The organism is Rhizobium leguminosarum, from assembly GCF_001679785.1.
Lineage (GTDB): Bacteria > Pseudomonadota > Alphaproteobacteria > Rhizobiales > Rhizobiaceae > Rhizobium > Rhizobium leguminosarum_R.
In genome coordinates, this window is the sequence record NZ_CP016291.1 from 57,672 (window position 1) to 114,561 (window position 56,890).

Below are 56,890 nucleotides of genomic sequence, written 5' to 3' on the forward strand. Positions count from 1 at the left end.
TCCTTCCTCGATAGGAACTTTCGCATCGCCTCTTCTCGCTTCGGCGAAGCAATGGGAATTTTGCCGATCGCTGGTGAGGAGCCGAGCCCGCCACGCTGCATCGCCCGGCGAAACCCGATCTCACGCTGGCGGACGACGGAGACCGCGTGCCCCTGGCGCTCGCCAAGGCTCAGCATTTCGATATCGCGATAGCCGCAGGCCAGAAGCGCTTCTACGGCAATCTCCGCCCCGCGCTGATCGTCGGTATTGACGGTGTCGAAGGCCGCGGCGCTGGCATCGTGGTAACCCACCGCAACGATCGGTATCTGGAGTGCGAACTTTGCAAGGATGTCCGAGGGCAAACGCGGCGCAACGAGGATCAGGCCGTCCATCTTGTAGTCGATCATCGACTCGATCAACGACGTCTCCAGCTGCACACGCGCATCGCTGACGCCGATCATCGCCTGGTAGTGCGAAGGCCCAAGCACCTCGTTCACGCCGGCAATCACCTCCGGAAGGAAAGGATTGCGGATATCGATCAGGAGCACGCCGATGGTGAAACTCCGGCCACGCAGCCCTCTAGCTGCCCGCGAGGGGCGATAGGCGAGTACCTCGATGGCATCAGTCACCCTTGCGCGCAGCGCATCACTGACGCCATAGGCGTTTCGCATCACCTTGGAAACCGCTGCGACCGATACGCCTGCGTGAGCTGCCACGGTCCGGATCGTCACGCGATCGTTTCGTTGCGGCTTTTGTTTGTCTTCGATTGACATGAAATCTCTGGCTTGCGGCTGCGGGTCGTCAACATCGCCCGCAGAATCACCATGGCAGACTGGCAACGAAAATTCTATTGCGCTTCCGAAGAAAATGTAGAACGTTATATGGAGAACGTTCTACAACTCGTCGGGAGGACTTGATGAACTTTCAGCCTGCAGCCATCAGCGGCAACCTCGTTTCGCGTACCTGGTCCGGGGATATGATCGCGCCACTATCGGATGGCGGCCAGGGAACGGCCGCAAGCTTCGTCTCCAAGACTTTCGAACATGATGGCGCCAAGCTTCCCATAGAGCTCTTTATCTCCGCACTTGGCCTCTACCGCTGCTTCATCAACGGCGTTCGTGTCGGCAGCGACCTCTTGACACCCGGCTGGACGAACTACGACGATCGCCTTGCCTATCAGCGATATGATGTCTCGAACCTGCTCAAGCCGGGGCCGAACCGCATTGAAATCTGGCTTGCCGACGGATGGTACCGATCGCCCTTGATGTGGGGCGCCAAGGCGATCCCGAACTGCTGGGGCGACAGGATCGGCGCCATTGCGGATCTGATCGGAGCTGATGGCACCGTTCTTTCCACCGACACGACATGGCGAAGCGGTGTTCTGCCGATCCTGAAGTCGGGGATCTATTTCGGCGAAGTCTACGATGCCCGCAAGGAAAACTACTTGGAGACCCACGGCACCGAGAGATTGCCGTTCGACAGGGCACTGCTCGTCGCGCATGAAACTGCGGCGGTGCGGGAGTTGCAGCCGCTTGCTCCGGTCGAAAGCTGGACCGACGATGGCGGCAGGACTGTCTATGATTTCGGCCAGAATGCCGGCGGCTATGTTAGATATACCGTCCGAGGCGCTGCCGGCGCCGAAGTCCGGGTGGAGCATTCGGAAGTTCTCGGTCCCGGTCGTCATTTCGACAATCGCAACTATCGCACGGCCGCCGCACATACCGTCTACACCCTGCGGGGAGACGGCGATGAAACCTACGCGCCGCATTTCACCTTCCACGGCTTCCGCTATGCCAGGGTGACGATCAAGGGCGATGCGAAGATCCTTTCAATCGCATCCATCCCGATCTCATCTGTGCCCGAGCCTGCCGGCGGTTTCACCTCGGGCAATGCACTGGTCAATCGCCTCGTCGAAAATACCATCTGGTCGCAGCGCGCCAATTTCGTCGAAGTGCCGACCGATTGCCCGCAGCGCGATGAACGCCTCGGCTGGACGGGCGATGCCCAGGTGTTTGCCGCGACGGCGTGCTGGCTGAGCGACAGCCAGTCGTTCCTCATGAAATATCTGCGCGATGTGATGGCCGATCAGCGCGAGGATGGCGCCGTCTCACATTTTTCGCCGGATCCGACGCGCTTGCATCCGGCCAATTTCCCGGGCTATGCCGGCTCGACCGGCTGGGGCGACGCGATCGTCGTCATCCCGTGGGTACTCTATACCCATTACGGCGACCGGGCCGTTCTGTCGGAGTGCCTGGATTCTATGGTGCGCTGGGTCGATTTCGTCTGGTCGATCTCGGATGGCCCGCTCGTGCGCCCGCCGTCGCGTTGGGGCGACCGCGGCTTCACCTTCGGCGATTGGCTGCAGCCGGTCGGCGACAACCGGAAGCCTCGCCCGACGATCGCCGACGACTGCGCGGCCACACTCTACCACTTTATCTCGACCGACCTTCTGGCAAAGATCGCAGCCGTTCTCGGCGATCATACGCTTGAAGCGCAAATGAAGCAGCGCGCAAGCGAGATCCGGCTGACATTCGCCAACGAGTTCATCGCTCCCTCGGGACGGCTCGCGCATAACGACCAGACGTCCTATGCGCTGGCCTTCCTCCACGACCTGATACCGGATGAGCATCAGGAGACCGCACAGCAGCATTTCCGGCAGGTGATCGTCGATGCCGACTATAAGATCGGCACCGGCTTCATCGGCACGCCTGCCCTGCTGCCGGCCCTGACGAAGCTCGGCATGGACGATCTTGCCGAAAAAGTCTTCCTGCAGGAGGATGTGCCGGGCTGGCTCTACCAGGTGTCGAAGGGGGCGACGACGATCTGGGAGCGTTGGGATTCCATGGCGCCTGACGGCACCATCTACGAACCCGACATGAACAGCTACAACCACTATGCCTATGGCGCGGTCTGCCAATGGCTGTTCGAAAGCGTCGCCGGAATTTCGCCGAGCCCGAGCGCACCCGGATTTGCCGAGGTGATTGTCGATCCCGCGCCGATTCCATCCCTTTCGCCGGTTTCAGCCCATCATGATATCAGCCAGGGACGCATCGAGGCCGGCTGGCAGTGCAACGGCAACAAGATCACCTATGTGCTGACCCTTCCGGAGGGCTGCATCGGCCGGTTCCGGCCCGGAAAACGGCATCAAAACCCGTCGCTCAACGGAGAGCCTGTTGTCGAGGAAGCCATTCTTCCCTCCGGGACACACCAGCTCGTCTTTTCCCTACCCAATTCTTGAGGAGCATACACGTCACACCGTTCAGAGGAGGAACGTCATGACACATCGGATAAAGCTCATTCTTGCGGGCGCGTCCGCGCTTTTGGCACTGGTCGCGGCCGGTCCGTCGCATGCAGACACCACGCTGTCATTCCTGATCGACAATAACCCGGACACCGTCGCGGCAGCCGAGGCACTGGTTGCCGCCTATCAGACGAAGGCGCCCGACGTGACCATCGAAATCGAGCAGCGGCCAGGGGGTGGCGAGGGCGACAACATCGTTAAGACGCGCCTGGCGACGGGCGAGATGTCTGATGTGTTTCTCTATAATTCCGGCTCGCTGCTCCAGGCGCTGAAACCCGCGCAGACGCTTGTCGATCTGAGCGGTCTTGCGTCGCAGGCGAAGGTCGACGAAGGTTTCAAGTCAGTCGTCCGCGCCGATGACAAGCTCTACGGCGTTCCCTTCGGTACGGCGATGGCGGGCGGGATTCTCTATAACAGGAAAATCTACCAGGACCTCGGCCTCTCCGTCCCGAAGACATGGGCGGACTTCATGGCGAACAACGAAAAGGTCAAAGCATCAGGAAAGGTCGCCGTGGCGCAGACCTATCGCGATACCTGGACCTCACAGCTGTTCGTTCTGGCTGACTATTACAACCTGGACGCGGCCGTGCCGAACTTCGCCGCAGACTATACCGCCAACAAGGCAAAATACGCAGAGACGCCTGCGGCCCTGAAGGGCTTCGAACGGCTGAAGGACGTTCACGACGCCGGCCTGATGAACGAAGATTTCGGCGCAGCAAGCTACGACGATGGCCTGAGAATGGTGGCAACCGGCGAGGCAGCGCATTATCCGATGCTGAGCTTCGCCGTCGGCGCGCTCAAACAGAATTATCCCGAAAACCTCAACGATGTCGGCTTTTTCGCGCAACCGAGCGACGACGCTGCAACCAACGGCTTGACGGTCTGGATGCCGCCAGCCCTTTACATTCCCTTGACCAGCCAGCACACCGAGGAAGCACGGAAATTCGTCGATTTCGCCGGAAGCGTCGAGGCCTGCAAGATCATGGTGGAAACCAATGCTGTTCAGGGGCCCTCCCTGATTGACGGCTGCGACCTGCCAGCCGACGTACCGCCTGCAATAAAGGACATGCTCCCCTATTTCGAGGCCAAGGACAAGACGACCCCGGCGCTGGAATTCGTTTCGCCGATCAAGGGACCGGCTCTCGAGCAGATCACCGTCGAAGTCGGCTCCGGTATTCGCCAGCCGGCCGACGCGGCAAAACTCTATGACGACGACGTGCGCAAGCAGGCCAAGCAACTCGGCCTGCCCAACTGGTAGCGTTCTTTCGGGCCAGTCAGAGCCTCGCTCTGCAAGAGCGAGGTTCCACCCGATCGAAAGAGGTAGTCATGACCGAGACACGCCCCCGCTCGCGCAAATCGCCCTACCCGCTGTGGTTTTTCATTCCGGCCGCAATCATCTACGGCGTGCTGTTTCTGGTTCCCACGGTATCCTCTCTCTGGTTCAGCCTCACACGCTGGGATCTTTCGACGGCCGAATTCATCGGGCTCGAAAACTTTCAGCAGTTCTTTTCCGAACCGTTTTTGGTCAAGGGACTGCTCAACACCCTGATCTACGCCGTGACGACATCCGGCCTGAAGACGGTCTGCGGGTTGCTGCTCGCCGTGCTGCTGACCAGCAATATTTTCGCCCGCGGCTTCCTGCGCACGCTGGTCTTCTTTCCCGTCCTGGTCTCGACGATCGGCATCGGCATCACCTTCACGGTGATGATGCATCCGACCAGGGGCATCATTAATGTCACGCTCGAGACGCTCGGCATTCCCGGCCCGGGATGGCTCACCAATCCGGCGCTGGCGCTTTTTTCGGTGGCTTTGGTCGATGTCTGGAAGGGTGTCGGCCTCGCCACCCTGATCTTCATCGCCGGGCTTGCCGCGATCAGCCCCGATTATTATGAGGCCGCGAGGATTGATGGCGCCACGCGTCTCCAGCAATTTTTCCGGATCACCCTGCCGCTCGTGCGTCCCGCCACTGTCATCGTGGTGACATTGTCGCTGATTGGCGGGCTTCGATCCTTCGATCTGATATGGGCCATGACCCGCGGCGGGCCTGGTTTCTCCTCCGATGTGATCGCATCGGTCATCTATAAGCAATACCAGGCGGGTTTCTACGGTCTCTCGACGGCCGGAAACGTCATCCTGTTCGCGCTGATCGCCGTAATCATCCTGCCATTCACCCTGTGGTTCAACCGGCGCGAGGTCGAAGAATGAGAAGCGTCCGCCCTTACGTGACCGGCGCGATAGCCCTTGCGGTGGCGGCCGTCATCTTCGTCATGCCTTTCGTTTTCGTCGCTCTCCAGGCGGTCAAATCGAAATCCGAAGCCTCTCGCCTTGATTTCGAATTGCCCGAGCATTGGCTGTTCTGGGATAATCTGATCGCCGTCTTCAAGGCGCGCGACTACCAGCTCGCGCTCGCCTATTTCAACTCCACCCTGATCACCGTCGCCTCCGTCACGATCCTGATCCTGCTGTCGGCAATGGTCGGATATGTGATGCAGCGCCGCAAGACCGTCTGGAACAGGGTGGCCTCCATTGCCCTGTTCATGGGTCTGATGATGCCTCCAGCCGTCGTGCCCACCATCGGCCTCTTGCAGGAGATCGGTCTCTTCAAGACGATGACCGGGATGATCCTGATCCAGGTCGCCTATAATCTCTCGTTCTCGACCTTGCTCTACCGGTCGTTCATCTCGACCATACCGCGAGACCTCGACGAGGTGGCGCTGATCGACGGCGCCAAGCCCCGGCAGATCTTCTTCAGAGTGATCCTGCCGCTGCTGAAGCCGGTGACCGTCACCAACATCGTCGTGCAGTCGATCGCGATCTTCAACGATTTTACCAACCCGCTTTACTATCTTCCCGGCAAGGAGAACGTGACCGTGCAGCTGACGCTCTATAATTTCCAGAGCATGTATACGAGCCAGTACAATCTCCTCTTCATGAATATCCTCCTCGTGACGATCCCGCCGCTGGTGGTCTTCATCTTCTTCAACCGGCAGATCGTCGCCGGCATGACATCAGGCGCAGTAAAAGGGTAACCGAATGGCTGAGCTCACTCTCAAGCAGGTTCGCAAGAGCTTTGGCGCCCTTGAAGTTATCAAGGGGATCGATCTGGAGGTTGCCTCCGGCGAGTTCGTCGTTTTCGTCGGCCCGTCGGGATGCGGAAAGTCGACGCTGCTGCGGATCATCGCCGGCCTGGAGGAAACGACATCGGGCACGCTGGCCATCGGCGGCAAGGACGTGACATATGCCGAACCCTCCGAGCGCGGCATTGCCATGGTGTTCCAGAGCTACGCGCTCTACCCGCACATGACCGTGGCAGAGAATATCGGCTTCGGCCTTTCACTCGCCCGCCGCCCGAAGGCGGAAATCGCCGCCAAGGTTGCGGCGACGGCTGAAACCCTGCAGCTCACCCAGCTGCTGGAGAGAAAGCCGAAAGCACTCTCCGGCGGCCAGAGGCAGCGCGTCGCCATCGGCCGCGCGATCATCCGCGATCCCAAGGTCTTCCTGTTCGACGAGCCGCTCTCCAATCTCGACGCTTCGCTCAGAGCCCAGATGCGCCTTGAGATCGCCGATCTGCACGCCCGCCTGAAATCGACGATGATCTATGTCACCCACGACCAGGTCGAAGCGATGACGATGGCGGACAAGATCGTTGTCCTAAACGGCGGCGCGGTCGAACAGATCGGCGGCCCGATGGAACTCTACCGCAATCCCGCAACGCCATTCGTCGCCGGCTTCATCGGCAGCCCGAAGATGAACCTCTATGGCGGCGAGATAGCGCGGCGATTGCACTGCACGACCTATGGCATCCGCCCCGAACATATCAGGCTTTCGGAAAGTGTCGGGCAATGGCAGGGCAGGATCCGGCATCTCGAGCGGCTTGGCGCCGACGCGATCCTCTACCTCGACGTCCCCGAACTCGGCGAGATGGTGGTGCGCGCCGAAGGCGAGACGCCGTTTGCGCCTGGAATGACGGTCTGGGCAAATCCGGTCGAAGGAGCGGAACATCGGTTCCGAAGCTAACGCCCGCCCGCCGTCTCGCTCATGAGCCTGCGGAATTTCAGGCGAGAAGACGCGCGGGTTGGCCTTGGCGGACTACCAGTTCGACCGCCTGCTTGTCGAAAGATACGAAGCTCTCGCCGCCAAGCCATGCTCCTTCGTGGGCAATCACGCCATCTGCGAAATCGCCACCCGCCTCCAGCATGGCCAGGCCCGCTTCGACCGCAGGACGGTTCATCGCCACGTTGCCGGCGTTGAGCAGGTCGTGGATCGTCTGTGAAACATCTTCCCTTGATAGCCTGGCTCCTCGACGCAGTATCCAGGCCAGTTCACATAAGCTCGGCAGGGAAACCGCGATCAGCGATGCTTCCTTGAGGAGCTTTGCCGCTGCCCCTCCCTGCTCAGCATCATCCTGCAGGACGGCTCGAGCGAGAATGTTGGTATCGACTGAAACTTTCATTCTTCGCCGGCCCAGCCCGAAGCCGCGATTTCGTTCATCTCTTCGATGGTCAACGGCTTTTTCATCTTGCCAGCATGCCGACCGATAAAGTCGTCGATTGTCCCCGTTGGACGAGCAGCCCTTACCCGCAGCTCGCCCCCAGGCAGCTTGTCGAATTCGATCCGCTCCCCCGGTTTGACCCCAAGGTGCGTCAGCAAATCCCGTCTCAGCGTGATCTGCCCTTTCATTGTGACGGCAAGGGAAGCCATGGAAAATCTCCTATCTCCAACCAATACAAAAGTAATGGAATTTTTCCTTACATTCAAGGTTCGCGTGATACGGACTTTGCCTTCGCTTTGCCTTCACCGGCCTTGTTCGTGCGTGGCTCACTCCAACCGAAGAAAGAGGCCCGATAAGGCCCTTCTTTGAACCGGTCGGGACGCAGGGGCGTCAGATCGACCGCCGGGCGCTGTCCGACCAGCTGGGAAACGAGATAGCCGGTCAAAGCCGACAGCGTCAGTTGCGGCAGGTATCTCCAGACGATCGCCAGGGGACCGAGCGGATTGAGCAGCATGCCCGGCACACGCCAGATGACGCCCGGCGTCGCGACGGGAACGACGCCGTGCGGCGCAAAGGTGCAGGCATTTCCATAGGAGCAGGCCTGCCGGTAGGATGCATCACCAAGGGCGGCGCCGGATCGATGATCGTGACCTGGTGCCCCATTCTTTGCAGCCAAAGGGCCGTGCAGAGGCCGACCAATCCGGCACCGACCACAGCCACATGCCGGCGCTCGGCGTCGGGCAAGGGCTGAAGGTCGGGCAGCGGCGTGTTCATCGCCTAGACCAAGCCTGCCAGAGCGCGGGGACGATCGTTCAGCGTGGCGGCAATGATGCGCAGCGCCGTTGCAAGCTCATCACGCGACGATGCGCAGCCGACATTGACGCGAACGGCATGCTCGACCGGCTGACGGTCGCAGGCAAAGGCGGTGGCAGCCATGACGGCAACGCCATGGGCGCGCAGATTGGCGGCAAAATCCTCGCATCGCCATGGCGCCGGCAGCCTCAGCCATAAAAACATGCAGCGCGGATCGGCGGAGAAGGAATGGCCGGCAAGGATCGTCGTGACGATCGCGTGGCGTGCGCGTAGCTCCGCAAGCTGAGCCTTCAGGATCGCTTCGGCCGTGCCGTCCTCCAGCCAGCGGGTCGCAAGCAGCAACGGCAGCGGAGAGGGCATCCAGGCGGTCGTGCGAACCGCCTCGGCAGACAGCAGCGCCCGCCCGGGCGGGCAGGAGAGATAACCGACGCGCAGCCCCGGCGCCAGCGCCTTGGAGAGCGCCGATATATGATAGGTTCTGGTCGGCGCAAGCGTGATCAAGGCGCTTGCTCGGGTCCCGAGCATCGGTCCATAGACATCGTCCTCGATGATGACGAGATCGTGCTTTTCCGCAACATCGACCAGTTCGCACCGGCGAGCCTCGCTCATGGTGACGACGGTCGGATTGTGCATCGAGGGAACCGTGAAGACGGCGCGCACGGTCTCCCGGCGGCAGATATCGTCGAGCTCCGCCGCCGACATGCCCTGATCGTCACTTCCAATGCCGATGATGCGGAAGCGGAACATTTGGGCAAGCGCGATCAGGCCGTAATAGGTCAGCCGATCGCAGACGATGGTGTCGCCGGGCTCTATCAGGCTGCTGATCACCGCCAGCAAAGCGTGCTGGGCGCCGCTGGTGACCACGATATCGTCTTCGGACGGATCGAAGCCGTTGAGCGATATCCATTTTCTCGCCGCGTGGCGTGCCCAGGCCGGCCCTTCCGGCGGCTGGTATTCCTGCATCTGGCGAAAGCGCCGGTCGGATGACAGGTCAGGCAAAGACTGCGCCAAGCGCTGCTGGAAATCGTCGACGGCCGGCCGGTTGACCGTCAGATCGATGATACCGGCCGGGCTCGCTGCCCGGTCAACCCGCGGCATGGCGCCGTCGCCGATGACGATCGTGCCGCGCCGGGTGCTGCCCATCACAAGGTTGAGGTTTTGCAATTCGCGGTAGGCGCGCGTGACTGTGGAGACGTTGAGCGACCGCTCCCGCGCGAGGTCGCGTTGCGGTGGGAGCTGGCTGCCGGGGGGCAAGGCGCCCGAGCGGATCCTCGCCTCGAGCTCGTTTGCGAGCTCCAGATAGGCCGGTATCCGCGTTTCCCGCTCCTGATTTGTCCGGGTCACTTCCGATCTTTCAGACATACAATTCCTGTAACAGGGTCCAACATCCATAAGCTAGGCGTAGCGCATTTAAGCGCAGATCCCGCGATTCAGCATGGTTTTGTGCGACATAGCATGCTTTTCCAGTGTTTTCGAGATCTGCAGCTGCCACCATACAAAATTATTTGTGTGGCTTGACAAGCAGAAATAGACCGAGACAATATAACCTCGCATCGAGACAAAGAGGCAGGGACCCGGCCGATGCAAACAGGAGGACTTCATGAGCGAGCGCTTCATTGCTTTCGAAGGCGTGCGTAAATCCTATGACGGCGTCAGCTATGTCGTGCGCGGCCTGGACCTCGACGTCGCCAAAGGGGAATTTCTGACCCTTCTCGGTCCGTCCGGATCCGGCAAGACCACGACGCTGATGATGCTGGCCGGTTTCGAGGCGCCGACCGACGGGACAATCACCCTTGCCGACAACAGGATCGACAGCGTTCCGCCGCATCGCCGCAATATCGGTGTGGTCTTCCAGAATTACGCGCTCTTCCCGCATATGACCGTCGGCGAGAACGTCGCCTTCCCGCTGAAAATGCGCCGGCTCGGCAAGGCTGAGATCACTGAGAGGGTGCGCCGCGCGCTTGACATGGTGCGTATGGCGAGCTTCGAAACGCGGCGGCCCAACCAGCTTTCCGGCGGACAGCAGCAGCGCATCGCGCTCGCTCGCGCCCTCGTCTTCGAGCCGCAGCTCGTGCTGATGGACGAGCCGCTCGGTGCGCTCGACAAGCAGCTTCGCGAACAGATGCAGCTTGAGATCAAGCACCTGCATGCCCGCCTCGGCATCAACGTCGTCTACGTCACCCACGACCAGAGCGAGGCGCTGACCATGTCGGATCGGGTCGGCGTGTTCAATGACGGCATCCTGCAGCAGATCGCGCCGCCGCATGCGCTCTACGAGACGCCGGCAAACCCCTTCGTCGCAACCTTCATCGGCGAGAACAATGCGATATCAGGCGAAGTCGTCGCGATCGAAAATGCCCTCTGCCGAATTCGCGCGCCCGATGGTTCGATCATTACCGGCCATGCCGGAGAAGGATTGAAGCAAGGCGCGCGGGCAACGCTGGTGTTGCGGCCCGAGCGGATTCAGCCGGCGCCCGCAGCGGAGGTTCCCAACCGGTTCACCGCGACGCTCAAGGAAATCATCTATCACGGCGACCATGTCAGGTTGCGCGTCTCGGCCTGCGGCTGCGACGACATCTTCATCAAAGTCGCCGCGGCTCAGGACATTCCGGTTCAGTCGCTAGGCTCCACTGCCGTCATCGGCTGGGCGCCGGAGGATTGCCGCGCGCTCGCGCTCTCCTGACCGGGCGCTCATTCTTTCGCAAACGCAGCAACAAAAAGGGGAACCACCATGATGCGTTTAAACTGCATGCTTCTCAGTTCCGTCATGACTCTTGCCATCGCAGGAGCGGCATTTGCCGAGGATACGCTGACCGTCACATCCTGGGGCGGCGCCTATACGAAGAGCCAGGAGGAGGCCTTTTTCAAGCCCTTTGCCAAGGAAACCAGCGCCAAGATCCTCCAGGATGAATGGGACGGTTCCACCGCCAAGCTGAAGGGCATGGTCGAAACAGGCCAAGTGACCTGGGATGTCGTCGATGTCGAACCCAGCCATGCGTTGCAAGGCTGCGACGAAGGTTGGCTCGAAACGATCGACTATTCGAAGCTCGGCGGCAAGGACGCCTTCATCGACGGCGCGGCGATGGATTGCGCCGTCGCGACGATCGTCTTCGGCACCATCTATGCTTATGATGCCGCCAAGTTCCCGAATGGCGGGCCAACGACCATGGCCGATCTGTTCGACACGGCCAAGTTCCCCGGGCCGCGCGCCTTGCGCAAGTCGCCGAAGACCACGCTGGAATTCGCGCTGATTGCCGACGGCGTCAAACCCGCCGAGGTTTACGATGTGCTCGGCACGCCGGAGGGCGTCGACCGCGCCTTCAAGAAGCTCGACACGATCAAGAAGGATGTGAAGGTCTGGTGGACGGCGGGCGCGCAGCCGCCGCAGCTTCTCGCCGACGGCGAAGTGGTGATGACCACCGCATGGAACGGCCGCATCTACGATGCCGTCAAGAACAGCGGCAAGAACTTCAAGATCGTCTGGGACGGCCAGGGAATGGACTTCAATCTCTGGGCCGAGCCGAAAGGCTCGAAGAACAAGGAACTGGCGGACAAATTCGTCGCCTTCACCGTCAATCCCGACGTGATGGCGCAGCAGTCCAAATATATCTCCTATGGCCCGACCCTGAAAGCGGCCATCGCGAAGGTTCCGCCGGATATTCTCGTCGATCTGCCGACGGCGCCTGAAAATACGAAGAACGCCTTTGTCGTCTCCTCCGAGTTCTGGGCCGATCATGATGAGGAGTTGACTGAACGCTTCAACAAGTGGCTCGCACAGTAACCTCTCGGGCGGGCGAGTGTCCCCCTGGCTTCGCCCGCCCCTCCTCAGGAAGGCATGAGCGATGGTGATCGCGACAATGAATGACGGTGACGAGGCAAGGATTGCTGATCGCACGCGGGTGAAAAGGCTCGGCAGTGCGAAAAGCAAGGCGCAGCTGAGAGCGCTGCTGCTGATCGCGCCTCTGTTGATCTTCCTGCTGCTCGTCTTCGTCCTGCCCATTGCCGTGTTGTTGACACGCGCGGTCGACAACAGGGCGGCCTCCGCCGCCCTGCCCTACACGTTGTCGGCCCTTTCCGCCTGGGATGAAGAATCCGCGCCCGACGAAGCGCTGTTTGCCGCCTTTGCCACCGATCTGAAGCAATCGCCCCGCGACCAGATCGCCGAAGTGGCCAAGCGTCTCAACTATTACGAGACGGGCATGCGCTCGATGCTGTTGAAAACCGCTCGTACGATCCGCAACGCGAAGCCGCCCTACAACGCCGCCTTCGTTGCCATCGATCCCAAGTGGGAGACCCCGCACTACTGGACGCTCATCAAGAATGCCTCGCCGCCCTTCACCGACTATTACCTGCTCGCCTCGCTCGACCTGGAGCGCGACGCGTCGGGCGCCATCGGCAGGGTCTCGGCAGAGAATGCGGTGCATGTCGATGTCCTGATCCGCACATTCGTCGTCAGCGCTTCGGTGATTGTGATCTGCCTGTTTCTCGGCTATCCCCTCGCCGCGCTGATCGCCCGGTCGAAAGGGGCGGTTGCCAATGCGCTGCTGATCCTGGTCCTCCTGCCGTTCTGGACCTCGCTTCTGGTGCGTACCAGCGCCTGGGTCGTCCTGCTGCAGGGACGCGGCGTGATCAACTCGGCGCTCATCTGGTTGGGCCTGGTCGATCCCGCACATCCCCTCGACCTGATCTACAATCGCATCGGCGTGCTGATCGCCATGACCCATATTCTGCTGCCCTTCATGGTGCTGCCGATCTACAGTGTCATGAAGAGCATACCTCCGGTCTATTTGCGTGCCGCCTCGTCGCTTGGCGCGCCGCCGATGTCGGCCTTCTTGCGCATATACCTGCCGATGAGCATGCCTGGTGTCAGCGCCGGCGGGCTGCTCGTCTTCATCCTGGCGTTTGGTTATTACATCACCCCGGCTCTGGTCGGCGGGCCGGGAGACCAGATGGTCAGCTATTTCATCGCCTATTACTCCAATCAGGTCACCAACTGGGGCATGGCGGCGGCTTTGAGCACGATCCTGTTGGTGGCGGTGCTGATCCTCTATGCCGTCTACAATCGCATTGTCGGCATCGACAGGCTGAGGATAGGCTGATGACAAACTTCCTTTCTTTCCCGCGGCTGTTTTCGATCCTCTTGTGGCTGGCTGGCGGCCTCGTGATCCTTTTCCTGATCGCGCCGATCGTAGCGATCGTACCGCTCTCCTTCAATGCCGAGCCGTTCTTCACCTATCCCATGCCCGGCCTGTCGCTCCGGTGGTATCGGGAATTCTTCGATTCCAACGTCTGGCAGCTGGCGCTGAAAAACAGCATCATCGTCGCCGTCTTCGCCACGCTTCTGTCGACCTTTCTCGGCACGCTTGCCGCGATCGGCCTCAGCCGGCCCTCCTGCCCGGCGCGGGCAACACTGACCGCCATTCTGATTTCGCCGATGATCGTGCCGGTCATCGTTTCGGCAGTCGGCATCTATTATGCCTTTGCCGCCGTCGGGCTGCTCAACAGCCTGACCGGGCTGGTGCTGGCCCATACGGCGATCGGCGCGCCTTTCGTGGTGATCACCGTGACCGCCACGCTCGCAAGCTTCGATCACAATCTGATGCGGGCGGCATCCAGTCTCGGCGCAGCCCCGGTCGAAGCGACCTTGCGCATCATGCTCCCGGTCATCGCGCCGGGGGTGGCGTCCGGCGCGCTCTTTGCCTTCGTGACATCATTCGACGAAGTGGTGATTGCACTCTTCATCGCCGGTTCCGAAGAACGCACGCTGCCGCGCCAGATGTGGAGCGGCGTGCGCGAAACGCTGAGCCCGACGATCGCCGCCGTCGCCACGCTCCTCATCCTGTTTTCGACGCTGTTCCTCGCCACGATCCAATGGCTGCAGCGCCGCGCCGAACGCCAGAAGATTGCGCATAGGGACTAATTCAGGGGTGAGCATGCAGATCGAACGCTACGAAACCGGAAAGCGGATGAGCCAGGCCGTGACCTACGGCGGCTTCGTGTTCCTCGCAGGCCAGGTTGCCATCGACGCGCCGGGCGCCTCCGTCCGCGAACAGACGACCAACATCCTTGCGCAGATCACGCGGCTTCTGGAAGACGCGGGCAGCGATCCGACACGGATCCTCAGCGCGACGATCTGGCTTACTGACATCTCCAGCTTCGAGGATATGAATGCCGTCTGGGACGCCTGGGTGCCTTCAGGTCATGCGCCGGCGCGCGCCACGGTCGAAGCAAGGCTCGCCGGACCGGAATTTTCCGTGGAGATTGGCATCATCGCGGCGATCGGGAGCTGACTGTTCAAAACCTTGCCGGAAGCGGCTGCGAACTCCTCTTTCACCCTGTATGGCATCACCTGCACGAGCGCTGAAAGCGCTTGTCGGTGCGGCTCATATCGATCGGCGTCCTCAGGTTCGGGCATAGGCGGTGAATTCAACTGGTTAGCGTGACACCGCTAGTTGCAAAGCCGCGACACCCGCCGACAACCTGAAAAGAGCGGGCGAGCAACTTGCCTTTGTCTCATTTTGTCTTTAAGGACGCCCCAATTCCCAAGGCGTAGGGACTGAACGAGCATGTTACAGAATGAGAACAGATCTTCTGGGCTTGGCGTAACAGCCGGCGACCTGGATCGCTACTTCACATTTCTCCGCCATGTTCTCGTGAATGCAACCGCTACGCGGTCAGCCGGAGAGAGCCTGGATTATGCAGCAGCCGTAACAGAGTCCATGCAGCTGGCCCGTGCCACGCACGATGCCGGACGGAAGATCATGTTCATTGGCAACGGCGGCAGCGCGGCAATCGCCAGCCACATGGCAACCGACTACTCGAAAAACGGCGGGCTGCGCGCCATGGCGATGAACGACGGCGCGACGCTGACATGCCTCTCAAACGATCTCGGATATGAGAACGTGTTCTCGACGCAAATCGCCATGCACGCGAACGAAGGTGACCTGCTGGTGGCAATCAGCAGTTCGGGGAGATCCGAAAGCATTACCAAGGCCGTCCGCACGGCCCGGGACAAAGGCTGCGCCGTCGTGACTTTGAGCGGATTCGCGCCGGGCAATCCGCTGCGTGATCTGGGTGACCTGAACTTTTATGTGGCTTCCGATCAATATGGCTATGTGGAGATCGCACATCTGGCGATTTGCCATGCCGTATTGGATTTTTCCTGCGGACTTGTCCCGCCCACTCTCTCCTAGCGAGCCATTTCACGCGCATGACTTTCCCCAGCATTCACGATCCGGAATTGACGCTCCTTACCCCCGACGATGATGTCACCGAACCTGAAGTGACCATCCTCGTCCCGTCTCTTAACGAGGAATTGACGATCGGAACCTTCGTCGACTGGTGCCGCGAGGGTATTGCGGCAAGCGGTGCGGCGGTGGAGATCCTGATCGTCGACAGTTCGACCGATCGCACACCCGAAATCGCGCGCGACAGGGGCGCCCGCGTGTTGCGGACGCCGAAGCGCGGTTTGGGCAGGGCTTATATCGATGCCATTCCATTCGTCCGCGGCAAGTTCATCATCATGGGCGATGCGGACTGCACCTATGATTTTCGCCAGATAGCGCCGTTTATCGAGGCCTTCCGGGAAGGGGCCGACTTCGTGATGGGCTCGCGGTTCAAGGGCTCGATCGAAGACAATGCGATGCCGCCCCTGCATCGCTATTTCGGAACGCCACTGACGACGTGGATTCTCAATCGGATGTTCGCCAGCCGCTTTTCCGACATCCATTGCGGCATGCGGGGCATCAGCGTCGATGCCTTGCTGCGCATGGATCTTCGATCGCAAGGCTGGGAATATGCGTCGGAAATGGTGTTGAAGTCCGTGCATATGGAGCTTCCGACCACCGAAGTACCGATCCACTTCCTGAAAGATCCGGATGGACGGCTCAGCCACATGAAGCGGCGGGGTTGGATGGAGCCGTGGCGCGCAGGCTGGCGTAATCTCCAGGCGATGTTTGTCTACGGGTTCGATTTCTTTCTCATCTGGCCGGGCTTCCTGCTTCTGGCCCTCGGCTTGATCATCATGCTGCCGCTGCTTGCTGGACCTATGTCTATTGCCGGTGTGCGGTTCTCGTCCAACGCCATGCTGTTTGCCATGGCCCTGGCCGTGCTTGGTCAATCAATGCTGGTTTCGGCCGCGATCGGTCGGGTTATCTTCGATTATTCGGGACGCGTGCAGCCTCGCTTCGAGCGGCTCCTGCCTTATAACGCAACGATTTGGGGAACGGTCGTGGCCGTACTTGCAGGCGTTTTGTTGGCGTTTCCGCTCTTCGATTCCTATGTCGAGAGTGGATACGTGCTGCCTGAGATTGGCGTCGAAACGAACTGGGCCGTCTTTGGGCTCTGGCTTATCACAACAGCATTTCAGATCTTTATTTCAGGTCTCATGATCCGAGCGCTTGGGGTCATGCTGCCAATCAAGAAGCCTGCGCCGCCTCTCGCGGAATAGGAGCCACGGGAGCGCTGATGATCGTAAGCTGGTGCACCGTCTTTTTCATAATCTTATGGGGCCTAGTGATCGATCGGGGGATCGTCGTTTGGCTCAATCGAGGTTGCGATCGCCCCTTTCGGGACGGCATCGACTTTTTGCTCAGCGGCATTTTGCCGGCCTTGGCGATATCAGGCGGCGCGGCTACCATCCTTGGCGCATTTCATGGGCTGCGATGGGAAATCGTTCTTCCTATTGTGACTGTCTCGATGATCTGGCGGCGGCGTGACCTCGTCGCGCTTCTTTGCGACCTGCGTTCGTTTTTTCGCAAAATCACGGCCGAAACCAGGATCGGCAATCCGTTTCCGGTCCTCGCTGCACTAGTATGCATTGCCTATTGCTACGTGTGGAGCGTCCAAGCCCTATTTCCATCAAGCGTCGACGATGTGTGGGTTTTCCACATCCCGCTCGCAAACAGCATCATCGATCACGCTGGCTTTGTGACACCGCAGATTGATCATCCCTTCTACGGGAATATTCCACTCTTCTTCAATCTGCTGTTTGCACTCGTCATGATGGTCAGCGGTCACTGGACCGGCGCGGCGACCATGAATATCGCAATTTTCTTCGGGTTTCTGTTCCTCCTTTCAAGCTGCGCCAGCCGTTGGCGGGCATGCGGTTTTTTCCTGGTGGCCGCTCTGATACTCGGCATCCCCTTCTTCAGGGGGAGTGTCGGCGAACCGATGACGGATCTGGCCCGGTCGTGTTTCTCAGTCGCAGCCGTGCTTTTTCTGTGGCGCTATTTGGAAACCCGGCGTCCGGCGGAGCTTTTTCATTGTGCGCTCGTCTTGGGGGGAGCGGTCGGAGGAAAATATACGGAACTGCAAATGGTTGGCCTTGTAGGGCTGGCATTGATGCCGGCGCTCATCAGAGGAAGAGTATCGCTGCCGCTCTTCCTGTCATGCCTCTGCACATTTCTCGCCGTCGCGGGCTATTGGTATGCGAAAAACCTGATCGTTCTCGGCAACCCGATCTATCCCTTCCTGTTCGGTCATCCGGGCCTCACCGATGCTTGGATGGCGGATTACACGCTCGAATTGGGCCGGGCTTTCGATCCCGCCAACCGACGTTTCGTGACGAACCTCGCTACTCTGCAAGGTTGGCAGGACTTCCTCTATATTCTTTACGACTGGTTCCTCGCTCGCAAGCCGAACGCTTTCGTCGCTCTTGCTTTGATACTGGCCGGCCTGGCGGTGGCTTTCCGGCGCATCGCATTTCTGGCAGCGATTGTCGCTGCCATGTTTGTGATATGGTACACTGTTATGTTCAATCACATACGGTGGGCAACGCCAGCCTATCTGCTTTTCTTTTCGACCGGGTTTATCGGCGCGTCCCTGGTTCGCGAACGGCTGGATAAATGGCTTGACCGGCGAGTCCTGCCGCAGATAGCCCCACTTGCGAAAATCGTCTCGTCGCGCGCCTGCATGGTCGCCACCCCGGTTGTCGTCAGCTTGCTGGCCGGCGGCCTCTGGATTTCCCATTGGCATCAAGTGGGTGGCGGTGCCGGCTTGGATCCCGTCAAGGCGAAAGAACTTGACGTCGTGCTTGGGATGATAAGCGTCGACGAATATTTGGAGAGCCATCGCAAAGCCTATTTCTTGTACCGCTATATCGCGGATCACGACCTGCGAACCGTTTTCCAACCTTTCCATAACTCCAACACATTATTGTCCACGGCTTACAACGATGGCCGCGATGGCGGTTGGCAATTGCCGCGCCACGTGCTGCCTGCACCGGGTTCGGATATCGACGCTTTCATAAAGTACAATCATATAGGCTACTTCATCGTCACCCCTGACGCTGGTAGCGCGTTCCTCGCCGAACGCCTTGGAGAAGATAAAATGGTGATGGCCAACAGCGTCGTAGCGCACATGATGCCCCGTTCCTCGCTGATATTGACAGATCGGTTCGGCTGGAAGCTCTACCGTTTTGATGCGGATCAGGCACCGTGACTACCGCGTCCTCCCCAGCGTTGCTTCGCATTGGCATACCGGTTTTGAAAGTAGTCGTCGCGCTTGGCTTGGTTATATGGATCGCGCGCAAGGTAGATTTTTCGGAAGGGTGGGCTGCGGTCCAGACCCTGTCGGCGGCGACCATTTCGGTCAGCATCTTCCTTCTGCTCCTGCAGGCTCTGCTTTCGGCGTGGCGGTGGTGCCTTCTATCGGAGATGATAGGGCAGAGGCTGAAGATATCAGGCGCCATGAAACTCTTCATGCAAAGCCTGTTTTACAATCAAGCTCTTCCGAGTCCCATTCCAGGCGATGCCGCTCGCATATTTGGTGCCGTCAAATATGGCCTGACGATCGGAGAAGCCACGCTAGGCGTCGTCATGGATCGCATCCTTACTCTTTTCGGACTAGCGGTCGTTGCGCTGATCGGACTGATCATCCTGCGCGCCGTCTACGGGCACGACTTTCCCATCCCCTATCTGACCGAACTCGCGGCGCTTGGTGTCGCGGGAACCATCGCATCAGCCCTGGTGTTCAGTTGGCGCCGCCACTTATTCGTCCGGTTCTTTCCGGCAAAGCTGCACGCGTTGACCGATGGGTTGCGGGCTTTGATTACCCACCAAAGAATGGTCGGTATATTTCTATTGACCCTCGCCATTCACGGGTTGAGCGTCGTCTCCCTCGAGACCCTCGTTCTCGGCCTTGGTCTCCCGCTCGATTGGGGTCAGGCCGCAGCCGCTTTCCCGCCGGTGCTCTTGATCGCGATGGTTCCCATTTCCGTTGGAGGATGGGGACTCCGGGAAGGCGGTATGATCATTTCACTTGCCGTGTTCGGCATAGGCACGACGGACGCGGCAACGCTCTCCGTGGTTTTCGGCCTGCTGCAGCTTGTGGTCGGCTTGGCCGGTGGTGTATTCGTCCTTTCGCGTCCTCATTCGGGAAAGATCAAAGTGCTCTGATGAGCCTTAGCAGATCATATGGAGCTGCCGACATGCATGCCTTGGTAACCGGAGGGGCCGGATTTATCGGCAGCCATCTCTGCGATCGCCTTTTGGAAAAGGGCTATCGGGTCACCGCGATCGACAATCTCCATCTTGGCCGCATGCGGAACATAGATCATCTGCTGGAGCGATCGGATTTTCGCTTCCAGAAGCTGGATATGCTTGATCGGGAAGGCATGGAGCAGCTCCTTGCGGCGGACCGTCCCGACGCTGTTTTTCATCTCGCCGCCAATTCCGATATTGCCGCCGGCAACGCCAATGCGGAGCTGGACCTGCAACTCAACCAGCTGACGACGACGACGCTACTTGCCACTATGCGCAAGCTTGGGATCGACAGGCTTTTCTTCGCCAGCACTTCCGCCGTGTTCGGCGAAGCTGAAGGGAACATCCACGAGAATCACGGCCCTTTGCGGCCGATCTCATTCTATGGCGCCAGCAAGCTTGCTGCCGAAGCCTATCTGTCCGTCTATGCGCTGTCATTCGGCATCAAGACACTGGTGCTGCGTTTTCCGAATGTCGTTGGGGAGCGCTCGACGCATGGAGCGATCTACGACTTCATCAACAGGTTGAAGGCTGATCCGACGAGACTCCAGGTGCTCGGCAACGGAATGCAGACAAAGCCTTATCTCTATGTCGGAGATCTGGTGGATGCGATTCTCCTTGCATGGGACAAGGCACCCGGCGCCTATGAAGTATTTCATGCTAGCGGCATCGGCGAAACGTCCGTCCGCGATATCGCCGAGATCGTGGTCTCGAAGGTCGCAGCCGGAGCCGCTATCGAATACGGAAGCGAGGACCGTGGGTGGCTGGGCGATGTGCCGCGCTTCAGCTACGACATCAGCCGGCTCGTCGCACTGGGCTGGTCGCCGAAGCGAAAGTCGACCGAGGCCGTTGAACTTGCCGTCGAGCGGATCCTGGCGAATGGGTTCTGAAAACGCTATCCGCGAGGCAATCATTATTGCCGGGGGCCTCGGAACGCGCGCGCTCAGCATGACGGGCGATGCCATTCCGAAAGCCCTTCTGCCTCTGGACGGCGTGCCGATCATTCTCAGGCAGATTCGTGTTCTCGCCCGCGAAGGCGTTCAGCACGTGCGCGTGCTCGGCGGCCACCTCGGCGGCCAGCTCGAGCCTGCTCTTGGCCCGCAAGCTGAAAAACTCGGCATTACAATCGACGTCTTCGTCGAGACGTCCCCGCTCGGCACGGCAGGCTGCCTGACGACTTTGGAAACGATCGCCGGCGACGTCCTGATCGTCTACGGCGATATGCTTTTCGATATCGATCTTTCAGCACTGGCGCGTCATCGTCAGCAATTTCCCGCCGCTCTGACGATCATCGCTCACCCCAACGATCATCCCCGTACATCCGATCTCGTCGTTCAAAAGAGCAGTTATCTCCAGCGCCTGTTGCCTCGCAAGGCGCCGCGCGATGCGGATTGGCGCAATCTCGTACCGGCCGGTTTGTACGTGGCTTCCGACCAGTTTTTCGAAATGCTCCTGCCGGAGCAGCCGGCCGACATGATCCATCATGTCGTTCCCGGTCTCCTTGAGCGTTCCATCCCGGTCGCGATCTATGATACGCCGGAATATATGAAGGATACCGGGTCTCCGAGCCGACATGCTGCCGCGGCGGAGGATCTTCGGCAGGAACGGGTTCATGCGGTCCATCTGTCCGTTAAAAGACCGGCGGTGTTTTTCGATTGCGATGGCGTCCTCAACGAAGATGTCGGCGGCCATGGCGTCATCCATCCCGACCAGGTGAAGCTGATCGACCGAGCCGGCGAAGCGGTACGGCTTGCCCGCGAGGCCGGCTTCCTTGCGGTTGCCGTCACCAACCGGCCGCAGGTCGCCAAGGGCCTGCTCGATGAATCCGGCCTGGATCATGTTCTTGGTCGCCTGGAGGCCGAGCTTGCCGAAAATGGCGGCGTCCTGGACCGTATCTATTTTTGCCCGCACCATCCGGAAAAAGGATTCGCCAACGAGGTTCCGGCGCTGAAGATCGATTGCGCTTGCCGCAAACCGGGAGATCTGATGATCCGCCAGGCCATGGCGGAATTGCCGATCGAAAAAACCAAATCCATCATCATCGGAGACAGTCTGCGCGACATAGGTGCCGGCCGCAAGGCGGGCATCTGGGCCTATGGCGTACGCACCGGTTATGGCCTGCGGGATGAAAAGAGCTATCCAGCCGGGCAAACAGAGATCCCGCGTGCCGATCTTGTCTTCGACACGGTCTATGACGCCGTTCGCTTTCAGTGCAGCTACCAGGATATCGGGCAAGCTCTCTTCAGCGCGATAGATGCACGTCTTTCAAATGAGGCAGGTCCTTTGCTCGTCAGCATATGCGGTCGTTCCCGCTCCGGCAAAAGTACGTTTGCGCATGCCGTTCAGCGCATGCTCTCGGAAGCTGGGCGCAGGGTGGCGAGGCTGGAGCTCGACCGTTGGATTCTGCCGCTCGAACACCGCCGGCCCGATATGAACGCGGAAGAACGCAACAGGGTCGAGTTCTATCCTGAGATCGTCAGAATGCTGCGTCAATCCGGACAGGTCGAGGCGCCCGGCTACGACGCGGCAAGTCGTGGCCAACATACGGGTACGACCATCTATGATGCGCGTGATGCCGAGATCATTCTGCTGGACGGCATTTTTGCCGGACATGCGTCGATCCGTGAAGATGTCGACATGGCTGCCTTCGTCGAAGCGTCGCAGCAGACGCTGCTGAACCGCTTTCACAATTTTTACGCCTGGAAAGGCCTGACGCCGGCGGACGCCGAAGGGCTCTGGGCGTCGCGAATTCAGGAGGAGTGGCCGAGGATCGATCTACAACGGACATCGGCCGACATCGTCATCAATCTCGAGGAGGCAATCCTTTGATCGTTTCATCCGCACCTTTTCGGGTCAGCTTCGCCGGAGGCGGCTCGGACATAGCGTCCTACTATCGCCGCCAAGCAGGTGCGGTCTTGTCCTGCGCGATCGCCAAGTACAGCTTTATTATCGTGCATAACTACTTCAATGAAAACAAATATCATCTCAAATATACGCGCACCGAGCTCGCCGATACGCTTGAAGAGATCGCCCATCCGCTGCTGCGCGAGGCCCTGCGGATGCATCGGATCGAGCCCGGCATCGAAGTTGCTTCCGTCGCCGACATTCCCTCGGGAACCGGGTTGGGATCATCCAGTTCCTTTTCCGTGGCGCTGATCAACGCGCTCTATGCCCACAGGTCGCGCTTTGCCTCGAAGGATCAGCTGGCGGAAGAAGCCTGCAGGCTCGAAATCGATATCCTGAAGGAGCCGATCGGCAAGCAGGACCAATATGCGGCCGCTCATGGCGGCCTGAACTTCATCGAATTCAATCCCAACGGCGGCGTCAACGTTCAGCCTGTCGTGCTCGGTTCCGAAAAGATGGCGGAACTCGAGAACAACATCCTGCTGTTTTTCACAGGGAGCCAGCGCGATACGCGCTCGGTGCTGTCGACGCAGGTGCAGGCCATGGAGGCTGACGAAGAAAAATTCCGGACCGTCGAGCGCATGGTGCAGCTGAGCTACGAAATGCGCGATATCCTGATGGCTGGAGATCTCAGTGCGTTCGGCGAAGCCCTGCACCGCGGATGGATGATGAAAAGATCGCTGACCTCGAAGATTACCAACAATGCGATCGACGAGTTTTACGAGGCGGCGCGTGCTGCCGGCGCTATCGGGGGCAAGCTTGCAGGTGCAGGCGGAGGCGGCTTCCTCGTTCTCTATTGCCCTAGAGATCGTCAGGAAAAGGTGCGGCAAGCGCTGTCGCAGCTCAAGGAAATCGAGTTTCGTTTTGACTGGAGCGGCGCGCGCATCGCCTTTGCACAGTAGAAAGTGGGAATGGCACCACGTCTCATCATCACCGGATCGACCGGCTATATCGGTGCGAGACTTGCCGCGATGGCGCGTGAGCGCGGTTTCGACGTGGTCGAGCTGGGCCGCCGGCCCGGCGCCAAGTGGCGCATTGGAGATGAGCCTGCCGCGTCCGATCTGGAGGGAGCGGTTGGGCTCGTCCATCTCGCGCATTGCTGGGCTACTCCGCCGGAGGCGGCCGAAGAAGAAAACGTCAATATATCAGGCACCTTGAAGCTGGCCGAAGCGGCAAAGACAGCCGGAGTGCCGCGCTTCGTTTTTGCCTCGTCCACCTCGTCCAGAAGAGAAGCGCTCAATGTCTACGGCCGGACCAAGTTCAGGATCGAAGAGCATTTGGCTGCCAGCGAGGCGGTACCGATCGTCAGAATTGCGCGAATAGGGCTCGTTTACGGCGGCCCCCGCACAGCGATGTACGGCCTGATGGCGAAATTGGCGGCGCTCAGCCCAATCCTGCCGATGATCGGACTCAGCCGAAAAGTTCAGCCCATTCATCTCGACGAAGTCGCCGCAGGGCTGCTGGCGTTGGCGACCGGAGAAAACCAGCCGCTGCAGACATTTGTGCTGGCGCAGGAAAATCCCATAAGCTTTGCCGCCTGGCTCAGAATTCTCCGCCGTGCCCAGGGTAATGGCAACCTCCATTTCATACCGGTGCCCCTGACCGCCGCACTCCTCGCCTGCCGCGTGACGAAGCTTCTCCCGTTGATTCCCACGGTCGATCCGGAGCGCGTGCTCGGGCTTGCAGGCGCAGCACCGATGGAGAGCAGCGAGAGCCTCAGGCTCCTGAAGTTGAACCTGTCTGACCCGGCGATGGTGCTTGCCGGAGAATTCGGCCAGACACACGAGGAGCAATCGCGATGTGAGGCACAGGCTCTGCTGCGATATCTAGGCATCGCGCCCACGGAAATACAACTGCAGAGGCTTTGCGAAGGGCTGCGGCGTGAGGGATTGGCACCGCTCGGTCTCTCCCCGGCAATGATCAGGAATCCTGCTCTGCTGGCCCTCTTTGAACCGCCGGCCAATCGAACTCGGCATCGCCTCGCGCAGGCCCTTTATTTGGCCGACCTCGCAAGCGAACCGGAAAGGACCCCAGGCAAAAAGGCCGGATTTTTCGGCGCGATGCTGGCGATTTCCAGCGATGTCCTGCTCTTTCCGCTCCGCGCGCTTTTAGCCGGGAGATATCGATGACTGAGCCGGATGCCGACTTCATCATCATCGGCAGCGGGCCTGCTGGTGTTTCAGCCGCGTTGCCGCTCATAGCGGCCGGCCGCCGCGTTCTGATGCTGGATAGCGGGGATGATGCCGGATCGCAGGAGGAAAGCCGCAGTGTCCGCGTCCTGGGAAGCAATCTGGAATCGCTGCGAACGGACGACGGAAGCTCGCCGAAATTGCAGACTCCCGCGGCACGAGGAATTCTCGAACCTTTTCGACACCAATCCGGTATAACCGGCGACGGTTTCATCCCAATCGGCAGCCTTGCCCGCGGCGGTCTCTCCAACATTTGGGGAGCGCAAATCAGCTATCTCGATGCCGAGGACATTGCGGATTGGCCGATAGACATCGCCTCCTTGCAGAGATCCTACGAGCATGTCGCCAAGCGCATCGGCATCAGCAGGAATGCCGATGTTACGACAGGCGCTAACGGCGAGCCGGTCCTGCCGCTTGGGGCGACAGCGGCCCATGTTCTGCATCGGCACCAGGCCGCTAAGCCGGCTGATAAATCGTTCCGGCTTTTTCCCGCCGTCAATGCCATACTTTCGGACGCGAGATCCGGGCGGGCGGCATGCGATCTGCGCGGCGACTGCCTCTATGGCTGCCCGAGCGGCGCGATCTATAACAGCAGGCAGGATTTGCTTCCGTTGCGCAAATCCCCGCATTTTCGTTTGCTCGACAACATGCGGGCCGTCTCACTGACACGCAATGCGGGCTGGACGGTCGGAACGGCCGACGGATCCTTCTTCTCCGCGCCGAGAATAATTCTGGCCGCAGGAGTTCTTGGAACGGCCGCCCTGCTGGCGGACCTCCTGCCGATTGACGAACAGGGACTGCGTCTTTTGAACAGTCCCACGCTCGCCATTCCCCTGCTCTCCCCCGCAAGGTTGTTGCGTTCACCGACGGCGACCCACAGCCTTGCGCAGCTCGGATTATCTCTGCGCTACGGCGACGGCGCATCCGATTACGTGACGGGGGCGATCTATGAGGTCGGATCCCTGCCGGCCCAGAGCTTCATCAACAGGATGCCGCTCGGCCGAAAGGCCGGGCGCGCCGCGTTCGAGATGATCGCCAGCAGTCTCCTCGTCGCGACGATCTATTATCCCGGCAATCAAAGCCGGAGCTACATCGGTCGAGATGCGACAACAAAAAAAGCTCTGACTATCCGCGGCGGCTTCGCCGAAGGTTTCGACATCCGTGCCGAGGCCTTGAAAAAAACGCTCCGCCGGGAATGGAAACGGTTGGGTCTCATTCAGCTCCCAGGCGCATCGCTGGCGGAGCCGGGCATCGACGCGCATTTTGCCGGCACCTTACCTATGGGCGCATCCGGTCCGTTTGGCTCCTCTTCGGACGGCGAATTGAATCGCCATCCCGGTCTTCACATCGTCGACGGCTCGATCCTTCCGGATCTGTCCTCCAAATATGTCACGATGACGATCATGGCCAATGCCGATCGCATCGCCCATCGTCTCGCCGAAACCGAAGCAAATTCGGCACTTTAGCGTTTGAATTTCACTGCCGGAGCGTTGGCGATGAACGGGAACGCATCGGCAAAATTGGCGAGATGAATTCTCGGCTCAGGCAATGCCGCCCAGGCATACATATTTAAGTTCGGTATATTCGTCCAATCCGTGCCTCGACCCTTCGCGACCGAGACCCGACATCTTCACGCCGCCGAACGGAGCCTCGGCCGTGGAGACGAGACCGGTATTGACGCCGACCATCCCATATTCGAGCGCTTCGGCCACGCGAAATACCCGCGACAGATCGCGGGCGTAAAAATACGAAGCAAGCCCGAACTCAGTGTCGTTTGCCTGTTCGATGACGTCCTCTTCGTCGCGGAAGCGAAACAGCGGTGCAAGCGGCCCGAAAGTTTCCTCACGCGCCACCTGCATGCCGGTAGCAACATCGCGCAGGATCGTCGGCTCGAAGAAATGGCCGCCGAGCGCGTGGCGTTTGCCGCCTAAGACGATCCCGGCACCCTTTGAAACGGCATCGCCGATATGGCTTTCGACCTTGGCGACGGCATTGTCGTCGATGAGCGGGCCAAGCACGACGTCACGGTCGAGACCGTTGCCGACCTTCAAACCCGAAACCGCTTTGGCGAGCTTGGCAGCAAACGCTTCGTAGACGCCGTCCTGGACATAAAGCCGATTGGCGCAGACGCAGGTCTGGCCGTTGTTGCGGAATTTGGCGATGATGGCGCCTTCAACCGCAGCGTCGAGATCGGCGTCGTCGAAGACGATGAAGGGTGCATTGCCGCCAAGCTCGAGGCCGAGCTTTTTGATCGTCGGCGCGCATTGCCGGTAAAGCAGCTCGCCCGTCCGGGTGGACCCGGTGAAGGTCAGAACCCGAACGTCACGGCTTGCCGTCAGCGCCCCGCCAATTGCCGCTGCGTCACCCGTGACGATGTTGAGAAGCCCCGGCGGCAGGCCGGCACGCTCAGCGAGAACGGCGATTGCAATGGCGGAGAATGGCGTCTGCAGCGCCGGCTTGAGAACCACGGCACAGCCGGCGGCAAGCGCGGGGCCGATCTTGCGGGTGATCATCGCGTTCGGAAAGTTCCAGGGCGTGATCGCCGCCACCACGCCTGCAGGCTGGCGCAGGACGAGGATCCGCTTGTCCGGCTGATGTCCCGGTACGACCTCACCGTTGATGCGTCTCGCCTCTTCGGCGAACCATTCGATGAAGCTCGCACCATAGGTGATCTCCCCTTTGGCCTCGGCCAGGGGTTTTCCCTGCTCCAGCGTCAGGATCATCGCCAGATCGTCGCGGTTTTCGATCATCAGCCGGTGCCAAGCCTTCAGAACGGCGGCGCGCTCCCCGGCGGTCTTCTTCGCCCAAAGCTTCTGGGCGATGACTGCGGCGCGGATGGCATCTTCCGTTTCCGCAGCACCGAGGTCAGGGACCACCCCCAGCGGCTCGCCTGTCGCCGGATTGCGGACCGTCGCCGCCTTGCGGCCTTCCGGTTCGATCCAGCGATCGGCGATGGGGCATGCCTGCCGGAACAGCGAGGGATCATTGAGCTTCATATGACAACTTTCAACAGAATACGTGAGCGGCACCGGGATCGAAATTCAGATGGACTATATCGCCACGGCTGAGCCCGGCGATAGCCTCATGACCGAACGGCAGGCGAACCGCCAGCGCCTCGCCTGTCGCCGTCTCGGTCGAGACGTGAATATTGTTGCCGAGGAAGGTAATGTCGCTGACCGTTGCGGCAAGACCCGCTCCGGCTGCCTGGTTTCGCGACAACCGAATGCGCTCCGGCCTCAGCATCAGGGCTGCCCTCGTCCCGGAGGTTCCTTTTCCATGCACCGGAATATGATTGAAGACGCTCCCGCCGCCAAGCGAAATGGTGGCCTGTCCATCGGAAGATGACAGCAGGTCGCATGAAATGAAGTCGCTGTCGCCGATGAATTCGGCAACGAAGCGGGTCCGCGGATTGGCGTAGAGTTCCGGGCCTGTCCCGATCTGATCGATGACACCCTTGGAAAAGACGGCGATGCGGTCGGAGAGCCGCAGCGCTTCCTCCTGGTCGTGCGTGACATAGAGGATCGTCACCTCGGTCTGCTGATGGATCCGGCGTATCTCATGCTGGATTTCCTCGCGCAGCTTCTTGTCGAGCGCCGACAGCGGCTCGTCCATCAGAAGCACCGGCGGATCATAGGCAAGGGCTCTGGCAAGGGCGACGCGCTGCTGCTGACCGCCGGACATTTGCGCAGGCTTGCGATCCTCGAAGCCTTCGAGCCTGACGAGCCGCAGCATCTCCTTCACCTTGCTGTCGACATCGGCCTTGGACTTGCGCCTGACCTTCAGCGGGAATGCGATGTTTTCGCCCACCGTCAGGTGCGGAAACAGGGTGTAGCGCTGGAACACCATACCGATGTTGCGCTTGTGCGACGGCGTGTCGAGTAGGGTCTTGCCCTCCAGCGTGATGTCGCCTCTCGTCGGCGTTTCAAAGCCGGCCAGGATGTAGAGCGTCGTGCTTTTCCCGGATCCGGACGGTCCGAGAAAGGTCAGGAACTCCCCGCGCCGAACATCGAGATTGACGTCGTGAACGGCGACGACAGGGCCGTATTCCTTTCGTATTCCGCGGATCTCAAGGAATGGTTCTTTCATTGTTTCAGTACCTTACGCACGACGGCAACCAGCGCCATCAAGAGGATCGTCAAAAGGATGAGAAGGGTCGACGCCGCGGCGACAACGGGCGTCAGGTCCTGCCGCAGTGTCGCCCATACCTTGACGGGCAGCGTCTGCAGGGTCGGGCTGGACATGAAGATCGCCACCACCACCTCATCCCAGGATGTCAGGAACGAGAAGACGGCAGCCGAAAACAGCCCATGGCTGATCGCCGGCAGGGTGACCCTGATCTTTGCTTCCAGAGGCGAGGCGCCGCAAAGAACCGCCGCATCCTCGATCGACTTGTCGAAGCCCTCCAGCGCACTTGAGATGGAGAGGATCGAGAAGGGCAGCGCGAGAACGAGGTGCGAAATGACAAAGCCCGCCAACGTGCCGCCGAGGCCGATCCTCAGGAAAAAGGCATAGAGGGCGACCGCAAGAACCACGACAGGAAGGATCATCGGCGTCAGAAACAGCGCTTTCAGCGCATCGCGGAACAGGAACGAACCGCGCACCAGTCCGAAGGAGGTCACGAGCCCGAGCAGCACCGACAGGATCGTCACGATGACCGCGATCTTGAAGCTCGTCCAAGCCGATTCCAGCCAGCGCGGATCGGCAAAGAGCTCGCTGTACCATTGAAACGTCCAGCCGGGCGGCGGAAAGATCAGCCACTGCGAGGAGCCGAAGGAGAGCGCGGCGATAAAGACGATCGGCAGCAGCAGAAAGGCGGCGGTCAGAAGCGTGATCGCCAGCAGGATATATTTCCACCAGCCGAGGCGATCGAAATTGAGCAACATGTCAACGCCCTCCCGGGTTCTGGTTGCCGACGAAGCGCAGCTGCACGGCATAAAGCGACAGGGTCACCACGAGGAGCACCAGCGCCGCGGCACCTCCCATTCCCCAGTTGACCAGCGACTGCACGAACTGCGCGATCAACTCCGCGAGCATCATGTTCGCGGTGCCGCCGAGAAGCGACGGCGTGACGAAATAACCAAGGGACATGACGAAGACCATGAGGGCACCGGCCGCCATGCCAGGCATGGCCAAGGGCAGCAGGACACGGGTCAGGCACTGCCACCGGTTGGCGCCGCAAAGTGCTGCCGCCTGCAGGGTCGAGGGATCGATCTTCCTGATCACGCCGTAGAGCGGCAGGATGATGAAGGGCAGCATGATATAGGTCATGCCGATCGTCACCCCGGTCAGGTTGTTGACCAGTGCCAAAGGTTTGTCGATCAGCCCCATTCCGATCAGCATCTTGTTAATGAGCCCCGTCCGTTGCAGCAGCACCATCCAGGCATAGGTGCGGGCCAGCAGGTTGGTCCACATCGACAGGAGCAGGATTGCAAAGATCACCGAGGTCAGGCGCCCGGGCATGATTGCCAGTGCCCAGGCAACGGGAAATCCGATCAGCAGCGAAATCACTGTGACGAGACCTGAGACGATGAAGGTGTTGGCGAAAATCTTGAGATAGGTCGCGGACCCGATCAGCTGTGCATAGTTTCCAAGGCCCGGCACCGGTTCCAGCACGCTTCGCAACAAGAGCACCGCCACCGGCGCGATGAAAAAGATCGCCACGAAGGCGAGAGCCGGAAGGACCCCGCCAAACCCTGTTGCCCTGCGCGCCTTTGGCAGGGGCGCAATTGCGCCGGAGGCATCGCTAAATGTCGACATGACAGTCCTTCCCACCCGTCAATTTCCGCAGGCGCCGAGGTCCAACAATGGGCACCGACGCTGCGGGAGTCACGGCGAACATTCGCCGTGCCCGTTCATCTGCCGTTTCAGGCTATTTCGCCTGCCAGGCGTACCACTTCTCGCCGATGGCATCGCGATTGTCCGCCCAGTAGTTCATGTCGGCATTCACCTGGCTGGCCGTCTGCTGATCCGGCAGGGTCTTGGCCGTCTCCGGATCCATCAGCTTGGCCGAGTCAACGTTGATTGGCGCATATCCGGTGGCTTTTGCAAGGGCGGCCTGCGGTTCCGCCGAGGTCGCCATTGCAATGAACTTCATCGCGGCTTCCACGTTCGGCGAACCCTTCGGCACGACGAGCGAATCCGCAGCGGTGATGTTCTGTTCCCATGAGGTCTCGGTCTTGATACCGCTCGCCGCAAGCGCGGTCATGCGGCCATTCCAAATGCTGCCGAAGGGAGCCTCGGCGGATGCCAGAAGCTGCTGCGACTGTGCGCCGCCCGACCACCAGACGATATCCGATTTGATCGTATCGAGCTTCTTGAAGGCGCGGTCGAGATCAAGCGGATAGAGCTTGTCGGCAGCCACGCCGTCGGCAAGCAGCGCCGCTTCGATCACGCCGGGAGCCGACCACTTGTAGAATGTGCGCTTTCCCGGAAACTTCGTCGTGTCGAACAGATCCGCCCAGGTCTTCGGGCAGGCGCTGACGGCATCGGCATTGCAGCCGATCACGAAGGAATAATAGAAACTGCCGACCGAATAATCGGTCACGAAGCGCGGATCGAGCTTGGATTTGTCGATGACGGAGAAATCGAGTTTCTCGAGCTGGCCATTCTTGCCGGCCTGGGCGGCATAGTCGCCTTCGACGTCGACCACGTCCCAGGTGACCTGGCCAGCCTCGACCATCGCCTTGAGCTTGCCGTAATCCGTCGGCCCGTCCTGTACGACGGTGATACCGGTCTTCTCCGTGAACGGGCTGGCCCATGCGGCCTTCTGCGCGTCCTGGGTCGTTCCTCCCCAGCTCGAAAAGACCATGTTGTCGGCGTGCGCCGGTACGGACACAGCCACGAATGCGGCAACCGCCGCGAAAGCAAATGTTGTTTTCATGTTCCCTTATCCTTGTTCTGGTTTGTCCTACGGGTATGCCTTATGCCGTCAGTGCGCCTCGCTCCTGGGAGAAAAGTTAGCTGGCTTCATAATCTTGTTCTCCGCCACCTCGATGAGATCGCGGATCTTGGGCAGGAAGGCCTGCCACCGGGGATCGGCCAGAAGCCTCTGGCGCCTCGCCTCCCGGTCGTCCAGGCTCGCAAAGGCCCAGATGTGAACGATCTCGTTGATCGTCCCTATCTCCGAAAAGAAATAACCGACGAGCGTGCCGAGATGGCTCTTCTGGATCTCGATCCCCTCTTCCTCGACGACCTTGAGATATTGCGGGATCGTGCCGTTCTTCAGCCGGTAGGTGCGGATCTCGTAAAACATCGGCGCTACCTCATCACGAAGGGATCGGGGATCGGATCGTCCGATGTCCTGAGCCAGATCGTCTTGGTGCGGGTATAGTCGAGAGCCGCGGCCATGCCGCCTTCCCTGCCATGGCCCGACAGGCCGAAACCGCCGAACGGCGCGATCGGCGAGACCACGCGGTAGGTGTTGACCCAGACGATCCCGGCTCGCAGCCCCTTCATCAGCCGATGCGCCCGGGTGAGGTTCTGGGTGAAGACGCCGGAAGCCAGGCCATAACGGGTATCGTTGGCGAGCCGCAACGCCTCGGCCTCCGTCTCGAACGACACGACGGACAGGACCGGCCCGAAGAATTCCTCGATCAGCGACGGCGAGGCGACATCGTCGCAGTCGAGAATCGTCGGTGGGAAATAATAGCCATCGCCGTCGATCTTGCGCCCTCCCGTGACAAGGCGGGCGCCGCTTTCGATCGACTTGGCAATGAGGGCGCCGATATTGTCCTGCTGGCGCTTGGTGGCAAGCGGGCCGACTTCGGTCGCCATATCGAGCGGCGCGCCGATCCGGATCGCCTCCGCCTTATCCCGCAGCAGGGCGACGAATTTATCCTTGATGCTGCGTTCGACGATGAGGCGCGATCCGGCAACGCAGCTTTGCCCTGTCGCGGCGAAGATGCCCGCGACCTGGGCATTGGCGGCGCTCTCGAGGTCCGCATCGGCAAAGACGATGAATGGCGACTTGCCGCCAAGTTCAAGCGAGGTGGAGGCGAGGTTTTCGGCCGAGTTGCGAACGACATGCCGGGCGGTTTCAGGGCCGCCGGTAAAAGCGACGTGCGCGACCTTCGGGTGCCGGCCGAGAGCGGCGCCGCAGGAGGCGCCGAAACCGGTGATGATGTTGACGACACCGGCGGGAAAACCTGCCTCGTGCACGAGCCGTGCAAATTCGAGAAGCGGCGCCGGCCCGTCTTCCGAGGCCTTGACCACCATCGTGCAGCCGGCCGCCAGCGCCGGGCCAATCTTCACCGCGGACAGGAAGAGCTGGCTGTTCCACGGCACGACCATCGCAACGACGCCGATCGGTTCGCGGCGAAGCCAGACATCCATGTCAGGCTTGTCGATCGGCAGGTAGGCGCCTTCGATCTTGTCGGCGATGCCGGCATAGTAGTGATAGTATTCGGCGACATAAGCGATCTGCGCCGATGTCTCGCGGATGATCTTGCCGGTGTCGCGCGTCTCCAGTTCTGCGAGGATCTGCGCGTTGGCGGCAACCAGATCGGCCAGCTTGTAAAGCAGCTTGCCGCGTTGGGTGGCCGTCATTTTCGGCCAGGCACCTTCGTAAAGCGCCTTGTCGGCCGCGTTGACAGCCCGATCGACATCGCCCTCGCGCGCTTCGGGCATCTCAGCCCAGACCGCGCCGAAGGCTGGATCGATGCTCGGATAGCTGGCCTCGCCATCTGAAAATTCGCCGTCGATATAGTGCTGGAAACGTCGCATGGTCTTACTCCTGCAATGCCGGCATGACCTCGGTGATGAAGCGCTCGAGCGACGCCTTCTTGCGCTCGAAGCTCATGCCGGTGTCGATCCAGAAGGAATATTCGTCATAACCAAGCGCTTCATACGCCTTGAGCCGGGCGATGACGGTCTCAGCGTCGCCAACGACGTTGTTGGTCCGCATGACCTGGTCCGACAGCATCGCGTTCGCTCTGATCTGTTCGTCCGGGATCCGTTCGATCAGACCCTGGGTAACCGGCTTCTCATTCTTGAACCAGGCGAAGAAATAATTGTAATAGGTACTCAGTTCATGGGCGGCCTGGGCGACATCGTCCTCCGACGAGCCGACATAGGTATGGCGCAGCAACATGATCTTGGGCCGCTCGATCTCGGGATTCTTGGCGCAGGCGTCGTTGAAGCGCTCCATCAATGACTGAACCTCGTCGTCGCCCTGCCAGAGCGGCGTGACCTGAACGTTGCAGCCGTTGGCGACGGCAAATTCATGCGAGTTCGGATCGCGCGCCGCAACCCATATGGGCGGGTTCGGCTGCTGCAGCGGTTTCGGCGCCGACGTGGTCGACGGAAACTTGAAGAATTCCCCGTCATGGGCGTAGTCGCCGGCCCATATGCCTTTGACTGCCGGGATGAGTTCGCGCATGCGCTGGCCGGCACCCCAGGCATCGAGGCCGGGCAGCAGACGTTCGTACTCGAAGGAATAGGCTCCGCGTGCGATACCGATATCCAGCCTTCCGTCGCAGATGATGTCGGCCATGGCGGCCTCTCCGGCAAGCTTGATCGGATGCCAGAAGGGAGCGATCACCGTTCCCGTTCCAAGCCGTGCTCGCGATGTGCGGCGCGCCAGATCGGCAATGGTCACGAAAGGGTTGGGCGCAATGGTGAAATCCATGCCATGGTGCTCGCCCGTCCAGATTGCATGCATGCCGCCCTTGTCGGCGATCTCGCAGAGCGCGACGAATTCCTCGTAGAGGCTCTTGTGGCTTTGGCTGGCGTCGAGCCGTTCCATATGGACGAAGAGGGAGAACTTCATGCTTTTGCGTCCTTGGCAGGAATTGGGTGAACAGTGCCGCCGGTCTCGTCGCCGAAATAGACGCCGAAATTGCCGATCGAGCTTTCCATCGCAAAACGGCTGATAATATCGGCGGTCGAACTGGTCTTGAATTTTGCCGCAACCAGTGCGTCAGGCTTCAGGAACCTGCCGCCGGCAGGCTCGCCCTCTCCGGCAACGGCGTGATAGACGATGTGCTGCTTGCCGTCGCTCTTGCCCTCATAAACCGAATAGAGAAAGCCGATACTGACTTTCAACCCGGTTGATGTTTCCAGGTATTTTTGCAGCGTCTCGGTCGGACTGCCGTCATGGGCGTCGACACTGGGCAGGGAGAGCACATCCTCACCGAGCAGCAGAACTTCCCCGCGACGTTCGACAACGGCTGCAAGCTCCATATTGCCTTCGCTTGCCGCGGACACTGCCTTACTTGCGAGCGTCGGCGTGAAATAGCCGCCACGCGCATAACCGAGACCGTTGCGGCCACTATTGTCGAAAGCTTCGATGCGTCCCATCAAGATGACGTGGTCGCCGGCCTCGATAACCTCTTCCATGGCGCATTCGAACCAGGCCGCCACGTTCGTGAATATCGGGCAGCCTGCCGATCCCTTCGCCCATTCGACCGCCGCAAACCTGTCCTCGACCGGGCGCGCAAAAGTGTTCGACACGTCTTTCTGCGTTTCCGAAAGCACGTTGATCGCAAAGTGCTGCGCTCCGGTCATGGTGGCGAAATTGCGCGACGTCTTGGCAAGGCAGACGAGGAGAAGCGGTGGATTGAGCGAGACCGAGGTGAAGGAGTTCGCCGTGAAGCCGATCGGATGTCCTTCCCCGTCGCAGGCGGTGACGACAGTCACCCCGGTCGGAAAAGCCCCGAATGCATCTCGCAGCGCTCTTGGGTCGACAGTCTGGATTGTCATCGTTCATCCTCCCCGAACGACAGCCACTCAGCGAGCAGCGAATTGACGATATCAGGCGCGGTCAAGTTCACCATATGGCGATGACCTTCGACGATGCGGGCGTAGCCCCGCGGCGCAAGCTCTGCCATTTGCCTTGCCATCAAGGGCGTTGAATTCGGATCATCGGACCCCGTCAGAAAAAGGACCGGGCCAGCCACGTCTTTCCAGCCGTCAGCATAGGTCTCGTCTCCTCCAGCGAAAGCGGCGTAAGCGACGGCATATCCCTGGGGATCAACGAGGTTTAACCATTTCCGCGTCAATTCACGCGCAGTCACGCTGTCCGCATCCTCGCCGAACCAGCGGGCCAGCGGACCTTCCTTGTCGACGCCCGATACCGGAATGGCCGCGGCGCGCGCAAGCACGGCGTCCTTTGCTTCGAGGTCACGCCTGTAGACGCCGTTGAGGTAAGCGACACGGCTGATACGCTCGCCAAAGGTCGCGGCTGCCCCTCCCGAAATCAGTGCGCCCATCGAGTGCCCGGCAACATTTGCCGTGTCGATTGCCATCTCATCGAGAAAGCGTCCGAACCAGGCGACGAACTCTTCGAGCCGACTGCCCGCCGGCAGCTTTGCGCTCTCCCCATGTCCCGGCATGTCGACAGCGATGACGCGATGGCCTGCAGACAGGAATGCGATCTGCGGAGCCCAAGCCTCAAGCCGCATGCCGACGCCGTGAATGAGAACCAGCGGCTCACCGCTGCCGGCCTCATGATAGGTCGTTCCGCTTGCCGTCTTCTTTCGGGGCAAGGCACCGGCGGCGTTTGTTGCTGCAGCGGTGCGTGTGGTCGATCCGGCTGTCAGCATCTCAGAGCCGCTCCTTCAAACGCCCGCAGGATTGGCAACGTCCTGCCCCAGGTCTTTCAGATCCTGGTAGCGGTCGCCGATGCGGTGATGCGGGCGCCCGCCTATCGAAGCACCAAGAGCCACGACGACCTCGTCGGCAGCAGGCGCGTCGGGGATCGACGTCTGGATGGTCAGGTAGTGCGAGCGGCGGCCTTCATCGTTCTTGTCCATCAGCGGGATCATGATCGGTGCATTGGCCGGACCGCGCGTATTGCAGAAGGCGAGATAGGACTTGGCGCCGACGGCCTGGCGATAAAAATTGCCGAAACGCAGCGTGTGGATGAGCGCGGACCCGTGTTCGATCTCACCGTCCAGGCCGACGACAGCGGACTTTCCATAGCCTTCGACGGCCTCGCCGGACCCGACCGCATCGATGATCATCTTGGTCAGCAACTCGCCGAGCACCGGAGCGCCTGCGTGAATTTCGGGCTTGAGGTCGTCGACGAAGCCGCGACCGGCCCAGGGATTCTTCACGACCGCGAAGGCGGTAAACAGCTTCAGCGGAACCGCCGCGGCCTTGCCGCCTTCGATCAGCGTCGTTTCGATCTGCAGTCCCGTCTTGCGAATTTGAATGGCCATCGAGCACCTCATTTCTCAGTATCGTATTATGGTATACCATAATATATGAGTGTCAAGTTGGTTCCTGAGAGGACATAGTTCAGGCCGAGGCGGTGATTTTAAATTTGGCGCGCGCACTCTCGACTCTCCGGGCAGCGCTTTCTTCCCTTCAGCGCGTTGTCAGCTGACAAACGACATGGCGGCGCCCCGCGGCGGCAGGCCGAGTCCAGAAATCACGGTCATCCCAGTTCACGGTACCGCCTTATATATTATTTAATATGGCATACCATCACATTGGACAAAGTTGGGTGTCAAGCGCGGAGTATGGATTCCGCTGAATTGCGCGGAACATCATCGCGAATGGAGTGATATCGACAGCTGAGATGAGCGCTTTGCCAGGGCTTGCAGAGAAGCGGCAGGAGGCCGCTCGTGCCTATTCGGCAGGTTTCTTGGCGGACAGCACCGCTTCGGCGATCGCGCTTGCGGCGGCGACGTGATCCATCGCCGCCCGGTAAGCCCCCTCGCCGTCGCCGCGGCGGATGGCGTCCACGATCTTCGACATCTGCAGCGGCCCTTCGATGCCACGCCTCTCCGTCTTGATCGTCATCGAGCGCAGGTGGTTTATGCGCACGGTGAGAAGATTGACGACACCCCAGGCAACGTTCCTGTCAACCATCGTGAACAGCGTATGATAGAAAGAGGAGGTGTTCGTCAGCACAGCCGCCATATCGTTGTCGCGGTAACTGTTGCGGATCCCGGCCAGAGATTCCTCCAGCGCAGCGACGATCTCCGGGCTGCGGCGCTCAGCGCATAGCCGCGCCGCCATGCCTTCCAGCGCGCCACGGATCTCATAGATCTGTTTGGCTTCCTCGATGTCGAGTTGCGCGACGATCGGCCCTTTGTTCGGCAGATTGGCGACAAGCCCTTCCGATTCCAAATGCCTCAGAACCTCGCGCACGACTGTTCGGCTGACACCGAGCTGCGCGCAAAGGTCACGCTCGACAAGGCGATCTCCGGGACGGAAGTATCCGTTGACGATGGCTTCGCGGACCTTGTCGAGCGCCAGTTCCCGCAAGGTCTTTGCAGGACGCTCCACTCGAATTGCGTCCTTCAGAGCACCGCTCATTGTCTACCTCAGTGTTGGACTTTGCACGCTCAACTTCTAAATCGGCAGCCGAATGCAAGAATCGTATTATGGCGTACCAGATACTGTAGCTGGCGGCGGCTGGCAATTCAACAAGCGCTGTGCCGACCTATCGCGCCGCCCGTCTTTTCAGGCGCGCAAGAGACGCTGCAGCACTTTGATCTGCTGCCGACACATCGGGAGCTAGCCTTTTGAAGCAATCTCCTCGGCCACGCTCTTGGCCTGCACCCGGATATCCGGAACGGCGGTGATCTCCCAGAATTGCCCCGCCGTCAGGGCACCGACTGCAAACAGTCGGGCAGGCGAAATCCGGGAAGGGGCTATCACCTCGGACGCGGCATCCACCTGGATCCCGAGGCCAAGAGGATCGGGGGCGATCAACTCAAAGCGGTTCATTTCCTTCAAAAGCGGTGAATGACTGATCCCGGCCCGCTCCATTCCCGTGCAGTTGACGAGCCAGTCCGCCCTGATCTCGGTGATCTCGCGCGCCGCTCTGACCCTGTAGCCGGCAACGAGCCGGCCTTCCCCGGCCCTGAGCGATTTCAGGAAGCCCGCGTGGAAACGAACGGTTCCGTCTAAGACCAGCTTCTCAAACCTGTCGAATACGTCGGGCGCGACCCGGTGACGGTGGATGTTCCACCAAGGAAGCGCATGCCTGAGGAATCGTGCACGTTCCTCGCCCGAAAGCCGTTGCCAGAGAGCCTGCGTTGCAGGCCTCAGACCGTCCATCACGGCTCGCCAATCGGCAACCGTCCTGCTCTTCGCCCGCAGGGTCTTCAATATGCCGCTGATCGTCTCCGGAAGCCTCTCGACGTCGATCGGCAGAGGCGCCGGCGGCTTCCGCGCATGTCCGAGCGGTGCGAGCCCGCGCCGAGAAAGCACATCAATCCTGCCGCGGTGGCCGTGGGCGCGAAGCGCGAGGACCTGATCGATCATCGTCAGGCCGGATCCGAGGATACACACCGTATCGGGTGGTGCGACACGCCTCAGCCACGAAAGCCGCCAAGGGTTTTCGATGATCCGTGGTCGCAGCGATGCCGGGACCTCGTCTGGAGCGACCGGAAGGGTCGCGTTCCCGACGCCGAGGCAGAGCACCACGTTCCTGCCGGCAATTTCGTCGCCGTTGCCGAGATGGAAGGCCAGCGTTGTAGCGGCTATTTAGTAATGCGACAGTTGGGCCAGTTAGAGATGCGACAGTCTCGCCTCTCTACGCACTGGTCAATGCCAACGTCGGGAGCAAGGATGACGATCTTCAGCCTGGTCGAGACCATGAGCGGTCGGAGTCGTCATGTCCTTTATGATCACCATGTCGCAGAAAGAATTGCATCGCCTCGAAGTTATCCAGAAGATTCGTGACGAGCGCCTGAGCGTCGTCCAGGCCGCCGAACTGCTCGACCTCAGTCGAAGTCAGGTCCATCGGCTGCTGCAGGCTTATGACCGGAATGGTCCAGCCGGCCTTGTTTCCAAGAAGCGATCACAGCCGAGCAACCGGCGCCACAGCGAGGAGTTTCGCAATGCGGCGCTGGATCTGATCCGGGAGCGCTATCTGGATTTCGGTCCGACGCTGGCGCGCGAGAAGCTGATGGAACTGCATCAGATCTCGGTCGCCAAGGAGACGCTGCGGCAATGGATGACCGAGGCCGGCATCTGGATCTCGCGGCGTGAGCGTAAGCAGCGGGTTTTCCAGCCGCGCGGCCGGCGCGACTGTTTCGGCGAACTCGTGCAGATCGATGGATCGCATCACTGGTGGTTTGAGAACCGTGGTCCCAAATGCGCCCTGCTTGTCTATATCGATGACGCCACCGGCAAGTTGCTGCATCTGCGGTTCGCTGGGTCAGAGAACACGTTCGACTACCTGCATGCGACAAAGGCTTATCTGCAGCAATGGGGTAAACCTCTGGCCTTCTACAGCGACAAGCATGGTGTCTTTCGTTCGACCCATGCGTCGGAGAAAGACCGCACGAGCGGCCTGACGCAGTTTGGTCGTGCGCTTTATGAGCTGAACATCGACATCATCTGCGCCAATACTCCGCAGGCAAAGGGCCGTGTGGAACGCGCCAACCAGACGCTGCAGGACCGGCTGGTCAAGGAGATGCGGCTTCGCGGCATCGATACGATCGAGGCGGCCAACGGCTATGCATCAGAATTCATTGCGGATTTCAATTCCCGTTTTGGCAAACCGCCACGCAATCCGAAGGACATGCACCGGCCGCTTGCCGCGCATGAGAATCTCGATGGCGCCATGTGCCGCAAGGAAGTCCGCACACTGTCGCAGTCCCTGACGCTCCGTTACGACAAGGTCTTGTTCATTCTCGATCCGACGGAGCGGGCCAGAGGGCTGGCGGGAAAGAAGGTCGTTGTCTGCGACTACCCGGACGGCCGCCTCGAGATCATGCACGAGAGCTTCACCCTGCCCTACAGAACCTTCGATACATTGCGGTCGGTCCACCGGGCAGAGGTTGTCGAGAACAAGCGTCTCGACGACATGCTTTCCGTCGTCGCCGAGCTGCAGGCTGGGCGGGAACAGCAGCGCAGTAAGAGCGGCCCTCGCCGCACCGGCCAGACGGATCATATGTTCGGTATTCCCGATGGCAGCCAGGGCAATGGTTATCAGAAGCGTGGCCGCAAGCCTGGCCGGCGGACGGACTTCATGAATGATCCGGAGGTCATCGCAAAAAGGCAGAAGGCGCTGGCGCGCATGGAGGCCGCGGAATGATCGCCTGCACTCATAGTCTCAAAGCTAAAGCCGAAGGGTGTTCCTCACCCGCCCCCGCTCCTCCCTTGCAACCCGGTCCAGCCGGTCGGATCGGCGGCTAATCCGAAGCGCAAGTGTCGCGTTTCTAACCGGCTGACAGCGTCGCGCATCTAATCAGCTTTGACAAGCGTGCTGCTATACCGTTCCACGCATCCCGCCGCCTTGGCCTTGATGAAATCGACCCGGCAACGGCCATCCCGCTTTCGAAGCAGCCGTGCAAGCGTATCGCGGACATAAAGACCGTAATCGCTGCGCGAGGCGAAATCGCCGGCCTGCAACGGGCGTCCATGGCTTTTCAGCCAGTCGACAAAGTCGTCGGGTTGATGCGGCAACAGGCTCATGCGGCCGGCGGGAACATTGAGGCGATGGAGATAGAGCTCCGTCCGGTACGCCGTCCCGCGGCCAAAGCCGGGATCGTCGCCGACGACCGCGACCTTCGCCGAAGCGGGAAGCTGCTCGATGAGATTGCAGGTAACCGCTATCGCCGAAAAACCGGAACCGACCACGATAACATCATATGTCAAATGCATTCTCCCTGAAGCTCAGAACGTCATTGAGACATTTCGTCATTCAAGCCCCGTGTCGCTCACCGGTCCTTGCGGATCGCACGAGCGGCAGAATCACGAAACAATTATCTCTATAGTCTATAAAAATAGTTTGTTATTTCTCCCGCTAGCCCCTTCCCAACCATTACGCTTTTGAGGGTGAGATCAAGGGCCATGCGGCCCTGAACAAAGGGGCTCAAGATGAATTTCAGGAATTTGGTTGCCGCGATCGCCGTCGGCGTCGGCACTCTTGCAACGGCTGTCGTTACTGAGGCGGCGGACAAGAAGGTCGTCGTCGCCTATCAAACCGATGCCTTGCCGTCCTCCGTGGCGATCGCCAATGGCGAATTCGCCAAGGAGACAGGATACGAGATCGACTTTCGCAGGTTCAATTCGGGCGCCGAAATCTTTGCGGCGATTGCCTCCGGCGATGTCCAGGTGGGCTATGTCGGCTCCAGCCCGTTTGCGGCAGCAGTGTCACGCGGGCTCGAGGTCAAGGCCTTTTACCTCGCCTCCATCTCGGGTATCGACGAGGCTCTCGTCGTCCGTAACGGCTCCGGTATCGAAAGCCTGAATGATCTGAAGGGCAAGAAGCTTGCCGCTGCGCCGGTGTCCACGGACCACTATCAGCTGCTGGCACTGATCAAATCGCTGGGCCTGACCGAAAAAGACGTCCAGGTCTTCGCAATCCCTCAGCCTGAGATCGTCGCGAGCTATAACCGCGGCGACATCGATGGCGGCTTCGTCTGGGATCCGGCGCTCACCGAACTGAAAAAGAACGGCAAGGTTCTGGTGACCTCCAAGGACGTGGCGGACAAAGGTGCGCCGACCTTCTCGGCCTGGGTCGCAACCTCGACGTTTGCCGCCGACAACCCGGAATTTCTGAAGGGCTTCGCCTCGGTCATCACCAAATATTACGCATCCTTCGCAGCGGACAAATCCGCCTGGGGTCCCGACAGCGACAACGCCAAGTCGCTCGCCAAACTTCTCGGCGGAACACCCGACCAGCAGGCCTCGGCCTTGAAGAACCTGACGCTGCTGACACCCGAGGTTCAGGCATCGGACGCCTGGCTCGGCGGCGGCGAAAAGGCGGGCGCCGGTAAGATCCTCAAGGACACGGCGTCGTTTCTGAAGGGACAGGGCAAGGTTTCCGACGTGCTGGCGAATTACGGCGCCTTCGTAACCGCAGATGCCCTCACCGGCGTCAGCAACTGATCCTCCCTGACGCCGGCGCAGTCGCTGTGCCGGCGTCGAACTTGCGAGCGGCAACATGCTTAAAGTCGATCACGCCAGCGTTTACTTCGCAGCCCGCGACGGACGGACCGTTCACGCGCTCGATCGCGTTTCCTTCGATATTCCCGAACGGGGCTTCGTCGTCGCACTCGGCGCGTCAGGATGCGGCAAATCAACCCTTCTCAACGCGATTGCCGGTTTCCTTCCGCTTTCGGATGGCCGGATCACGCTCGATGGCCGCGCGGTCGAACAACCCGGCGCGGACCGCGGCGTCGTTTTTCAGAAAGACTCGCTGCTGCCCTGGAAATCCGTTGTCGACAATGTCGCGCTCGGTTTGAAATTCGCCGGGGTCAAGCGCAAGGAGCGAGAAGCGCGCGCCCTGGAGCTGCTCCGGCTCGTCGGCCTCGACGAATTCGCCGGCGCTTTTCCCTACGAGCTGTCGGGCGGCATGCGCCAGCGGGTCGGCATCGCACGGGCTCTGGCGACAAATCCCGACATCCTGCTGATGGACGAGCCGTTCGGCGCACTCGACAGCCTGACGCGCGAGCAGATGCAGGAACTGCTGGTTTCCATCTGGGATAAGACGGCAAAGAAGGTCTTCTTCATCACGCACTCGATCGAAGAGGCCTTGTTCCTGGGCAAGCAGGTCCTGGTCATGTCACCTCGACCGGGGCGCGTCGTGGCACGCTTCGATCCGGATTTCGTTCGCCGCTTCGCCGAAACCGGCGACGCCCGATCGATCAAGGCGTCGCCGCAATTTGCCGAGCTGCGCGAGGAGATACGCGCCATTCTCCACAGCACCGAAGACCTCAGGAGCGCCGCATGAGTGATATAGTGCAGGCCCCGCCGATTGCGGCTGGTAGAGAAGACCATCAGGTCAAGCTGGTGAAAATGGCGGGCTTTGGAGCCGGCGAGAAATCGACGGTGGCCATCAGCATTGCCACGGCGCTGGCCATACTGCTGCTGTGGTGGGTCGTCTCTGCGCTCGGTGTCGTTCCACACCTGTTTCTGCCGCGTCCTGACGAGGTGCTGACACAGATCGGCGCCATCTATCGCGACGGTTACGCCGGAGCGTCACTGTCCGAGCATGTTTTTGCGAGCCTGTTCCGCATCGTGGTTGCCGCCCTCATCGCCGTCTCCGCCGGCATCCCGCTCGGATTGCTCATGGGCCTGAATCGCTGGGCAAAAGGGGTGCTCGACGCGCCGATCGAGTTCTACTGGCCGCTTCCACCGCTCTCCTACCTGCCGCTGATGATCATCTGGCTCGGCATTGGCGAGACGTCGAAAATCACGCTGCTGGTGCTTGCGATGTTCGCACCGATCTGCCTTTCAGCCCAGGCCGGCGTTCGTTCGCTCCCGATCGAGCGCGTCAATGCCGCGCGTTCGCTGGGCGCGAGCCGGCTACAGCTCTTCCTGGACATCGTCCTGCCATCCGCCCTGCCCGAGATCCTCACCGGCATTCGAATTGCACTCGGTGTCGGCTGGGGTACGCTGGTTGCGGCTGAATTGATCGCGTCCACGCGCGGGATCGGTTTCATGATCATGTCGGCCTCACAGTTCCTGGCGACCGACGTCGTCTTCGTGGGCATCGGCATCATCGCGATCTGCGCGTTCACCTTCTCGGCCGCCATCCGGTTTCTGGAGGCGTTCCTTGTGCCCTGGAAGGGCAAGCTCTGACCACATGAGCCAAGGTGGCGACAGGGGAGCCATATTCAGTGGCTTCCTGCCGCCGCGTTCAGCCCGTGTATGGCGACGAGCTCGGCTGCGACCAGCTTCTGAAGCCGCCATAAATTGCGGTCCCGGATGCCACGTTCTTCCAGATGTTTCACCGTCAGATACAGATATTCCGCGCAGGAACCCATGTGTCCGCAGGCTCTCGCAAGCACCTGCGCCACCGTCTCCAGCGGCAATTTCCGGGAAACGCGCTCGCCCTTCGGGCCAGCCCAAAAGACCAGCGCGCGCATGAGCCCGTGTGCGGTCGCGACAGGGATCCAACGAACCGTCGCAGCGTCTTCGATCGTGCCGACTTCACGGCGGATCAACCGCCGAATCTGACCAAGGCGATCATCATCGGCAAGCCTGAAGACGATGCCGTTGCAACGTCCACCTCGGTCGAGTGCCATCATCAGACCCGGCTGGGCCCGCGTTCCCCGCCAGCGGGTCATCTGCAGGCAGAAGGAGCGATGCCAGCCTCTTGTTGCGCCAAGCTGCGATTCGACGGCATCGAAGTCCGGCTTCCATATCAATGATCCATAGCGAAGATCCAAAGCGGCGCGCCGGTAGACTCCTGCAGAAGCCGGTTGGCGAGCATCTCCACCTCCGCTTCGGTCAGCGGTTTTCGGTGTGGCTCGGGGCCGACGTCGATCGCGGGGCGAAGGCTCAGCGATACGAGCTCGTCCGTCAGAGCCATTCTTGATCCGGTCATCAAAAGTTTGCTTCCCTGGACCGTCACCAGCTTATGCTCCCGGATATCCATCATGCGTCAGTGCACCGTAAATCTGGCCGCATCGGCCTGGCGCCGCTGCAGGCTGCGTATCAGCATCGCGGCCTCCCTGACGATTGCCGAAAACGTCGCATCATCGGCCTCTGCGATCCTTCCCGTCATCTCGCGGATGATCGTCGTCAAATGAATGATGGAATGGCGATGCTGCGGATCTTCCGATCCCGTTTGGGCATCAGCCATGGTGAGCAGCGTCTGCACCAGCCGCTCCATGGTTTGGCGGCGCCTGGTCCTCGGATCGGCATTCGGATCTTCGCTAAGGCGCAGCAGGTCGGCGACAATGTCGGACATTGCGATTCCACTCACATAGCAAAAGCCGGGGGCATGGAAACGACATGCCTTCGAACGCGTGTTTGCGTCTTCAAGCCCTCCAGCAATCGGTAGCCGTTGCGCCAGCGGCCAAAGCCGCTGGCGATATTGATGTGCCCGGCAAGGCCGATATTCCTGGTCTCTGCGTTCCACAGGCGGCCGAACAGGGTCAACCGATCGACCGTCATGTAGGCATCGTTCATGCTGCCGACGACAATGCTCGGAAAAGGCAAAGGGGCCGTCGGCATGGCGCCAAACGAGATAAGCCCGGGATGCAGGTTTTCCGTGACCGGCAGATCGCATGGAGCAACGAGAAGCGCTCCCTTGACGTGCCGCGCTGCACTTCGCCCGGCCAAGCGGGCGGCCAGCAGGCATCCGAGACTATGGGCAACCAGATAGGCCTCGCCGGCCTCTTCAAGCGCGCCTTCCAATCGCAGCAGCCAGTTGTCAAGGTTCGGATGATCCCAGTCGTCCTGAGCGACGCAATGACTGCCCGGTTGATCCTGCAGCCAGTGCTGTTGCCAATGTCCTTCTCCCGAGCCGAAAAGCCCGGGAAGAATAAGTACATCGATCATCTGACGGCATCCTCTTTGAAGCTGCACGCCGGTCTTTTTCCCGATCGGCACAAACATCGGACATCACTCATCAGATCCACCCGATCACCAGAGCGAACAGGAATGTGAAGGAGCTGACGATCGTGCAGATTCCGGCCGCATGCCGGGAATGCGACATGACGCCGCCTTCCGCTCTTCTCGCACCGTGCCGACGCAGGTCGGTCTCAACGACAATCGCCATCACACCGTTCTCCTCAATACCAAAGGCCGGGCATCGCGCCCCAATAGTGAAGTTCGTATTCGCGGGCGGACCGGTCGCGCTCGTCGTCCCGCGCGAACAATCCGTTTACAGGCTCCCGTGCAGCGGGCGGCTTCAGGCCGAGGAACCGGCCGATCGAAAGCTTCAGCCAGAACTGAAAATCAAGCTTCATGCGAACCTCCTGTCAGGAACCGGTATTCTTCGGCTAGGAAATCAGCGAATGACGTTGCGCATTGGCGAGAAGAACATGAAGAGATGCCGTCGGTCCGTAGAGCATCAGCAGGCGGTTCTCCTCGCGTTTGGCAAGACGATAGCGTCGGGCGAATTCGAAGACGCTCCACAATTGCTCGCTTGGCCCCGGCCTTTCCGCATCGGTGATCGTCGCTTCCTGAGATCGAGCCATCGCAACGATCCCTACTCGGCTGCCGCCAGGGCCGGGTTTGCGCCCGGAAAGAAGGCCGCCAATTCGCCGATCACGTCGTTGATCCGGGCCAAAAGCGCGTCGGATGAAACTGCATAGTCTGTGAAATCACCGTCGGACGCATAAACGGCAGTCGGTAAGGTGTGGGCCATGAAAAACCCGAACAGCGGCCGAAGCTGATGCTCGACCATCAACGCATGCCGGTCACCGCCGCCGGTCGCCGTGATGATGATCGGCTTGCCCCGAAGTTCGTGGGGGTCGATCAGGTCGATCAGGTGCTTGAAATGGCCGGGATATGAGCCCTTGTAGGTCGGCGAGCCGATGATCAGGGCATCGGCCTGCACGATCTCGTCGACGACATGTCCGGCCTGAGCGTCGAGATCCTTGCGCCACAAGGCGCTGCCCAGCGACGGACCGACATCATTGAGATCATAGCTCTTGCTCGTAAATCCGTAGCGAATGCTCGCACGTTCGGCGACGTGCCGCACAAGTGCCAATGTCTTCGATGGACGGTTGAAGCTGCCAGCGATGCCGACGAGTTTGAAACCTGACATGGTTTTTCCTCTCTTTGCGTTGCCCCAACTATTGTCTACAAAATTGATAGATTAAAGGAACATGCATCTCTCCTTTTTCGCCTGGTTGAAAAAAACGTTCGCCGCCGCTTCAGCACGCATAAGCTGCAAGCCGACCGCCATCGGCATCTGCGACCTCTGGACGCTGCAATTCCAAGCCTAAGGCTTGTCGCCGTGAAGATGACGTTCGAGGAAGGGCAAATTGTCCTGTCCCCAATAGATCTCGCCGTCAAAGACATAGGTGGGAAAGCCGAAGACGCCGCTGTCGCGCGCATGCACACGGTCCGCCGACCATTTGCTCTGGACATCGTCATCGGCTTGTCGCCTGAGGAGTGCTGCGCCATCAAAACCCGCTGATGTCACGATCGCCTCGCGCACATCGGACTTGCCGATATCCTTCGCCTCGCTCCAGAAGGCATGTTGGAGGGCTCGGGCAACGCCGATCCAATCCTGTCCGTCTAGGTAGGCGGCAATCACGAAGAGGGACGCCGGCGTCGGATCGCTCAAATCCGGGCGATGTTCGAGCCGCAGTTCCTTGCCGCGCACGCGCGCCCAGCGCTTGAGATCCCGCGTCCAGTAAGCGCGTCGGATCTCCGGGCGATTGCGTGAGAAGATACCGCCATTTTCCTCGACCACCGTCGTCAGATAAGGCGTGATGACGACGTCATTCTTCGCCGCAAGTTCGGCGAAGGCATCGAAGCCGATATACGACCAGGGCGAGCCGATCGAAAAGAAATATTCTACCGATTTGGTCACTGATGCATGTTCCTATGAGGTGATTGTTCTGGCGTCGAATGGACGACGGCATTTTCAGGAAGCGCCGCGGATGCCGGATGGCGCTTTCCATCCGAGTTCCGGTGCGACCAACGTCGCGAAGTCGTGGAGAATCTGGCGATACTGCTCGTGCTCGAACTCGTAAGGAAGCTCCAGCCTCAACTCGCTGACCTCGGGCAGGATCGGATCGGCAAAAAGCTGCGCCAATATCTCGTCCGATGTGCCGACGACGTCTCGGGCAAACAAGGTGCGCCGCTCGCCCTGCGGCGAAAGCGTCCGCCCATGGCGGCCATCGGCATAGTCTCGATATCGGCGGCGCGTTACCGCATCGGCGCTATCGAAAGGCACGATGACGCGGCCCAGCGCCACGCGGCGCTGCGTGCCGGCGTTACGAAAAGTTTCGATCAGCCACGATTGCGCGATGAAGAAATCATCCGTCCCCTCACCCGTTATCACATTGCCGGTCAACAGGTTGAAGCCATTGCGGCCGGCCCATTCGGCCGAGCGCTGCGACCCGCCGCCATACCAGATCCGGTCGATCAGGCCTTTGGCATAAGGCTGCAGGCGTGGCCGCTGCGGGCCGAAGGGCGTCTTGATCAAGGTCTGCTCGTCGCCGAGATAGCTGCCACGCAGATTGTCGGCAAAGCGCAGCACGCGATCATGCGAGAAATCATAGCCAGTCCAATCGCCGTCGAAGACAAGCGGAGCGATCAGCTCGGCATGCAACGGCCGGCCGGCACTGACGCCGATGTTCAGCCGTCCGCGCGACAGAACATCGACGGTGGCGAGATCTTCGGCCAGCCGGTAAGGGCTCTCGTAACCGATCGGGATGACCGCGGTTCCAAGCTCGATCCGACTGGTTCGCTGCGTCGTCGCCGCCAGGAAGGCGCTCGCAGAAGAGATTCCGGGCTCCAGGTGCCGCTGGCGGACCCAGGCGCTGTCGAAGCCCAGATCTTCGCCATAGTGCAGTTGCTCAAGCGTCTGCTCCAATCCCGATAACGGATCTTCGTCGGGATAATTGCCGGGGGTGAGGAAGCCGATATGGCTGATGGATATGTTGCCCACTCGTGCCATCCGATGATCAGTATTTCGGCAGCCCGGGCGGATTGGTCTCGGATGCCGGCAAGGCTTCCTCGGACAGATGCCAGTGGTCGAGGATTTTTGCGTAGGTGCCATCCTTGATGAGGCCGTTGGTGGCGACAGTCAGCGCATCGGCCAGTCCGCTTCCCTTGCGGGTGGTGATCGCGACGTCCGAGCGATCCGGCCAGCCGGCGCTCAACGTGCCGACACGCTTGATGTTCTTGTCGCGCGCGGCGATGAAGACGAGCTGTGCATGCGGCTGGACGATGACGTCGGCCCGGCCGGAACGCAGCGCGAGAAGGCTTGCCGCCTCGTCGTCGTAATATTGCAGCTCGATCGGTTTCAGGCCGGCGACGACATCTTCCTCGCTCCACTTCACCAGGATGCGCTCCTGGTTGGTGCCGGCCCCGACGATGATCCTGAGGCCTGCCGCATCCTTGGGCTCCTTGATCGAGGTGACAGGGCTGTCGGATTTTACGAAGAAGCCGTGCAGGCCCTGGCGGTAGGTGGAGAAATCGAATTTTTCCTTGCGCTGCTCGGTGACCCCGACATTGGAGATGACGGCATCATACTTGCCCGAGGCGAGCCCGAGTGGCCAGTCGATCCAGGCGACCGGCACGATCTCCAGCGTCAAGCCGAGGCTATCGGCAATGGCATAGGCATAATCGGGATCTGCCCCGACCACGGTCTTGGCGTCGGTGGCATAGGTGGCAAGCGGCGGGCCGCCGGGGCTGACGGCGATGGTGAACTTGCCTGATGTGACGAACTTGAAATGCTTCGGGATTGCGGCAATGGCCGCATCGTTCTTGGCGGCGTGAAGCCGGCCCGGCTGCTCTGGGCTGAGGTCGAAATCCTCGGCTGCATGGATTGCACCGAAGGAAAGGGCAGACGCCATGGCGGCGATCAGCAGGGTCCGGAATGCCGGGATGGCAATCATCGTCTTCAATCTCCAAATTGTCAGGCAGATGGCCGGCAGGGATCCTGCCGGCCCAATAGGAATCTCGATTAGGAACCGCTCTTCGGCAGGCCAGGCGGGTTGGTCTGGGCCTTTTCGATCGCTTCGGGACCGAGGTTCCATGTATCGAGGATCTGCCGATAGGCGCCGCTGGCGATCAGGTCGTTGACGACATCGGTCAAGGGAGCAGCCAGGCCGCTGCCCTTGCGTGTGGTGACGGCAATTTCTGCCGTGATCGGCCAGCCGCCACTGACGGTGCCGACAAGCTTGGTCTTACCATTTATCCCCGCCGAATAGGCCTGCGTCGCGTTCACGCTGAAAACCGTGTCGGCCCTGCCGGACTGAACGGCAAGATCCTTGACCGCGTCGTCGTCATAATATTGCACCTCGATCGGCTTCAGGCCGGCGGCGACGTTCTCGCGATCCCACTCCAGCAGGATTTTTTCCTGGTTGGTGCCGGCATCGGTGATCACCTTCAGGCCGGCAATATCCCTCGGCTGCTTGATCGCCGTAATCGAACTGTCGGCCTTGACATAAAAGCCAAGCTCATCCTTGCGGTAGGTCGAGAAATCGAATTTCTCCTTGCGTTCTTCCGTGACGGTCACGTTGGAGATCACCGCGTCGAACTTTCCGGAGGTCAGCCCCAACGGCCAATCGGCCCAGGCAACGGAAACCAGTTCGAGCTTCAGGCCCAGGGTGTCGGCAATGGCCTGCGCCAGATCGACGTCGTAACCGATGACGGTCTTGGAATCGGAGGCATAATCATGCAGCGGCAGATTGCCGCTCGAGCTGATGCCGACAGTGAAGACACCGTTTTCGACGAACTTGAAATCCTTGACTTCGGCAATGCGCTTCTCGTTCTTTTCCACCCGCAGCCGGTTCGGCTGCTCCGGGCTGAGATCGAACTTCTGCTGCGCCTTAGCGGAACCGAAACCGATCGCCGTAAGAGTGACGGCTCCCGCAATCAGAAGCCTTGCCCTATCTGTAAATGTCATGCCCCTTCTCCATTTCATTTTTAAGTTGTGGTTTGTCATTCGACCGGGGCAGCCCGTCGCGGCCCGGCATTTCGCCAGCGCTATAGGCGCTAGAGAACCTTGGCGAGGCATTCCCGCGTACGGGGATGTTCCGCTTGTGCGAAGATGCGGGCCGGCGGCCCAGCCTCCAGAATGCGGCCGCTGTCCATGAAGACGACCGTGTCGGCGACTTCGCGGGCAAAACCGACCTCATGGGTAACGATGACGAGCGTCGTGCCGCTGCGGGCAAGTTCCTTGATGACGTCGAGCACTTCGCCGACGAGCTCCGGGTCAAGCGCCGATGTCGGCTCGTCGAAGAGCAGCACCTTCGGGCGGAGCGCCAGTGCGCGGGCGATCGCCACACGCTGCTGCTGGCCGCCGGAAAGCTGGCGCGGATAGGCATTGATCTTGTCGCTAAGGCCGATGCGTGCCAGCAGCTCCTGCGCCAGCTGCACGGCGTCCTCACGGCCGATGCCGCGAACTTGGATCGGTGCCTCGATGAGGTTTTCGAGCACGGTCAGATGCGGAAAGAGATTGAAGCTCTGGAAGACCATGCCGATATCGGCGCGGCGTTTGAGAATATCCTTTTCCTTGAGCTCATAGAGCGTGTCGCCCCTCCTGCTGTAGCCGACGAAATCGCCGTCCACCGAGATGAAACCCTCATCGACACGCTCCAGGTGGTTGATGGCGCGCAGAAGCGTCGACTTGCCCGAGCCGGACGGACCGAGGATGGCGGTCACGCTGCCGGCCGGCAGGCTGAGCTCGACATCGTCGAGCACTTTCAGCGAGCCGAAGCTTTTGGAAATGCCGTGAATGCGCACCGCGCCGCCAGCGGCCCGCAGCGTCGCTGCATCCTGGAAACCGATCTTGCGCACGGTGTCGGTCGCCGTATCGAGGACAGGCAGCGGACGGCGGAAACGCTCGAAAAATGACTGGAAGGGCAACGGCGTCGGATTGCGCACGGCGCCTTTGGAGAAGTAGCGTTCGATATAGCGCTGAGCAATCGACAGCACCGTCATGATGATCAGATACCAGACGGTCGCGACCATCAGCAGCGGAATGACTTCGAGATTGCGGCGGTAGATCACTTGGACCGTATAGAAGAGCTCCGGCAGCGCCAGCACGTAGACCATGGAGGTGCTCTTCGCCAGTCCGATGAGTTCGTTGAAGCCGGTCGGCAGGATCGAGCGCATGGCCTGCGGCAGCACGATGCGGAAGGCCTGCCGGCGGCGCGGCAGGCCGAGTGCGGCGGCGGCCTCCAGCTGTCCGTGATCCACCGAGAGAATACCGCCGCGCACGATCTCGGCGAAGAAGGCCGACTGGTTGAGCGTCAGGCCGAGAAAAGCGGCGGCAAAGGGCGTCAGCAATTGCACTGTGGGATAGTCGAGGAAAAAGGTATCGGTGAAGGGAATGCCGATCTTGATCGTCTCGTAGAGGTAGCCGAGATTGTTCAAGATCAGCAGCAGCACGATGACCGGGATCGAGCGCAGCAGCCAGATATAGCCCCAGGAAAGACCGGAGAGCAGCGGCGACTTGGAAACGCGGGCAAGCGCCAGAGCCGTTCCGAGGATGGAGCCGGATATGGCGGCAAGCACGGTCAAAAGCAGCGTCCTGCCGAGACCGACGAGGACTGGTTCGGCAAAGAACCATTCAGCAAAGACGCCCCAACCCCAGCGCGGATTGGTGAAGATGGAATAGAGCACGGCGATGATGACGACGGCGGCAAAGATCGTGCCTGCCAGGCGGCCCGGATGACGCGCCGGCACGATGCGGTAACGGGAATAATCCTTCGATTCTGCCGTCCTGCTGCCGGGGTCGATGCCGGCGAAATCCGTCGTCAGTGCCATGGTGCTTCCCTTTTATGATTGTCGGTCTTTGCCGTTTTCAGAAATTTGCGCCGGCCACGCGCAGGCGCGGTTCGGCATCTTCGAGAGTCCGCTGGACGAGATGGGTGATGTCCTTCTCGAAGGGCAGGCTCTTGTAGATTTCGGGATCAGCGGAGATGTCGAAGAGAGCGGTGTAGCCATAGTTCAGATAGAGGCCGACCGCCTCGGGCTGGCGAAAGCCCGTCGTCAGGTAGATGCGGGAATAGCCTTGACGGGCGGCCTGGGCCTCCAATTCCACCAGCACCTTGCGGGCAAGGCCCTGGCGGCGCAGATCGGAGCGCGTCCAGATGCGTTTGAACTCGGCCGTGCATTCGTCATAGTTCTTGAAGGCGCCGCCACCGATGGTTTCGCCATCACGGATCAACAGGAGAAAATTGCCGTCAGGCGGCGCAAAGGCTTCGGGAGGATAACGATTGAGCTCGGCCGCAGCACCTTCGGCATTGAAATAATTGCCGTAGCGGCTGTCGTATTCGTGGATCAATTCATCGATCAGCGGCTTGGCGCGCGGGTCGAGAGGGCTGGCATAGAGAAACGTGTCGCTCATATTCATCACCCGTTGTCATCAGTGAGGAAGGTTTCGGCGAGCCGCACCCAGTAACGGGCGGCGGGCGCAATGATCGCGTCGTTGAAATTGTAGTGGGCGCTGTGGAGAGGAGCGCTGTCGCCGTTCCCGACGAAGAGGTAGCTGCCGGGATTTGCCTGCAGCATGAAGGCGAAATCCTCGCTCGCGGTTCTCGGCCGGAAGTCCTTCTCGATCGCCGCCGGGCCGAGTGCTTCATGGGCGACATCGCGGGCGAAGTCCGTCTCGGCTGCATGGTTGACCAGCGCCGGAAAGCCGAGGCGGTAATTCACATCCGCCTCGGCGCCGAAGCTTTCGGCCTGGGCGCGAGCAAGGGCGGGAATGCGCTCTCGCAACAGTTGGCGAACGGTCTCGCTGAAGGCCCGCATCGTGAGCTTCATCTCGACGCTCTCAGGGATTACGTTCGAGGCGGAGCCGGCATGGATCGAGCCGATGGTTGCGACCGCCATGTCCTGCGGGTCGACATTGCGGGAAACGACGCTCTGCAGGGCGGTGATGAAGGAGGCCGAGGCAAGCACCGGATCGACGGCGCGATGCGGCTCGGCGCCGTGGCCGCCCTTGCCGATGATCTTGATCACCGCCTGATCGACCGAGGCCATGGCCGGGCCGGTGACGAAGCCGAATTGGCCCGTCGGCACACCCGGCCAATTGTGCAGCCCGAAGACCGCATCGACAGGAAAACGTTCGAACAGGCCTTCCGAGATCATCTTGCGGGCGCCGGCGCCGATTTCCTCGGCGGGCTGGAAGATCAGCCGCAGCGTACCGCTGAAATTGCCGCTTTCGGCGAGATAGCGGGCGGCGGCGAGCAGGATCACTGTATGCCCGTCATGGCCGCAGGCATGCATGACGCCCGGATTGCTGCTGGCATAGGCAAGACCGGTCGCCTCCTCAATCGGCAGCGCATCCATGTCGGCGCGAATACCAATCCGTCTTTTGCCGTCGCCGCGCCTGAGGGTGGCGACGATGCCGGTTCCGGCAATGCCCGTCGCCACTTCATAGCCCCAGGAGGAAAGGCGGGATGCCACGAGCTTGCTGGTCCTGAGCTCCTGGAACGCAAGCTCCGGATATTGGTGCAGGTCGTGGCGAAGCGCGATGATCTCGTCGAGATAGGCGGCGATGCCTCTCTCGACCGGATCCTTGCTGCGCGGGTTGTGAGCGATAATGTTCATGACGGTTCGTCGGCGCCTCAGGCGCCGACAGCCTTTCCGCGTTCGACCTGGTCCGCGCCCGTCGCGTACCGGCTTTCGCGGAAGGGCAGGCCCAGATGATCGCGCAGCGTCTCGCCCTTCAGGATCGGGTCGAAATAACCGCGCTCCGTGAGGATAGGCAGAACATATCCGGAGAAGTCGTCGAAGCCCTCGGCGATGACGGGAAAGCCGAGAATGAAGCCGTCGGCGGCGCCATGGTCCACCCAGCGGATGATCTCGTCGGCGATATGTTCCGCCGTGCCGATGAAGGCCGTGCGCGGCGTTGCCGAATCGAGCGCGACCTGGCGGAGCGTCAGGCCCTTCTCCCGCGCCGTCTTCTTGATGCGGTCGGTGGTGGCGCGGAAATTGTTCCTGCCGATATCGCCGAGTTCGGGGAACGGCGCGTCGAGCGGATAGACGCTGAAATCATGATGATCGAAGAAACGGCCGAGATAGAGCAGCGCCTCCTCTGTCGTGACGAGGTTGCGGATCGCCTGATACTTGGCGTCCGCCTCTTCCTGCGTCGCACCGACGATCGGTCCGATACCCGGATAGAGACCGACTTCCGCGGCACTGCGGCCATGCGCAATCACGCTGTCCTTGAGCTGTCGGTAGAAGGCCTGGGCCTCCTCGAACGGCCCGCCATTGGTGAAGACCGCGTCGGCATGTTTGCCGGCGAGCCGGATGCCGGAGTCCGAGGCGCCCGCCTGGAACACGACCGGCTGGCCCTGCTTGGAACGGCCGATGTTGAGCGGCCCCTCGACACGGAAGAAGCGGCCCTTGTGGTTGAGGCGATGCATCTTCGTCTTGTCGACAAAGACGCCGGTCTCGCGGTTGCGGACGAAGGCGTCGTCATCCCAGGAATCCCACAGGCCCTTGATCGCATCGATATAATCCTCGGCGATCTCGTAGCGCAGTTCATGCTCGGGATGTTCGCGGCTGTAGTTGCGGCCCGAGCCCTCAAGCGGCGAGGTCACCGCATTCCACCCTGTCCGGCCGCCGCTGATGAGATCGATCGAGGCGAACTGGCGGGCGATGGTGAAGGGATCGCTGTAGGAGGTCGAGACTGTACCGACGAGGCCGATCTTCGAGGTCGAGGCGGCGAGCGAAGAGAGAATGGCGATCGGCTCGAACCGGTTGAGGAAATGCGGAATGGACTGCTCGTTGATGTAGAGCCCGTCGGCGACGAAGGCGAAAGCGATGCCGGCCGCCTCCGCCTTGCGCGCCGTCTTGACGAAGAAATCGAAATTGACGCTGGCATCGGCCGGTCCGCTTGGATGTTTCCAGGCATTCATGTGACCGCCGGGACCCTGCAGCATGATGCCGAACGTGACGTGTTTTTGAGCCATGGGATCAATCCTCCTTGGAAACGGTCAGGCGACGAGAGAAAGCCGCTCCTTGGCGAGCAGCTCAATGGAGGCCAGGCGCTCGGCAACCGAAAGCGCCGGCGTGTCGAGCACGAACTCCTTAACCCCGTAGCGGCGGTGAAGTTCGTCCAGCTCCTTGCGGATCTGCTCCGCCGTGCCATGCAGCACGCTCGGCACCTTTTCCTCGATGTGGTAATCGGTGATGCCGGCCTGGCGAGCGAATTCGGCCGCCTGCTCCTCGCTGCCGACATTGACGGTCTGGCCGTTCGGCAGAAATATCTTGACGATGCGCAGCTTGCCGACGCGCTCGCGGGCATAGTCCTCGCTTTCGGCGGCAAAGGCTGCAAGCGCCAGGATCGGGCGCTTGCCACCGGATGCCCGCTCATAGGCCTCGAAGGTCCTGCGCAGATTGTCGGGATCGCCGTTCAGGTGACCGGCGAAAACAAGCTCCCAGCCCTTCT

54 protein-coding genes and 4 pseudogenes (2 of these 58 only partly in view) are annotated in these 56,890 nt (G+C 60.6%); 23 read left to right on the forward strand and 35 right to left on the reverse strand.

Translation table 11 applies throughout. The features are described 5' to 3' along the window. On the reverse strand, positions 1-752 hold the 5' portion of the coding sequence (locus BA011_RS37315) for a LacI family DNA-binding transcriptional regulator (RefSeq protein WP_065284510.1). Its footprint begins 307 nt before the window's first position; 752 of the gene's 1,059 nt are visible here — the first part of the coding sequence; the start codon lies at positions 750-752; the stop codon falls past the left edge of the window. 143 nt (positions 753-895) lie between these two features. On the opposite strand from BA011_RS37315, the gene BA011_RS37320 reads away from it, so the two are divergent. The 5 genes from BA011_RS37320 to BA011_RS37340 all read left to right on the forward strand — a co-directional run bounded on the left by BA011_RS37320 (position 896) and on the right by BA011_RS37340 (position 7,297). Then, positions 896-3,217, forward strand: coding sequence for an alpha-L-rhamnosidase (locus tag BA011_RS37320; RefSeq protein WP_065284511.1), 2,322 nt, complete (start codon positions 896-898; stop codon positions 3,215-3,217). 37 nt (positions 3,218-3,254) lie between these two features. Next, positions 3,255-4,538, forward strand: a complete 1,284-nt coding sequence (locus tag BA011_RS37325; protein ID WP_065284512.1) for an ABC transporter substrate-binding protein — start codon at positions 3,255-3,257, stop codon at positions 4,536-4,538. Between the two features lie 68 nt (positions 4,539-4,606). Beyond that, on the forward strand, positions 4,607-5,485 hold the full coding sequence (locus BA011_RS37330) for a carbohydrate ABC transporter permease (RefSeq protein WP_065284513.1): 879 nt from the start codon (positions 4,607-4,609) through the stop codon (positions 5,483-5,485). Then, positions 5,482-6,309: a carbohydrate ABC transporter permease gene (locus tag BA011_RS37335; RefSeq protein WP_065284514.1), complete on the forward strand. Its 828-nt coding sequence runs from the start codon at positions 5,482-5,484 to the stop codon at positions 6,307-6,309. The genes BA011_RS37330 and BA011_RS37335 overlap by 4 nt, the downstream gene beginning before the upstream one ends. A gap of 4 nt (positions 6,310-6,313) precedes the next feature. Next, on the forward strand, positions 6,314-7,297 hold the full coding sequence (locus BA011_RS37340) for an ABC transporter ATP-binding protein (RefSeq protein WP_065284515.1): 984 nt from the start codon (positions 6,314-6,316) through the stop codon (positions 7,295-7,297). Positions 7,298-7,334: 37 nt separating this feature from the next. Here BA011_RS37340 and BA011_RS37345 read toward each other — a convergent pair whose 3' ends face one another. From BA011_RS37345 to BA011_RS37360, 4 genes and pseudogenes are all read right to left on the reverse strand, one after another. Next, entirely contained in the window at positions 7,335-7,733 is a 399-nt protein-coding gene (locus BA011_RS37345; RefSeq protein WP_065284516.1) for a type II toxin-antitoxin system VapC family toxin, read from the reverse strand. Beyond that, on the reverse strand, positions 7,730-7,981 hold the full coding sequence (locus BA011_RS37350) for an AbrB/MazE/SpoVT family DNA-binding domain-containing protein (RefSeq protein WP_065284517.1): 252 nt from the start codon (positions 7,979-7,981) through the stop codon (positions 7,730-7,732). The genes BA011_RS37345 and BA011_RS37350 overlap by 4 nt, the downstream gene beginning before the upstream one ends. Positions 7,982-8,229: 248 nt before the next feature. After that, positions 8,230-8,546 (reverse strand): annotated as a pseudogene (locus tag BA011_RS46730) (FAD-dependent oxidoreductase); the annotation flags it as partial. Positions 8,547-8,549: 3 nt separating this feature from the next. Then, complete coding sequence (locus BA011_RS37360; protein WP_065284519.1) at positions 8,550-9,947, reverse strand: PLP-dependent aminotransferase family protein; 1,398 nt, start codon at positions 9,945-9,947, stop codon at positions 8,550-8,552. A 238-nt stretch (positions 9,948-10,185) separates the two neighbouring features. Here BA011_RS37360 and BA011_RS37370 point away from each other — a divergent pair, with 238 nt between their 5' ends. The 14 genes from BA011_RS37370 to BA011_RS37435 all read left to right on the forward strand — a co-directional run bounded on the left by BA011_RS37370 (position 10,186) and on the right by BA011_RS37435 (position 26,624). Further along, a complete protein-coding gene (locus BA011_RS37370; protein ID WP_065284521.1) occupies positions 10,186-11,268 on the forward strand; it encodes an ABC transporter ATP-binding protein in 1,083 nt (360 codons plus the stop codon). A 48-nt stretch (positions 11,269-11,316) separates the two neighbouring features. Then, positions 11,317-12,366, forward strand: coding sequence for an ABC transporter substrate-binding protein (locus tag BA011_RS37375; protein ID WP_065284522.1), 1,050 nt, complete (start codon positions 11,317-11,319; stop codon positions 12,364-12,366). A 61-nt stretch (positions 12,367-12,427) separates the two neighbouring features. After that, positions 12,428-13,684 carry an ABC transporter permease gene (locus BA011_RS37380; protein WP_065284523.1) on the forward strand — a complete coding sequence of 419 codons (1,257 nt, stop codon included), beginning with the start codon at positions 12,428-12,430 and terminating at the stop codon, positions 13,682-13,684. Further along, the gene (locus BA011_RS37385) at positions 13,684-14,505 is read left to right on the forward strand and encodes an ABC transporter permease (protein ID WP_017958323.1); all 822 of its coding nucleotides are present in this window, start codon (positions 13,684-13,686) and stop codon (positions 14,503-14,505) included. The genes BA011_RS37380 and BA011_RS37385 overlap by 1 nt, the downstream gene beginning before the upstream one ends. Positions 14,506-14,518: 13 nt before the next feature. After that, a complete protein-coding gene (locus tag BA011_RS37390; protein ID WP_065284524.1) occupies positions 14,519-14,875 on the forward strand; it encodes a RidA family protein in 357 nt (118 codons plus the stop codon). 276 nt (positions 14,876-15,151) lie between these two features. Next, positions 15,152-15,778 carry an SIS domain-containing protein gene (locus BA011_RS37395; protein ID WP_065284525.1) on the forward strand — a complete coding sequence of 209 codons (627 nt, stop codon included), beginning with the start codon at positions 15,152-15,154 and terminating at the stop codon, positions 15,776-15,778. A gap of 17 nt (positions 15,779-15,795) precedes the next feature. Then, positions 15,796-17,034 (forward strand): glycosyltransferase family 2 protein, encoded by a 1,239-nt coding sequence (locus BA011_RS37400; protein ID WP_065284526.1) that lies wholly within the window; start codon positions 15,796-15,798, stop codon positions 17,032-17,034. A 17-nt stretch (positions 17,035-17,051) separates the two neighbouring features. Further along, positions 17,052-19,025: a hypothetical protein gene (locus BA011_RS37405; protein WP_065284527.1), complete on the forward strand. Its 1,974-nt coding sequence runs from the start codon at positions 17,052-17,054 to the stop codon at positions 19,023-19,025. After that, complete coding sequence (locus BA011_RS37410; protein WP_065284528.1) at positions 19,022-19,981, forward strand: lysylphosphatidylglycerol synthase transmembrane domain-containing protein; 960 nt, start codon at positions 19,022-19,024, stop codon at positions 19,979-19,981. Before BA011_RS37405 ends, BA011_RS37410 begins: the two co-directional genes overlap by 4 nt. Positions 19,982-20,013: 32 nt before the next feature. After that, the gene (locus BA011_RS37415; protein WP_065284529.1) at positions 20,014-20,955 is read left to right on the forward strand and encodes an SDR family NAD(P)-dependent oxidoreductase; all 942 of its coding nucleotides are present in this window, start codon (positions 20,014-20,016) and stop codon (positions 20,953-20,955) included. Continuing rightward, positions 20,945-22,894, forward strand: a complete 1,950-nt coding sequence (locus BA011_RS37420) for an HAD-IIIA family hydrolase (RefSeq protein ID WP_065284530.1) — start codon at positions 20,945-20,947, stop codon at positions 22,892-22,894. The genes BA011_RS37415 and BA011_RS37420 overlap by 11 nt, the downstream gene beginning before the upstream one ends. Next, complete coding sequence (locus BA011_RS37425) at positions 22,891-23,871, forward strand: GHMP kinase (protein WP_065284531.1); 981 nt, start codon at positions 22,891-22,893, stop codon at positions 23,869-23,871. The genes BA011_RS37420 and BA011_RS37425 overlap by 4 nt, the downstream gene beginning before the upstream one ends. Positions 23,872-23,880: 9 nt before the next feature. Further along, positions 23,881-25,098 carry an NAD-dependent epimerase/dehydratase family protein gene (locus tag BA011_RS37430; RefSeq protein ID WP_065284532.1) on the forward strand — a complete coding sequence of 406 codons (1,218 nt, stop codon included), beginning with the start codon at positions 23,881-23,883 and terminating at the stop codon, positions 25,096-25,098. After that, a complete protein-coding gene (locus tag BA011_RS37435) occupies positions 25,095-26,624 on the forward strand; it encodes an FAD-dependent oxidoreductase (RefSeq protein WP_065284533.1) in 1,530 nt (509 codons plus the stop codon). Before BA011_RS37430 ends, BA011_RS37435 begins: the two co-directional genes overlap by 4 nt. 75 nt (positions 26,625-26,699) lie before the next feature. Here BA011_RS37435 and BA011_RS37440 read toward each other — a convergent pair whose 3' ends face one another. The 13 genes and pseudogenes from BA011_RS37440 to BA011_RS37500 form a co-directional block, all read right to left on the reverse strand. Continuing rightward, positions 26,700-28,154: an NAD-dependent succinate-semialdehyde dehydrogenase gene (locus tag BA011_RS37440; RefSeq protein ID WP_065284534.1), complete on the reverse strand. Its 1,455-nt coding sequence runs from the start codon at positions 28,152-28,154 to the stop codon at positions 26,700-26,702. A gap of 10 nt (positions 28,155-28,164) precedes the next feature. Next, on the reverse strand, positions 28,165-29,244 hold the full coding sequence (locus BA011_RS37445) for an ABC transporter ATP-binding protein (RefSeq protein ID WP_065284535.1): 1,080 nt from the start codon (positions 29,242-29,244) through the stop codon (positions 28,165-28,167). Further along, positions 29,241-30,041: an ABC transporter permease gene (locus tag BA011_RS37450; protein WP_025398202.1), complete on the reverse strand. Its 801-nt coding sequence runs from the start codon at positions 30,039-30,041 to the stop codon at positions 29,241-29,243. The genes BA011_RS37445 and BA011_RS37450 overlap by 4 nt, the downstream gene beginning before the upstream one ends. A gap of 1 nt (position 30,042) precedes the next feature. After that, a complete protein-coding gene (locus BA011_RS37455) occupies positions 30,043-30,915 on the reverse strand; it encodes an ABC transporter permease (protein WP_065284536.1) in 873 nt (290 codons plus the stop codon). A gap of 112 nt (positions 30,916-31,027) precedes the next feature. Next, the gene (locus tag BA011_RS37460) at positions 31,028-32,038 is read right to left on the reverse strand and encodes a polyamine ABC transporter substrate-binding protein (protein WP_065284537.1); all 1,011 of its coding nucleotides are present in this window, start codon (positions 32,036-32,038) and stop codon (positions 31,028-31,030) included. 48 nt (positions 32,039-32,086) lie between these two features. Continuing rightward, positions 32,087-32,410, reverse strand: a complete 324-nt coding sequence (locus BA011_RS37465) for an NIPSNAP family protein (RefSeq protein WP_003538302.1) — start codon at positions 32,408-32,410, stop codon at positions 32,087-32,089. A gap of 5 nt (positions 32,411-32,415) precedes the next feature. Beyond that, positions 32,416-33,879 (reverse strand): aldehyde dehydrogenase, encoded by a 1,464-nt coding sequence (locus BA011_RS37470; RefSeq protein WP_065284538.1) that lies wholly within the window; start codon positions 33,877-33,879, stop codon positions 32,416-32,418. A 4-nt stretch (positions 33,880-33,883) separates the two neighbouring features. Beyond that, positions 33,884-34,924, reverse strand: a complete 1,041-nt coding sequence (locus tag BA011_RS37475) for an LLM class flavin-dependent oxidoreductase (protein WP_065284539.1) — start codon at positions 34,922-34,924, stop codon at positions 33,884-33,886. Continuing rightward, a complete protein-coding gene (locus BA011_RS37480) occupies positions 34,921-35,856 on the reverse strand; it encodes a flavin reductase family protein (protein ID WP_065284540.1) in 936 nt (311 codons plus the stop codon). Before BA011_RS37480 ends, BA011_RS37475 begins: the two co-directional genes overlap by 4 nt. Next, a complete protein-coding gene (locus BA011_RS37485; protein ID WP_065284541.1) occupies positions 35,853-36,698 on the reverse strand; it encodes an alpha/beta fold hydrolase in 846 nt (281 codons plus the stop codon). The genes BA011_RS37480 and BA011_RS37485 overlap by 4 nt, the downstream gene beginning before the upstream one ends. A gap of 15 nt (positions 36,699-36,713) precedes the next feature. Further along, the gene (locus tag BA011_RS37490) at positions 36,714-37,316 is read right to left on the reverse strand and encodes an amino acid synthesis family protein (RefSeq protein WP_065284542.1); all 603 of its coding nucleotides are present in this window, start codon (positions 37,314-37,316) and stop codon (positions 36,714-36,716) included. 412 nt (positions 37,317-37,728) lie between these two features. Beyond that, on the reverse strand, positions 37,729-38,421 hold the full coding sequence (locus BA011_RS37495; protein ID WP_003538315.1) for a GntR family transcriptional regulator: 693 nt from the start codon (positions 38,419-38,421) through the stop codon (positions 37,729-37,731). Between the two features lie 201 nt (positions 38,422-38,622). Beyond that, positions 38,623-39,591 (reverse strand): annotated as a pseudogene (locus BA011_RS37500) (FAD/NAD(P)-binding protein); the annotation flags it as partial. 136 nt (positions 39,592-39,727) lie between these two features. Here BA011_RS37500 and BA011_RS37505 point away from each other — a divergent pair. Next, entirely contained in the window at positions 39,728-41,155 is a 1,428-nt protein-coding gene (locus BA011_RS37505; protein ID WP_065279332.1) for an ISNCY family transposase, read from the forward strand. Between the two features lie 164 nt (positions 41,156-41,319). Here BA011_RS37505 and BA011_RS37510 read toward each other — a convergent pair. Next, positions 41,320-41,724, reverse strand: a pseudogene (locus BA011_RS37510) (FAD/NAD(P)-binding protein); the annotation flags it as partial. Positions 41,725-41,940: 216 nt separating this feature from the next. Here BA011_RS37510 and tauA point away from each other — a divergent pair. From tauA to BA011_RS37525, 3 genes are read left to right on the forward strand one after another with little or no spacing between them, the layout of a single operon-like run. Further along, positions 41,941-42,954, forward strand: coding sequence for a taurine ABC transporter substrate-binding protein (tauA, locus tag BA011_RS37515; protein ID WP_065284544.1), 1,014 nt, complete (start codon positions 41,941-41,943; stop codon positions 42,952-42,954). Between the two features lie 55 nt (positions 42,955-43,009). Next, entirely contained in the window at positions 43,010-43,798 is a 789-nt protein-coding gene (locus BA011_RS37520) for a taurine ABC transporter ATP-binding protein (protein WP_065284545.1), read from the forward strand. Continuing rightward, positions 43,795-44,649, forward strand: a complete 855-nt coding sequence (locus BA011_RS37525) for an ABC transporter permease subunit (protein ID WP_065284546.1) — start codon at positions 43,795-43,797, stop codon at positions 44,647-44,649. Before BA011_RS37520 ends, BA011_RS37525 begins: the two co-directional genes overlap by 4 nt. Before the next feature lie 35 nt (positions 44,650-44,684). Here BA011_RS37525 and BA011_RS37530 read toward each other — a convergent pair. The 16 genes and pseudogenes from BA011_RS37530 to BA011_RS37595 all read right to left on the reverse strand — a co-directional run. After that, positions 44,685-45,451, reverse strand: a pseudogene (locus tag BA011_RS37530) (gamma-glutamylcyclotransferase). 3 nt (positions 45,452-45,454) lie between these two features. Continuing rightward, positions 45,455-45,763, reverse strand: a complete 309-nt coding sequence (locus BA011_RS37535) for a hypothetical protein (protein ID WP_065284547.1) — start codon at positions 45,761-45,763, stop codon at positions 45,455-45,457. 11 nt (positions 45,764-45,774) lie between these two features. After that, positions 45,775-46,356 (reverse strand): RBBP9/YdeN family alpha/beta hydrolase, encoded by a 582-nt coding sequence (locus BA011_RS37540; RefSeq protein WP_065284664.1) that lies wholly within the window; start codon positions 46,354-46,356, stop codon positions 45,775-45,777. Between the two features lie 70 nt (positions 46,357-46,426). Beyond that, positions 46,427-46,576 carry a hypothetical protein gene (locus BA011_RS44730; RefSeq protein ID WP_186806639.1) on the reverse strand — a complete coding sequence of 50 codons (150 nt, stop codon included), beginning with the start codon at positions 46,574-46,576 and terminating at the stop codon, positions 46,427-46,429. A 13-nt stretch (positions 46,577-46,589) separates the two neighbouring features. After that, positions 46,590-46,766, reverse strand: a complete 177-nt coding sequence (locus BA011_RS44735) for a hypothetical protein (protein ID WP_165504438.1) — start codon at positions 46,764-46,766, stop codon at positions 46,590-46,592. 33 nt (positions 46,767-46,799) lie between these two features. Beyond that, positions 46,800-46,997 carry a hypothetical protein gene (locus tag BA011_RS37545; RefSeq protein ID WP_027667287.1) on the reverse strand — a complete coding sequence of 66 codons (198 nt, stop codon included), beginning with the start codon at positions 46,995-46,997 and terminating at the stop codon, positions 46,800-46,802. 11 nt (positions 46,998-47,008) lie between these two features. Then, positions 47,009-47,569: an FMN reductase gene (msuE, locus tag BA011_RS37550; protein ID WP_065284548.1), complete on the reverse strand. Its 561-nt coding sequence runs from the start codon at positions 47,567-47,569 to the stop codon at positions 47,009-47,011. A gap of 177 nt (positions 47,570-47,746) precedes the next feature. Continuing rightward, positions 47,747-48,343, reverse strand: coding sequence for a 2-hydroxychromene-2-carboxylate isomerase (locus BA011_RS37555; protein WP_065284549.1), 597 nt, complete (start codon positions 48,341-48,343; stop codon positions 47,747-47,749). 54 nt (positions 48,344-48,397) lie between these two features. Beyond that, complete coding sequence (locus BA011_RS37560) at positions 48,398-49,435, reverse strand: LLM class flavin-dependent oxidoreductase (RefSeq protein WP_065284550.1); 1,038 nt, start codon at positions 49,433-49,435, stop codon at positions 48,398-48,400. A gap of 7 nt (positions 49,436-49,442) precedes the next feature. After that, the gene (locus BA011_RS37565) at positions 49,443-50,378 is read right to left on the reverse strand and encodes an ABC transporter substrate-binding protein (protein ID WP_065284551.1); all 936 of its coding nucleotides are present in this window, start codon (positions 50,376-50,378) and stop codon (positions 49,443-49,445) included. Positions 50,379-50,446: 68 nt separating this feature from the next. Next, on the reverse strand, positions 50,447-51,391 hold the full coding sequence (locus BA011_RS37570) for an ABC transporter substrate-binding protein (protein WP_065284552.1): 945 nt from the start codon (positions 51,389-51,391) through the stop codon (positions 50,447-50,449). 89 nt (positions 51,392-51,480) lie between these two features. Then, positions 51,481-53,256, reverse strand: coding sequence for an amino acid ABC transporter permease/ATP-binding protein (locus BA011_RS46275; protein WP_151343775.1), 1,776 nt, complete (start codon positions 53,254-53,256; stop codon positions 51,481-51,483). A gap of 37 nt (positions 53,257-53,293) precedes the next feature. Further along, complete coding sequence (locus tag BA011_RS37580) at positions 53,294-53,848, reverse strand: GNAT family N-acetyltransferase (protein ID WP_065284553.1); 555 nt, start codon at positions 53,846-53,848, stop codon at positions 53,294-53,296. Then, on the reverse strand, positions 53,845-55,044 hold the full coding sequence (locus BA011_RS37585; protein ID WP_065284554.1) for a M20 aminoacylase family protein: 1,200 nt from the start codon (positions 55,042-55,044) through the stop codon (positions 53,845-53,847). The genes BA011_RS37580 and BA011_RS37585 overlap by 4 nt, the downstream gene beginning before the upstream one ends. Before the next feature lie 17 nt (positions 55,045-55,061). Next, positions 55,062-56,411, reverse strand: a complete 1,350-nt coding sequence (locus BA011_RS37590) for an LLM class flavin-dependent oxidoreductase (RefSeq protein WP_065284555.1) — start codon at positions 56,409-56,411, stop codon at positions 55,062-55,064. 24 nt (positions 56,412-56,435) lie between these two features. Next, positions 56,436-56,890, reverse strand: the 3' portion of a protein-coding gene (locus BA011_RS37595) for an LLM class flavin-dependent oxidoreductase (protein ID WP_065284556.1). The gene runs 538 nt beyond the window's last position; the window shows 455 of its 993 coding nt (coding positions 539-993); its start codon lies off the right edge, out of view — the gene reads right to left on this strand; it ends in the stop codon at positions 56,436-56,438.

Coding starts and splice junctions, on each gene's coding strand:
- BA011_RS37520 (WP_065284545.1), top strand. CDS start 43,010: ATGCTTAAAGTCGATCACGCCAGCGTTTACTTCGCAGCCCGCGACGGA.
- BA011_RS37570 (WP_065284552.1), bottom strand. CDS start 51,391: ATGACATTTACAGATAGGGCAAGGCTTCTGATTGCGGGAGCCGTCACT.
- BA011_RS37380 (WP_065284523.1), top strand. CDS start 12,428: ATGGTGATCGCGACAATGAATGACGGTGACGAGGCAAGGATTGCTGAT.
- tauA (WP_065284544.1), top strand. CDS start 41,941: ATGAATTTCAGGAATTTGGTTGCCGCGATCGCCGTCGGCGTCGGCACT.
- BA011_RS46275 (WP_151343775.1), bottom strand. CDS start 53,256: ATGGCACTGACGACGGATTTCGCCGGCATCGACCCCGGCAGCAGGACG.
- BA011_RS37345 (WP_065284516.1), bottom strand. CDS start 7,733: ATGAAAGTTTCAGTCGATACCAACATTCTCGCTCGAGCCGTCCTGCAG.
- BA011_RS37525 (WP_065284546.1), top strand. CDS start 43,795: ATGAGTGATATAGTGCAGGCCCCGCCGATTGCGGCTGGTAGAGAAGAC.
- BA011_RS37435 (WP_065284533.1), top strand. CDS start 25,095: ATGACTGAGCCGGATGCCGACTTCATCATCATCGGCAGCGGGCCTGCT.
- BA011_RS37350 (WP_065284517.1), bottom strand. CDS start 7,981: ATGGCTTCCCTTGCCGTCACAATGAAAGGGCAGATCACGCTGAGACGG.
- BA011_RS37440 (WP_065284534.1), bottom strand. CDS start 28,154: ATGAAGCTCAATGATCCCTCGCTGTTCCGGCAGGCATGCCCCATCGCC.
- BA011_RS37505 (WP_065279332.1), top strand. CDS start 39,728: ATGTCCTTTATGATCACCATGTCGCAGAAAGAATTGCATCGCCTCGAA.
- BA011_RS37335 (WP_065284514.1), top strand. CDS start 5,482: ATGAGAAGCGTCCGCCCTTACGTGACCGGCGCGATAGCCCTTGCGGTG.
- BA011_RS37405 (WP_065284527.1), top strand. CDS start 17,052: ATGATCGTAAGCTGGTGCACCGTCTTTTTCATAATCTTATGGGGCCTA.
- BA011_RS37370 (WP_065284521.1), top strand. CDS start 10,186: ATGAGCGAGCGCTTCATTGCTTTCGAAGGCGTGCGTAAATCCTATGAC.
- BA011_RS37385 (WP_017958323.1), top strand. CDS start 13,684: ATGACAAACTTCCTTTCTTTCCCGCGGCTGTTTTCGATCCTCTTGTGG.
- BA011_RS37590 (WP_065284555.1), bottom strand. CDS start 56,411: ATGGCTCAAAAACACGTCACGTTCGGCATCATGCTGCAGGGTCCCGGC.
- msuE (WP_065284548.1), bottom strand. CDS start 47,569: ATGTCAGGTTTCAAACTCGTCGGCATCGCTGGCAGCTTCAACCGTCCA.
- BA011_RS37430 (WP_065284532.1), top strand. CDS start 23,881: ATGGCACCACGTCTCATCATCACCGGATCGACCGGCTATATCGGTGCG.
- BA011_RS37420 (WP_065284530.1), top strand. CDS start 20,945: ATGGGTTCTGAAAACGCTATCCGCGAGGCAATCATTATTGCCGGGGGC.
- BA011_RS37585 (WP_065284554.1), bottom strand. CDS start 55,044: ATGAACATTATCGCTCACAACCCGCGCAGCAAGGATCCGGTCGAGAGA.
- BA011_RS37545 (WP_027667287.1), bottom strand. CDS start 46,997: ATGGCTCGATCTCAGGAAGCGACGATCACCGATGCGGAAAGGCCGGGG.
- BA011_RS37540 (WP_065284664.1), bottom strand. CDS start 46,356: ATGATCGATGTACTTATTCTTCCCGGGCTTTTCGGCTCGGGAGAAGGA.
- BA011_RS37360 (WP_065284519.1), bottom strand. CDS start 9,947: ATGTCTGAAAGATCGGAAGTGACCCGGACAAATCAGGAGCGGGAAACG.
- BA011_RS44735 (WP_165504438.1), bottom strand. CDS start 46,766: ATGAAGCTTGATTTTCAGTTCTGGCTGAAGCTTTCGATCGGCCGGTTC.
- BA011_RS37325 (WP_065284512.1), top strand. CDS start 3,255: ATGACACATCGGATAAAGCTCATTCTTGCGGGCGCGTCCGCGCTTTTG.
- BA011_RS37395 (WP_065284525.1), top strand. CDS start 15,152: ATGTTACAGAATGAGAACAGATCTTCTGGGCTTGGCGTAACAGCCGGC.
- BA011_RS37375 (WP_065284522.1), top strand. CDS start 11,317: ATGATGCGTTTAAACTGCATGCTTCTCAGTTCCGTCATGACTCTTGCC.
- BA011_RS37475 (WP_065284539.1), bottom strand. CDS start 34,924: ATGAAGTTCTCCCTCTTCGTCCATATGGAACGGCTCGACGCCAGCCAA.
- BA011_RS37450 (WP_025398202.1), bottom strand. CDS start 30,041: ATGTTGCTCAATTTCGATCGCCTCGGCTGGTGGAAATATATCCTGCTG.
- BA011_RS37340 (WP_065284515.1), top strand. CDS start 6,314: ATGGCTGAGCTCACTCTCAAGCAGGTTCGCAAGAGCTTTGGCGCCCTT.
- BA011_RS37400 (WP_065284526.1), top strand. CDS start 15,796: ATGACTTTCCCCAGCATTCACGATCCGGAATTGACGCTCCTTACCCCC.
- BA011_RS37415 (WP_065284529.1), top strand. CDS start 20,014: ATGCATGCCTTGGTAACCGGAGGGGCCGGATTTATCGGCAGCCATCTC.
- BA011_RS37485 (WP_065284541.1), bottom strand. CDS start 36,698: ATGCTGACAGCCGGATCGACCACACGCACCGCTGCAGCAACAAACGCC.
- BA011_RS37390 (WP_065284524.1), top strand. CDS start 14,519: ATGCAGATCGAACGCTACGAAACCGGAAAGCGGATGAGCCAGGCCGTG.
- BA011_RS37320 (WP_065284511.1), top strand. CDS start 896: ATGAACTTTCAGCCTGCAGCCATCAGCGGCAACCTCGTTTCGCGTACC.
- BA011_RS37465 (WP_003538302.1), bottom strand. CDS start 32,410: ATGTTTTACGAGATCCGCACCTACCGGCTGAAGAACGGCACGATCCCG.
- BA011_RS37490 (WP_065284542.1), bottom strand. CDS start 37,316: ATGGCCATTCAAATTCGCAAGACGGGACTGCAGATCGAAACGACGCTG.
- BA011_RS37480 (WP_065284540.1), bottom strand. CDS start 35,856: ATGACAATCCAGACTGTCGACCCAAGAGCGCTGCGAGATGCATTCGGG.
- BA011_RS37330 (WP_065284513.1), top strand. CDS start 4,607: ATGACCGAGACACGCCCCCGCTCGCGCAAATCGCCCTACCCGCTGTGG.
- BA011_RS37455 (WP_065284536.1), bottom strand. CDS start 30,915: ATGTCGACATTTAGCGATGCCTCCGGCGCAATTGCGCCCCTGCCAAAG.
- BA011_RS37535 (WP_065284547.1), bottom strand. CDS start 45,763: ATGTCCGACATTGTCGCCGACCTGCTGCGCCTTAGCGAAGATCCGAAT.
- BA011_RS37445 (WP_065284535.1), bottom strand. CDS start 29,244: ATGAAAGAACCATTCCTTGAGATCCGCGGAATACGAAAGGAATACGGC.
- BA011_RS37470 (WP_065284538.1), bottom strand. CDS start 33,879: ATGCGACGTTTCCAGCACTATATCGACGGCGAATTTTCAGATGGCGAG.
- BA011_RS37560 (WP_065284550.1), bottom strand. CDS start 49,435: ATGGCACGAGTGGGCAACATATCCATCAGCCATATCGGCTTCCTCACC.
- BA011_RS37495 (WP_003538315.1), bottom strand. CDS start 38,421: ATGAGCGGTGCTCTGAAGGACGCAATTCGAGTGGAGCGTCCTGCAAAG.
- BA011_RS37565 (WP_065284551.1), bottom strand. CDS start 50,378: ATGATTGCCATCCCGGCATTCCGGACCCTGCTGATCGCCGCCATGGCG.
- BA011_RS44730 (WP_186806639.1), bottom strand. CDS start 46,576: ATGGCGATTGTCGTTGAGACCGACCTGCGTCGGCACGGTGCGAGAAGA.
- BA011_RS37460 (WP_065284537.1), bottom strand. CDS start 32,038: ATGAAAACAACATTTGCTTTCGCGGCGGTTGCCGCATTCGTGGCTGTG.